Origin of the sequence: Streptomyces sp. Ru62 (genome assembly GCF_002920615.1) — a bacterium.
Classification (GTDB): domain Bacteria; phylum Actinomycetota; class Actinomycetes; order Streptomycetales; family Streptomycetaceae; genus Streptomyces.
Genome location: NZ_PQSU01000020.1, coordinates 114,189 through 171,193, shown reverse-complemented (window position 1 = coordinate 171,193; position 57,005 = coordinate 114,189). Strand labels below are relative to the sequence as shown.

The 57,005-nt window shown below is 72.6% G+C and carries 50 protein-coding genes (2 of these 50 cut by a window edge); 37 read left to right on the top strand and 13 right to left on the bottom strand.

The window, feature by feature from the left end:
- Together C3492_RS26690 and C3492_RS26685 are read left to right on the top strand one after the other, a co-directional pair.
- Positions 1-53, top strand: the 3' end of a protein-coding gene (locus tag C3492_RS26690; protein WP_103814782.1) for a hypothetical protein. 151 nt of this gene lie to the left of the window's left edge; 53 of the gene's 204 nt are visible here — the last part of the coding sequence; the start codon falls outside the window, past its left edge; its stop codon occupies positions 51-53.
- A gap of 3 nt (positions 54-56) precedes the next feature.
- The gene (locus C3492_RS26685) at positions 57-392 is read left to right on the top strand and encodes a hypothetical protein (RefSeq protein ID WP_030648261.1); all 336 of its coding nucleotides are present in this window, start codon (positions 57-59) and stop codon (positions 390-392) included.
- 154 nt (positions 393-546) lie between these two features.
- Here the strand turns inward: C3492_RS26685 and C3492_RS26680 are convergent, their stop codons facing one another.
- Entirely contained in the window at positions 547-960 is a 414-nt protein-coding gene (locus C3492_RS26680; protein WP_103814780.1) for a pyridoxamine 5'-phosphate oxidase family protein, read from the bottom strand.
- 117 nt (positions 961-1,077) lie between these two features.
- On the opposite strand from C3492_RS26680, the gene clpB reads away from it, so the two are divergent.
- Positions 1,078-3,675 carry an ATP-dependent chaperone ClpB gene (gene clpB / locus C3492_RS26675; protein WP_103814778.1) on the top strand — a complete coding sequence of 866 codons (2,598 nt, stop codon included), beginning with the start codon at positions 1,078-1,080 and terminating at the stop codon, positions 3,673-3,675.
- Between the two features lie 105 nt (positions 3,676-3,780).
- Positions 3,781-4,311: a YbjN domain-containing protein gene (locus C3492_RS26670; RefSeq protein WP_103814776.1), complete on the top strand. Its 531-nt coding sequence runs from the start codon at positions 3,781-3,783 to the stop codon at positions 4,309-4,311.
- Positions 4,312-4,369: 58 nt separating this feature from the next.
- Here the strand turns inward: C3492_RS26670 and C3492_RS26665 are convergent, their stop codons facing one another.
- Complete coding sequence (locus C3492_RS26665) at positions 4,370-5,554, bottom strand: pyridoxal phosphate-dependent aminotransferase (RefSeq protein ID WP_103814774.1); 1,185 nt, start codon at positions 5,552-5,554, stop codon at positions 4,370-4,372.
- 836 nt (positions 5,555-6,390) lie between these two features.
- Here C3492_RS26665 and C3492_RS26655 point away from each other — a divergent pair.
- The 16 genes from C3492_RS26655 to C3492_RS26580 all read left to right on the top strand — a co-directional run bounded on the left by C3492_RS26655 (position 6,391) and on the right by C3492_RS26580 (position 26,468).
- Complete coding sequence (locus C3492_RS26655; protein WP_103814770.1) at positions 6,391-6,927, top strand: DUF2617 family protein; 537 nt, start codon at positions 6,391-6,393, stop codon at positions 6,925-6,927.
- Between the two features lie 79 nt (positions 6,928-7,006).
- Positions 7,007-8,641, top strand: coding sequence for a polyamine aminopropyltransferase (locus tag C3492_RS26650; RefSeq protein ID WP_103814769.1), 1,635 nt, complete (start codon positions 7,007-7,009; stop codon positions 8,639-8,641).
- 52 nt (positions 8,642-8,693) lie between these two features.
- Complete coding sequence (locus C3492_RS26645) at positions 8,694-9,539, top strand: SRPBCC family protein (RefSeq protein WP_103814831.1); 846 nt, start codon at positions 8,694-8,696, stop codon at positions 9,537-9,539.
- A gap of 58 nt (positions 9,540-9,597) precedes the next feature.
- Entirely contained in the window at positions 9,598-10,386 is a 789-nt protein-coding gene (locus C3492_RS26640) for an aldose epimerase (protein WP_103814767.1), read from the top strand.
- Positions 10,387-10,396: 10 nt separating this feature from the next.
- A complete protein-coding gene (gene pyrE, locus C3492_RS26635; RefSeq protein ID WP_103814765.1) occupies positions 10,397-10,969 on the top strand; it encodes an orotate phosphoribosyltransferase in 573 nt (190 codons plus the stop codon).
- Between the two features lie 144 nt (positions 10,970-11,113).
- Positions 11,114-12,136 carry a class II fructose-bisphosphate aldolase gene (gene fbaA, locus C3492_RS26630; RefSeq protein ID WP_103814764.1) on the top strand — a complete coding sequence of 341 codons (1,023 nt, stop codon included), beginning with the start codon at positions 11,114-11,116 and terminating at the stop codon, positions 12,134-12,136.
- Between the two features lie 66 nt (positions 12,137-12,202).
- Positions 12,203-13,657: an MFS transporter gene (locus C3492_RS26625; RefSeq protein ID WP_103814762.1), complete on the top strand. Its 1,455-nt coding sequence runs from the start codon at positions 12,203-12,205 to the stop codon at positions 13,655-13,657.
- A 215-nt stretch (positions 13,658-13,872) separates the two neighbouring features.
- The gene (locus tag C3492_RS26620) at positions 13,873-14,286 is read left to right on the top strand and encodes a DUF3151 domain-containing protein (RefSeq protein ID WP_103814761.1); all 414 of its coding nucleotides are present in this window, start codon (positions 13,873-13,875) and stop codon (positions 14,284-14,286) included.
- Between the two features lie 205 nt (positions 14,287-14,491).
- Positions 14,492-15,340 carry a tryptophan 2,3-dioxygenase family protein gene (locus tag C3492_RS26615; RefSeq protein WP_103814759.1) on the top strand — a complete coding sequence of 283 codons (849 nt, stop codon included), beginning with the start codon at positions 14,492-14,494 and terminating at the stop codon, positions 15,338-15,340.
- On the top strand, positions 15,333-16,517 hold the full coding sequence (gene kynU, locus C3492_RS26610) for a kynureninase (RefSeq protein ID WP_103814758.1): 1,185 nt from the start codon (positions 15,333-15,335) through the stop codon (positions 16,515-16,517). The genes C3492_RS26615 and kynU overlap by 8 nt, the downstream gene beginning before the upstream one ends.
- Before the next feature lie 232 nt (positions 16,518-16,749).
- On the top strand, positions 16,750-17,649 hold the full coding sequence (locus C3492_RS26605) for an alpha/beta hydrolase (RefSeq protein WP_103814756.1): 900 nt from the start codon (positions 16,750-16,752) through the stop codon (positions 17,647-17,649).
- Between the two features lie 103 nt (positions 17,650-17,752).
- A complete protein-coding gene (locus C3492_RS26600; RefSeq protein ID WP_181140563.1) occupies positions 17,753-19,105 on the top strand; it encodes a sensor histidine kinase in 1,353 nt (450 codons plus the stop codon).
- Complete coding sequence (locus C3492_RS26595) at positions 19,102-19,767, top strand: response regulator transcription factor (RefSeq protein ID WP_103814753.1); 666 nt, start codon at positions 19,102-19,104, stop codon at positions 19,765-19,767. Before C3492_RS26600 ends, C3492_RS26595 begins: the two co-directional genes overlap by 4 nt.
- 112 nt (positions 19,768-19,879) lie before the next feature.
- On the top strand, positions 19,880-24,595 hold the full coding sequence (locus C3492_RS26590; protein WP_103814751.1) for an RHS repeat-associated core domain-containing protein: 4,716 nt from the start codon (positions 19,880-19,882) through the stop codon (positions 24,593-24,595).
- A 31-nt stretch (positions 24,596-24,626) separates the two neighbouring features.
- Positions 24,627-25,088: a hypothetical protein gene (locus C3492_RS26585; RefSeq protein WP_103814749.1), complete on the top strand. Its 462-nt coding sequence runs from the start codon at positions 24,627-24,629 to the stop codon at positions 25,086-25,088.
- A 159-nt stretch (positions 25,089-25,247) separates the two neighbouring features.
- Positions 25,248-26,468, top strand: coding sequence for a cytochrome P450 (locus tag C3492_RS26580; protein ID WP_103814747.1), 1,221 nt, complete (start codon positions 25,248-25,250; stop codon positions 26,466-26,468).
- A 24-nt stretch (positions 26,469-26,492) separates the two neighbouring features.
- Here C3492_RS26580 and C3492_RS26575 read toward each other — a convergent pair whose 3' ends face one another.
- Together C3492_RS26575 and C3492_RS26570 are read right to left on the bottom strand one after the other, a co-directional pair.
- Positions 26,493-28,061: an ABC transporter permease gene (locus C3492_RS26575; protein ID WP_103814745.1), complete on the bottom strand. Its 1,569-nt coding sequence runs from the start codon at positions 28,059-28,061 to the stop codon at positions 26,493-26,495.
- Positions 28,058-28,963 (bottom strand): ABC transporter ATP-binding protein, encoded by a 906-nt coding sequence (locus tag C3492_RS26570; RefSeq protein ID WP_103814743.1) that lies wholly within the window; start codon positions 28,961-28,963, stop codon positions 28,058-28,060. Before C3492_RS26570 ends, C3492_RS26575 begins: the two co-directional genes overlap by 4 nt.
- A 73-nt stretch (positions 28,964-29,036) precedes the next feature.
- Here C3492_RS26570 and C3492_RS26565 point away from each other — a divergent pair, with 73 nt between their 5' ends.
- Positions 29,037-29,531, top strand: coding sequence for a GbsR/MarR family transcriptional regulator (locus C3492_RS26565; protein ID WP_103814741.1), 495 nt, complete (start codon positions 29,037-29,039; stop codon positions 29,529-29,531).
- Here the strand turns inward: C3492_RS26565 and C3492_RS26560 are convergent.
- Positions 29,458-30,342 carry a diacylglycerol kinase gene (locus C3492_RS26560; protein ID WP_103814739.1) on the bottom strand — a complete coding sequence of 295 codons (885 nt, stop codon included), beginning with the start codon at positions 30,340-30,342 and terminating at the stop codon, positions 29,458-29,460. The genes C3492_RS26565 and C3492_RS26560 overlap by 74 nt on opposite strands.
- Before the next feature lie 197 nt (positions 30,343-30,539).
- On the opposite strand from C3492_RS26560, the gene C3492_RS26555 reads away from it, so the two are divergent.
- Positions 30,540-31,823, top strand: coding sequence for an adenylosuccinate synthase (locus C3492_RS26555; RefSeq protein ID WP_103814737.1), 1,284 nt, complete (start codon positions 30,540-30,542; stop codon positions 31,821-31,823).
- Positions 31,824-31,943: 120 nt separating this feature from the next.
- On the opposite strand, the gene C3492_RS26550 is transcribed toward C3492_RS26555, so the two are convergent.
- From C3492_RS26550 to C3492_RS26540, 3 genes are all read right to left on the bottom strand, one after another.
- A complete protein-coding gene (locus C3492_RS26550) occupies positions 31,944-32,594 on the bottom strand; it encodes a hypothetical protein (RefSeq protein ID WP_103814735.1) in 651 nt (216 codons plus the stop codon).
- 121 nt (positions 32,595-32,715) lie between these two features.
- Positions 32,716-33,411: a GntR family transcriptional regulator gene (locus tag C3492_RS26545; RefSeq protein ID WP_103814733.1), complete on the bottom strand. Its 696-nt coding sequence runs from the start codon at positions 33,409-33,411 to the stop codon at positions 32,716-32,718.
- Between the two features lie 126 nt (positions 33,412-33,537).
- Complete coding sequence (locus C3492_RS26540) at positions 33,538-34,893, bottom strand: aspartate aminotransferase family protein (protein ID WP_103814731.1); 1,356 nt, start codon at positions 34,891-34,893, stop codon at positions 33,538-33,540.
- Between the two features lie 191 nt (positions 34,894-35,084).
- Here C3492_RS26540 and C3492_RS26535 point away from each other — a divergent pair, with 191 nt between their 5' ends.
- Both C3492_RS26535 and C3492_RS26530 read left to right on the top strand, forming a co-directional pair.
- Positions 35,085-36,914 (top strand): serine/threonine-protein kinase, encoded by a 1,830-nt coding sequence (locus C3492_RS26535; RefSeq protein ID WP_103814729.1) that lies wholly within the window; start codon positions 35,085-35,087, stop codon positions 36,912-36,914.
- 142 nt (positions 36,915-37,056) lie between these two features.
- On the top strand, positions 37,057-38,586 hold the full coding sequence (locus C3492_RS26530) for a substrate-binding domain-containing protein (RefSeq protein ID WP_103814727.1): 1,530 nt from the start codon (positions 37,057-37,059) through the stop codon (positions 38,584-38,586).
- Between the two features lie 42 nt (positions 38,587-38,628).
- Here the strand turns inward: C3492_RS26530 and C3492_RS26525 are convergent, their stop codons facing one another.
- A complete protein-coding gene (locus tag C3492_RS26525) occupies positions 38,629-39,378 on the bottom strand; it encodes an SLATT domain-containing protein (RefSeq protein WP_103814725.1) in 750 nt (249 codons plus the stop codon).
- Between the two features lie 262 nt (positions 39,379-39,640).
- Between C3492_RS26525 and C3492_RS26520 the strand changes: the two genes are divergently transcribed.
- The 7 genes from C3492_RS26520 to C3492_RS26490 all read left to right on the top strand — a co-directional run bounded on the left by C3492_RS26520 (position 39,641) and on the right by C3492_RS26490 (position 46,068).
- Positions 39,641-39,985: a YbaB/EbfC family nucleoid-associated protein gene (locus tag C3492_RS26520; RefSeq protein WP_103814723.1), complete on the top strand. Its 345-nt coding sequence runs from the start codon at positions 39,641-39,643 to the stop codon at positions 39,983-39,985.
- Between the two features lie 73 nt (positions 39,986-40,058).
- Entirely contained in the window at positions 40,059-40,658 is a 600-nt protein-coding gene (recR, locus tag C3492_RS26515) for a recombination mediator RecR (protein WP_103814721.1), read from the top strand.
- Positions 40,651-41,313, top strand: coding sequence for a DUF5063 domain-containing protein (locus tag C3492_RS26510; protein WP_103814719.1), 663 nt, complete (start codon positions 40,651-40,653; stop codon positions 41,311-41,313). The genes recR and C3492_RS26510 overlap by 8 nt, the downstream gene beginning before the upstream one ends.
- A gap of 181 nt (positions 41,314-41,494) precedes the next feature.
- Complete coding sequence (locus tag C3492_RS26505) at positions 41,495-42,766, top strand: aspartate kinase (protein ID WP_014673991.1); 1,272 nt, start codon at positions 41,495-41,497, stop codon at positions 42,764-42,766.
- Between the two features lie 16 nt (positions 42,767-42,782).
- Complete coding sequence (locus C3492_RS26500) at positions 42,783-43,844, top strand: aspartate-semialdehyde dehydrogenase (RefSeq protein WP_103814717.1); 1,062 nt, start codon at positions 42,783-42,785, stop codon at positions 43,842-43,844.
- 326 nt (positions 43,845-44,170) lie between these two features.
- On the top strand, positions 44,171-44,851 hold the full coding sequence (locus tag C3492_RS26495) for a SigE family RNA polymerase sigma factor (RefSeq protein ID WP_103814715.1): 681 nt from the start codon (positions 44,171-44,173) through the stop codon (positions 44,849-44,851).
- Between the two features lie 143 nt (positions 44,852-44,994).
- A complete protein-coding gene (locus C3492_RS26490; protein ID WP_103814713.1) occupies positions 44,995-46,068 on the top strand; it encodes a hypothetical protein in 1,074 nt (357 codons plus the stop codon).
- A gap of 112 nt (positions 46,069-46,180) precedes the next feature.
- Here C3492_RS26490 and C3492_RS26485 read toward each other — a convergent pair whose 3' ends face one another.
- Both C3492_RS26485 and C3492_RS26480 read right to left on the bottom strand, forming a co-directional pair.
- Entirely contained in the window at positions 46,181-46,972 is a 792-nt protein-coding gene (locus C3492_RS26485) for an SURF1 family protein (RefSeq protein ID WP_181140562.1), read from the bottom strand.
- Positions 46,973-47,015: 43 nt separating this feature from the next.
- A complete protein-coding gene (locus C3492_RS26480; RefSeq protein WP_103814709.1) occupies positions 47,016-47,795 on the bottom strand; it encodes a bifunctional 2-polyprenyl-6-hydroxyphenol methylase/3-demethylubiquinol 3-O-methyltransferase UbiG in 780 nt (259 codons plus the stop codon).
- A gap of 170 nt (positions 47,796-47,965) precedes the next feature.
- On the opposite strand from C3492_RS26480, the gene C3492_RS26475 reads away from it, so the two are divergent.
- Complete coding sequence (locus C3492_RS26475; protein WP_103814707.1) at positions 47,966-49,780, top strand: prolyl oligopeptidase family serine peptidase; 1,815 nt, start codon at positions 47,966-47,968, stop codon at positions 49,778-49,780.
- A gap of 14 nt (positions 49,781-49,794) precedes the next feature.
- Here C3492_RS26475 and C3492_RS26470 read toward each other — a convergent pair whose 3' ends face one another.
- Complete coding sequence (locus C3492_RS26470; RefSeq protein WP_103814705.1) at positions 49,795-51,630, bottom strand: NAD(P)-binding protein; 1,836 nt, start codon at positions 51,628-51,630, stop codon at positions 49,795-49,797.
- A 159-nt stretch (positions 51,631-51,789) separates the two neighbouring features.
- Here C3492_RS26470 and C3492_RS26465 point away from each other — a divergent pair, with 159 nt between their 5' ends.
- Both C3492_RS26465 and C3492_RS26460 read left to right on the top strand, forming a co-directional pair.
- Entirely contained in the window at positions 51,790-52,800 is a 1,011-nt protein-coding gene (locus C3492_RS26465) for a permease (protein WP_103814703.1), read from the top strand.
- Entirely contained in the window at positions 52,797-53,501 is a 705-nt protein-coding gene (locus C3492_RS26460; protein ID WP_103814701.1) for a TIGR03943 family putative permease subunit, read from the top strand. The genes C3492_RS26465 and C3492_RS26460 overlap by 4 nt, the downstream gene beginning before the upstream one ends.
- 38 nt (positions 53,502-53,539) lie before the next feature.
- Here C3492_RS26460 and C3492_RS26455 read toward each other — a convergent pair whose 3' ends face one another.
- Positions 53,540-55,606 (bottom strand): NAD(+) synthase, encoded by a 2,067-nt coding sequence (locus C3492_RS26455; protein WP_181140561.1) that lies wholly within the window; start codon positions 55,604-55,606, stop codon positions 53,540-53,542.
- Between the two features lie 169 nt (positions 55,607-55,775).
- Here C3492_RS26455 and C3492_RS26450 point away from each other — a divergent pair, with 169 nt between their 5' ends.
- From C3492_RS26450 to kdpA, 3 genes are all read left to right on the top strand, one after another.
- Positions 55,776-56,180 (top strand): hypothetical protein, encoded by a 405-nt coding sequence (locus C3492_RS26450; RefSeq protein WP_103814699.1) that lies wholly within the window; start codon positions 55,776-55,778, stop codon positions 56,178-56,180.
- 247 nt (positions 56,181-56,427) lie between these two features.
- Positions 56,428-56,517 carry a K(+)-transporting ATPase subunit F gene (gene kdpF / locus C3492_RS26445; RefSeq protein ID WP_037629700.1) on the top strand — a complete coding sequence of 30 codons (90 nt, stop codon included), beginning with the start codon at positions 56,428-56,430 and terminating at the stop codon, positions 56,515-56,517.
- A gap of 7 nt (positions 56,518-56,524) precedes the next feature.
- Positions 56,525-57,005, top strand: the 5' portion of a protein-coding gene (kdpA, locus tag C3492_RS26440; RefSeq protein WP_103814697.1) for a potassium-transporting ATPase subunit KdpA. 1,181 nt of this gene lie beyond the right edge of the window; the window shows 481 of its 1,662 coding nt (coding positions 1-481); its start codon is at positions 56,525-56,527; its stop codon lies off the right edge, out of view.

The window sequence follows — 57,005 nt, the reverse complement described above, 5'->3', positions numbered from 1 at the left end:
GCAGCACCGGGACGGCTCATTCCGATGGTGTGGACGACACCACCTGGGGCTGACTGATGACTACTCCACCCGACGACCGGTCCTTCCGTCGCGAAATGGCCACCGCCTACCGCTCCGGCTGGCACTTCATCGACCTGGTCACGGCCATCCCGCACAGTGGTGACTCGCTGATGGTCACCGTGTTCGGTGAGCCGGTCGTCGTCACGCGGGACGAGGACGGAGATGTGCGGGCGTACCGGTGCCTGCGCAAGCCGCGTGGCGCGCCGCAGCCGGTGCGCTGTGCCATCCGGTACGGAATGATCTTTGTGAACCTGGACCAGCGGGACCACCGGCTGTCCGAGCCGGCGCCGTCCGACGTGCGAACCATCTCGGCCACCCCCCGCAGTGCCTGACGCGATTCCCCCGTCGTAACAGATCGCTCAGGTGCTTCCCCCCGCAGCGGCGTCACCGTGACCTGAACACGGTGACGCCGCTGCAGTTTGCGGGGACATTTCGGGGTTTCGGCGTACTCCACGGTGGCCGGAAACCGCCGGGTGCCGGCCGCGCTCAGCCGCGCCCCAGCACCCGCTCCACCTCGATCTCGATCACCACCCGGGACGGGTTCGGCGAGGGCGTCCGCTCGTACCGCTCCGCGTACCGCCGCTCCGCCTCCGCGACCCGCTCCGGCTCGGTACGCACCCGCGCCCGCCCCTCCAGCGTCGCCCAGCGCCGGCCGTCGACCTGGCACACCGCCACCCGGGCCCCCTCGGTCCCGGCCGCGCGCACATGGGCCACCTTCGTGCTGGTCCTGTTGGTGATCACCCGGGCCAGCCCCGCCGCGGCGTCGTAGGTCACCCCCACCGGCACCACGTGCGGGCTGCCGTCGGGGCGGAGGGTCGTCAGGGTGCACAGATGCCGTTCGCGCCAGAAGGCGAGATACGGCTCGTCCGGGGCAGCCGGATCCTGGGAGTACGAGGCCATGCCGTGCAACCTAACCGACACCCCCGGGACCCGTGCGCGACCGGCCTTGAGTGGAATAGACTCAACTTTGTGCACGTTGACCGAGGCAGGACCGTCGGGTAGGAGGAGAACGCACACGTGGACGCCGAGCTGACCAACAGGAGCCGGGACGCGATCAACGCGGCGAGCAATCGTGCCCTCACCGAGGGGCACCCGGATCTCACCCCCGCCCACCTGCTGCTGGCTCTGCTCCAGGGGCAGGACAACGAGAACATCGCCGACCTGCTCGCGGCCGTCGAGGCCGACCAGGCCGCCGTACGCTCCGGCGCGGAGCGCATCCTCGCCGGTCTGCCCAGCGTGACCGGGTCCACCGTCGCGCCTCCGCAGCCGAACCGCGAGATGCTGGCCGTGATCGCGGACGCCACCGAGCGCGCCAAGGCGCTCGGCGACGAGTACCTGTCCACCGAGCACATGCTCATCGGCATCGCCGCGAAGGGCGGTGCCGCCGGGGACGTGCTCAAGGGTCAGGGTGCCGACGCCAGGAAACTGCAGGAGGCCTTCCAGAAGGCCAGGGGAGGACGCCGCGTGACCACCGCCGATCCGGAGGGCCAGTACAAGGCCCTGGAGAAGTTCGGCACCGACTTCACCGCCGCCGCCCGCGAGGGCCGGCTCGACCCGGTCATCGGGCGGGACCAGGAGATCCGGCGGGTCGTGCAGGTGCTGAGCCGTCGTACGAAGAACAACCCCGTCCTCATCGGCGAGCCGGGCGTCGGCAAGACCGCCGTGGTCGAGGGGCTCGCCCAGCGGATCGTCAAGGGCGACGTGCCCGAGTCGCTGAAGGACAAGCGGCTGGTCGCGCTCGACCTCGGCGCGATGGTGGCCGGTGCCAAGTACCGCGGCGAGTTCGAGGAGCGCCTCAAGGCCGTCCTGTCGGAGATCAAGGAGTCCGACGGGCAGATCATCACGTTCATCGACGAGCTGCACACCGTCGTCGGCGCCGGTGCCGGCGGCGACTCCGCCATGGACGCGGGCAACATGCTGAAGCCGATGCTCGCGCGCGGTGAGCTGCGCATGATCGGCGCGACCACGCTGGACGAGTACCGCGAGCGGATCGAGAAGGACCCGGCGCTGGAGCGCCGCTTCCAGCAGGTCTTCGTCGGCGAGCCGAGCGTCGAGGACACCATCGCGATCCTGCGCGGGCTCAAGGGCCGCTACGAGGCCCACCACAAGGTGCAGATCAACGACTCCGCGCTGGTGGCCGCCGCGACCCTGTCCGACCGGTACATCACCTCCCGCTTCCTGCCGGACAAGGCCATCGACCTCGTCGACGAGGCGGCCTCCCGGCTGCGCATGGAGATCGACTCCTCGCCCGTGGAGATCGACGAGCTCCAGCGCTCCGTCGACCGGCTGCGGATGGAGGAGCTGGCCCTCAGCAAGGAGACCGACCCGGCCTCCGTCGCTCGCCTGGAGAAGCTGCGCCGCGACCTCGCCGACAGGGAGGAGGAGCTGCGCGGCCTGACCGCCCGCTGGGAGAAGGAGAAGCAGTCCCTCAACCGGGTCGGTGAGCTCAAGGAGCGTCTGGACGACCTGCGCGGACAGGCTGAACGAGCCCAGCGCGACGGCGACTTCGACACCGCGGCCAAGCTGCTGTACGGCGAGATCCCGCAGTTGGAGAAGGAGCTGGAGGCCGCCTCCGCCGCCGAGGAGGAGGTCGCCAAGGACACCATGGTCAAGGAGGAGGTCGGCTCCGACGACATCGCCGACGTCGTCGCCGCCTGGACCGGCATCCCCGCCGGGCGCCTGCTGGAGGGCGAGACGCAGAAGCTGCTGCGCATGGAGGAGGAGATCGGCAAGCGGCTCATCGGTCAGAGCGAGGCCGTACGGGCCGTGTCGGACGCCGTGCGCCGCTCGCGGGCCGGGATCGCCGACCCCGACCGGCCCACCGGGTCCTTCCTCTTCCTCGGCCCGACCGGTGTCGGCAAGACCGAACTGGCCAAGGCGCTCGCGGACTTCCTCTTCGACGACGAGCGGGCCATGGTCCGCATCGACATGTCGGAGTACGGCGAGAAGCACAGCGTGGCCCGGCTGGTCGGCGCGCCCCCCGGGTACGTCGGCTACGAGGAGGGCGGCCAGCTCACCGAGGCCGTGCGGCGGCGCCCGTACAGCGTGATCCTGCTGGACGAGGTGGAGAAGGCCCACCCGGAGGTCTTCGACATCCTGCTCCAGGTGCTGGACGACGGCCGGCTGACGGACGGTCAGGGCCGCACGGTCGACTTCCGCAACACCATCCTGGTGCTCACCTCCAACCTGGGCAGCCACTTCCTGATGGACCCGCTGACCACCGAGGAGCAGAAGAAGGAGCAGGTGCTGGAGACCGTCCGGAGCTCCTTCAAGCCGGAGTTCCTCAACCGGCTGGACGACCTGGTGGTCTTCTCGGCGCTCACCAAGCCCGAGCTGGAGCGGATCGCGGGGCTCCAGATCGACCGGCTGGCCAAGCGGCTGGCCGAGCGGCGGCTCACGCTGGACGTCACCCCGGACGCGCTGGCCTGGCTGGCGGAGGAGGGCCTGGACCCGGCCTACGGCGCCCGGCCGCTGCGCCGGCTGGTGCAGAGCGCCATCGGCGACCGGCTCGCCAAGGAGATCCTGTCCGGCGAGGTCAAGGACGGCGACACGGTCCGCGTGGACCGCTTCGGCGAGGGCCTGCTGGTCGGCCCCGCGACCGGGAAGACCCTGTAGCGGACACCCCGGCTGTCAGCTGTCGGCTGACCGGCGGGTCGGGGGTTGCCATCCCCCGACCCGCCGGTGGGAGGATGGCGGCATCCGCATGAAGGGAAAATCACGGTGAGCATCGACCCGTCCTCGATTCCGAACTTCGGGGGCCAGCCCGAACCGCAGCCCCAAGGACCGGTTGGCCCCGTCCTCCCGGATCAGGACCTGGTGAAGCAGCTTCTCGACCAGATGGAGCTGAAGTACGTCGTCGACGAGGAGGGTGACCTCGCCGCGCCGTGGGAGCAGTTCCGCACCTACTTCATGTTCCGGGGAGAGGCCGAGCAGGCGATCTTCTCGGTGCGGACCTTCTACGACCGCCCCCACAAGATCGACGAGAAGCCGCAGCTGCTGGAGTCCATCGACGACTGGAACCGCCGCACCCTGTGGCCCAAGGTGTACACCCACACCCATGACGACGGCACCGTCCGCCTGATCGGCGAGGCCCAGATGCTGATCGGCACGGGCGTCGACATCAACCACTTCGTCTCCTCCACGGTGAGCTGGGTGCGCGCCGCGATCGAGTTCGACAAGTGGCTGGTCGAGCAGCTCGGCCTGGAGCAGGAGGTCAACGACTCCGAGACGCCCGAGGACGACGGGGAGTAACCGCCCCCCGACCCGGCCGGTCCGGGGGCCTCCCGCCCCCGGACCGGACCCCTCGCGCTCACATGCGCCGCAGCCGCTCCGCCGCCTCGTGCAGGACGTCCTCCCGCTTGCAGAAGGCGAACCGCACGAACGGCGCCCCCGCCTCCCGGTCGTCGTAGAAGACCGCGTTCGGGACGGCCACCACGCCCGCACGCTCCGGCAGCGCGCGGCAGAAGGCGAAGCCGTCCTTCTCGCCCAGGGGCCGGATGTCGGTGGTGATGAAGTACGTCCCGGCCGGCCGGAACACCTCGAAGCCCGCCGCCGTCAGCCCCTCCGCCAGGATCTCCCGGCGCGCCAGCATGCCCCGCCGGAACTCCTCGAACCAGGAGTCGGGCAGCGCGAGGGCCTCGGCCACCGCGTACTGGAAGGGGCCCGAGGAGACGTACGTCAGGAACTGCTTCACCGCGCGGACCGCGCTCACCAGCTCCGGCGCGGCCGTCACCCAGCCGACCTTCCAGCCGGTGAACGAGAAGGTCTTGCCGGCCGAACCGATGGCGACCGTCCGCTCGCGCATCCCGGGGAACGTGGCCGGCGGCAGGTGTTCGGCGCCGTCGAAGACCAGGTGCTCGTAGACCTCGTCGGTCACCACCAGCAGGTCCCGCTCCACCGCCAGCTCGGCGATCGCGGCCAGCTCCGCGCGCGTGAGGACGGTGCCGGTGGGGTTGTGCGGGGTGTTGATCAGCAGCAGCCGGGTGCGGTCGGTGACCGCCGCGCGCAGCTCGTCCAGGTCCAGCCGGAAGCTGCCCTCGTGCGGGCGCAGGGTGACCGGCACCCGCGTGCCGCCCGCCATCGCGATGCTCGCCGCGTACGAGTCGTAGTACGGCTCCAGCGCCACCACCTCGTCCCCCGGCTCGACCAGCGCCAGCAGCGCGGCCGCGATGGCCTCGGTCGCGCCCGCCGTGACCAGCACCTCGGTGTCGGGGTCGTAGGACAGGCCGTAGCGGCGCAGCTGGTGCGCGGCGATCGCGGTACGCAGCTCGGGGATGCCGGGGCCGGGCGGATACTGGTTGCCGCGGCCGTCGCGCAGCGCCCGCACGGCGGCCTCCCGGATCTCCTCGGGCCCGTCGGTGTCGGGGAAGCCCTGGCCCAGGTTGATCGACCCGGTCGCCACGGCGAGCGCCGACATCTCGGCGAAGATCGTCGTCCCGAACGCGGCGAGCCGGCGGTTGAGGTGGGGGCGTGCGCTGGAGGTCATGCCCGTCATCCTGCGCTCAAGCTCTGGAGTTCCTCAACTCTGCTTTGCGGTCCGGCGCGGCCGGGCATCCCCCGGTCACCGCGGTAGGACGCGGCAACGGCGAGGCGCCCACGGGGGGCCGCTTCGGGGGAACGGAAGGAGGGTGACGCCATGACCTTCGGCATCATCCTGGCGGTGGCCGTGGTTCTGGTCATCGCGGTGGCGGCGGGCCGTGGCCGCCGCCACCGGCGCGGCGGAGTGCCGCTCGGCAAGGGCGGCCGGCGGAACCGGTCGTACCGCGCGTCGGCGTCGTCGTCGGCCGCGGGCTACGCGGGCGGGAGCACCAACAGCTGGTGGGCCGGCGGAGGCGACTCCGGCTCGTCGGGCGGGCACGGGGGACACCACGGGGGGCACGGGGGTCACTCCTGTGGCGGCCATTCGTCCTGCGGCGGAAGCTCGTCCTGCGGTGGCGGCTCGTCCTGCGGCGGGGGTTCGTCGTGCGGCGGCGGGGGCGGATGCGGCGGAGGCGGCTGACACGGGGCAGCCGAGCTTCCGGAACAGGGGGATCCGCATCCGGGCCGCACACGGCCGGGCGGCCGCCGGGGGAGACCTCCCGGCGGGCGCCCGGCCGCGTCCGTTTCGCGCGCCCGGCGCACGCCGTGGTTGAACAGTTGAGCTGTGGAGCCCTCTGAGGGATGGAAAGCCCACGAAGTTGGGTAAAAACGCTGTGGCGGCGCCACTGTTCATGATTCCCTCTAAATCGCCAACGCAGCCCCTCGGACGTCCCCCAGGCTCCCCACCCCGGCCGGGCCGGCTGGGCTGACATGGCCGATCTCCCCCTCCTTGCGTGTTAGCGGAGCCGATCCATGCTCACGACCCTGAACACCACCTACACCGATACGCGCGCTGCCGATCTCGCCTGGGCCCTGGGACGCGAGCCGCTGCCCGCCCTGGCCATCCTCGATCTCGAACTCACCGGCGCGAAACTGCAGTTGCGGCTGCTCGGCGCGTCCCACCAGGTGCTCCTGGAGGAAGAGCGGGGCCGCTGTTCGGAGACGGTCGCCTGCATCCCCGGCTCCAGCACCCCGCTGCCGCTGGGCGTCGCCAAGCGCGTCGGCGACTGGGAGTACGAGTTCGCCGCCCGCGTGGAGGTGCTCACCCCCGGCTCGTTCGCGGGCCGCGCCCAGGAGCTGCTGGCCCTCGTCTCCGACCATCCGCACGGCCTCGCCGGGGTCTTCCCGGGCAGCCCGCACGCCTTCACCGCGATGCTGGCCCAGCACCAGGATGGCCAGGTGCACTGGCGCACCTGGCACGCCTACCCGCAGGACGGCCAGCTCGTGGCCACCCGGACCCGGGTCGGGGCACGCAGGCGGACGGCGGTCCGGCAGCCCGCGGCGACATAAACCCGTACTGCGTCAACCGCCCCCAGATCCACACGTGTGGGTGACGAAGCGTCCCCGGCGAGTGACGTAACGTCGCAGGGTGATCGAACCGCACGCCCCCGCGCCGCCGGGCGCCCCGCCCTCCTGGACAGGCCCCGCACGGCTGCCCGTCCGGCCCGGCACCGGGCGGTTCCTGGTCCTCGTGTGCGTCTTCGTCTGCGCGGCCTGCGGACTCGTGTACGAACTCGAACTGGTCGCCTTCGCCTCGTACCTGATGGGCGACTCGGTCACCCAGGCCTCCGTGGTGCTCTCCGTGATGGTGTTCGCGATGGGCGTCGGCTCGCTCGGAGCCAAGCGGCTGCGCTGCCACGCGGCGGCCGGATTCGGCGCGGTGGAGTCGGCCCTCGCGCTGATCGGCGGATGCAGCGCCATGGCCCTGTACGCCGTCTTCGCCTGGACCGCCGGCTGGGGCGGGATGTGGGCCGACGGGCCGCGCTGCCTCCTGGTCGCCTTCTCCCTCGCCATCGGCCTGCTCATCGGCGCCGAGGTGCCGCTGCTGATGGAGCTGATCCAGCGCATCCGCCGGCAGGACGCGGGCGGCGCGGTGGCCGACCTGTTCGCCGCGGACTACGTGGGCGCGCTGGTCGGCGGCCTCGCCTTCCCGTTCCTCCTGCTGCCCTTCCTCGGCCAGTTGACGGGCGCCCTGCTGACGGGGACGGTCAACGTCGTCGCGGGCGGGGCCCTGGTCCTCGGCCTCTTCCGCCGCGACCTCACCCGTCGCGCCCGCTGGACCCTGCTCTTCGCCGGGCTCACCGTCCTCGGCGTCCTCGCCTCCGCCGCCGCCCTCGCCGGCGACTTCGAACGGGCCGCCCGGCGCGCCGTCTACGGCACGGACGTCCGGGTGGCCGTGCGGACCGGCGTCCAGGAGGTCGTCCTCGCCGGCGGCACCCACGGCGAACCCCTCGACCTCTTCCTCGACGGCCGCCTCCGGGTCGGCGGCCGGGACGAGCACCGCTACCACGAAGCCCTGGTCCGGCCGGCCCTGACCGGCCCGCACGCGCGCGTGCTGATCCTCGGCGGCGGCGACGGCCTGGCCGCCCGCGAGGTGCTGCGCCACCCCGGGGTGCGCCGGGTGGACATCGTCGAACTCGACCCCGGCCTGGTACGGCTGGCCCGCCGCGACCCCGGCCTGTCCGCCCTCAACGGGCACGCGCTCGCCGACCCGCGCGTGCGCGTCACCACGGCCGACGCGCTCACCTGGCTGCGGCAGGCGCGCGGACCGGCGTACGACGTCGTGATCAGCGACCTGCCCGATCCCGGGATCACCGCCTCCACCAAGCTGTACTCCCAGGAGTTCTACGGCCTGACCCGCCGCGTCCTGACCCCGGACGGCCGCCTGGTGGTGCACGCGGGGCCCGTCACCGCCCGGCCCCGCGCCTTCTGGACCGTCGCCGCCACCCTGCGCGCCGCCGGCTTCGCCGTCTCGCCCTACCGGGTGCCCGGCCACGACCCCGCCTTCGCGGTCGGCCGCGACCGCTCGACGGGGGCGTCCCGGGCACCACACGACTGGGGGTTCCTGCTGGCGGCGCGCGGGGACGCCGCGCCCGCCCTGCGCGTGGACCGTGAGCGGGCGGGGACCCTGACGCAGGCCGGGCTGACGGCGGACGCGCGGGCGGCGCAACGGACGCGGGTGTCCGGGGTGCCGGTGTCGACACTGGTGCATCCGAGGTACTGAGGGGCTTCACGGCCGGGTGAGTTCCGGCGACAACTGGGTAGGCTCCACGGACATGGAGCACCAGGTCTTCGTCCCGGCCCCCGCCGAGCGGATCGGCGCGGCACTGGCCGACCGGGCACGCGTGGCCCGGGCCGTCCCCGGCCTGCAACAGGACGCCGGTGCCGAACCGATCACCGGCCGGCTCAAGCTGCGGGTCGGCGGCCACTCCGTCACCTACCGCGGCACGGCCCGGGTGACCGCCCGCGAGGACGGCACGTACGCCGTCGTGGGCGACGCCACCGAGGCGCGCGGCACCGGCGCGGTCAAGCTCGCCCTGACCCTGCGCCTCGCGGACACCGAGGGCGGCTGCACGGTCACGGCCGAGGGCACGGTGGACGCGACCGGCCGGATCTCGGAACTGCCGGCGGAGACGGTGACCGCGGCGGCGACCCGGCTGCTGAACCGCTTCCTGGAGTCGCTGGCCGCCGGTTCCGGAGCCGGTGCCGACACCGGTGCCGAAGAGCGGCCGAAGCCCCCCGCCGGTGCCCCCCACACCTCCGTCTTCGAGACCGAGATCCCCCCGTCCGCCCTGTCCCCGGACGCGGACGCGGACGAAGACACCGACACCGGCACGGATCCGGACGCCGACACCGGGATCGTCACCGCCTCCACCGACCGCCCCTCCGGCGACTTCGCCGAGACCGATGAACCCCCCGCCGAGGCCGCGCACGCCCGCCGCACGATGATCGGCCGCAGCGCCGAGGAGGTCGACCACGCCCCGCCGCGCGGCCGCTACGCCCCGGTCCCGGCGCCGCAGACGGTCACGGCGACCTCGGCGCTGCGCTGGGCGGCACCGGCGGCGGCACTGGTCGTCGCGTCGGCGATCGTCGTGAGCAAGGCACTGCGGAAACGCCGCTGAGCGGACGCGAACCCCGGGGGCGCGGTCGGCACCGTTCTCCCCCAAGTACTGTCGTCCCGTGAGTAACGAAGACATCACGCTGACCGCAGGCGAAGCGGAAGCACGCGTCAGCCCGGCCAACGGCGGCCGTATCGGCAGCCTCAGGATCGGCTCCCTGGAACTGCTGCGGCAAGGGGAGCGCTACGGCTGCTTCCCGATGGTGCCCTGGTGCGGCCGGATCCGGGACGGGCGCTTCCTGGACGGCGGCACCGTCCGCCAGATGCCGCTCAACTCCCCGCCGCACGCCATCCACGGCACCGCCCGCGACGGCGCCTGGCGCACCGCGCGCGTCACGGAGAACGAGGCGGTGATCACGTACGAGCTGACCGACCCCTGGCCGCACCCCGGCCGCGTCACCCAGATCGTCACGCTCGCCGAGGACGGCCTGACGCTGACGATGTCCGTGGAGACGTACGACGACTCCTTCCCGGCGCAGCTCGGCTGGCACCCGTGGTTCCACCGCAACCTCGGCGGCGAGGACGTCCGGCTGGACTTCAAGCCCGCCTGGCAGGAGGAGCGCGGCGCCGACCACCTGCCCACCGGCAACCGCGTCGACCCGCGGCCGGGCCCCTGGGACGACTGCTTCGGCATGCCCGGCGGCGTGGACGTCACCCTCACCTGGCCCGGGCAGCTGGAGCTGAAGGTGGCGAGCCGGGAGGAGTGGGTGGTGGTCTACGACGAGCAGGCCGAGGCCGTCTGCGTGGAGCCGCAGACCGGGCCGCCCAACGGGCTGAACACCTCTCCGCGCCTGGTCACGCCGCTGGACCCGCTGGAAGCCGGCACCACCTGGAGCTGGCGGCGGCTCTAAGCTGGTCGGCATGACGGACGTCAACGAAGTAATGCCGCCAGGCACACGCGGTGCGCTGCTGCAGCAGATCAAGGACAAGGCCGTGGTGCACGGCAAGGTGACCCTCTCCTCCGGTCTGGAGGCCGACTACTACGTCGACCTGCGCCGCGTCACCCTCGACGGCGAGGCCGCCCCGCTGGTCGGCCAGGTGCTGCTGGACCTCACCGCGGACCTTGAGTTCGACGCGGTCGGCGGGCTCACCATGGGCGCCGACCCGGTCGCCGCCGCCATGCTGCACGCCGCCGCCGCGCGCGGGCGCAGGCTTGACGCGTTCGTCGTCCGCAAGGCCGCCAAGGCGCACGGGCTCCAGCGGCGCGTCGAGGGCCCGGACATCGCGGGCCGCCGGGTCCTGGTGGTGGAGGACACCTCCACCACCGGCGGTTCCCCGCTGACCGCCGTCGAGGCCGTGCGCGAGGCCGGTGCCGAGGTCGTCGCCGTCGCGACCATCGTGGACCGGGCGACCGGCGCCGCGGAGAAGATCGAGGCCGGCGCGGGCGTTCCGTACCGGTTCGCCTTCTCGAAGGATGAACTGGGTCTGGACTGACCGGGCGGTTTGACCTGCACTTGACCGGGGCGCCGACCCGGCGCCCCATGTCTGGAAAGATGGGGCCGACGATGACGTCGCACCCCAGGTCTAGGTCAGGGCCGTAACGCAGAACGCCAACCCGCAACACAAGGAGCGGACAGGATGCCCATCGCAACCCCCGAGGTCTACAACGAGATGCTCGACCGGGCGAAGGCAGGCAAGTTCGCCTACCCGGCCATCAACGTGACTTCCTCGCAGACCCTGAACGCGGCCCTGCGCGGCTTCGCGGAGGCGGAGAGCGACGGCATCGTCCAGATCTCGACCGGCGGGGCCGAGTTCCTCGGCGGGCAGTACAGCAAGGACATGGTGACCGGTGCCGTCGCCCTCGCCGAGTACGCGCACGTCCTCGCCGAGAAGTACCCGGTCAACATCGCCCTGCACACCGACCACTGCCCGAAGGACAAGCTCGACGGGTACGTGCGCCCGCTGATCGCGCTCTCCGAGGAGCGCGTCAAGGCCGGCCGCAACCCGCTGTTCCAGTCGCACATGTGGGACGGCTCCGCCGAGACCCTCGCCGACAACCTCTCCATCGCCCAGGAACTGCTGGAGCGCGCCCACGCCGCCAAGATCATCCTGGAGGTGGAGATCACCCCGACCGGCGGCGAGGAGGACGGCGTCTCCCACGAGATCAACGACGAGCTGTACACCACCGTCGACGACGCGATCCGCACCGCCGAGGCCCTCGGCCTGGGCGAGAAGGGCCGCTACCTGCTCGCCGCCTCCTTCGGCAACGTGCACGGCGTGTACAAGCCGGGCAACGTCGTGCTGCGCCCGGAGCTGCTGAAGGAGCTGAGCGAGGGCGTCGCCGCCAAGTTCGGCAAGGCCTCTCCGTTCGACTTCGTCTTCCACGGCGGCTCCGGCTCCACCGAGCAGGAGATCCTGACCGCGCTGGAGAACGGCGTGGTGAAGATGAACCTCGACACGGACACCCAGTACGCCTTCACCCGTCCGGTCGCCGGCCACATGTTCCAGAACTACGACGGCGTCCTGAAGGTCGACGGCGAGGTCGGCAACAAGAAGGCCTACGACCCGCGCACCTGGGGCAAGCTGGCCGAGGCGGGCATGGCCGCGCGCGTCGTCCAGGCCACGCAGAACCTGCGCTCGGCGGGCAACAAGATCAAGTAAGCGGTACGGCGTTCCAGCGGGCCCGGCGGCTGTCCTTGCCGCCGGGCCCGCTGTATACCTGGGGGCATGCCCGACGTCCGGCTCGCCTCGCCCCAGGGCAAGTGGATCCTGCTCACCACTGTCCTCGGCTCCAGCATGGCGATGCTGGACTCCACCGTCGTCAACGTCGCCCTGCCGCGCATCGGCCGCGACCTGGACGCGAGCCTCGCCGCCCTCCAGTGGACGGTCAACGCGTACATGGTCACGCTGGCCGGCCTGATCCTGCTGGGCGGCTCGCTGGGCGACCGCTACGGCCGCCGGAAGATCTTCGTCCTCGGGGTGGTCTGGTTCGCGGCGGCCTCCCTGCTGTGCGGCCTGGCCCCCACCTCCGGGATCCTCATCGCCGCCCGCGCCCTCCAGGGCATCGGCGGGGCCCTGCTCACGCCCGGCTCGCTCGCCCTGATCCAGGCGTCCTTCCACCCCGACGACCGCAGCCGGGCGGTCGGCCTGTGGTCCGGCTTCGGCGGGATCGGCGCCGCCGTCGGCCCCTTCCTCGGCGGCTGGCTGGTGACCGGCCCCGGCTGGCGCTGGGTGTTCCTCCTCAATGTGCCCGTGGCGCTGCTGTGCGCGCCGATCGCGCTGCGGCACGTACCGGAATCCGCCGACCAGCGCGCCCACGGCCGCTTCGACGTCCTGGGCGCGGCCCTGGGCGCCCTGGCCCTGGCCCTGCTGACGTACGCGCTGATCGAGGCCCGGGGCGGCTCCCTGGCGGTCGCCCTGACAGGGGTGGCGGGTATCGCGGCGGCGGTGGCCTTCGTCCATGTCGAGCGGCACCGGCCCGATCCGATGCTCCCGCCGGACATCTTCGCCTCGCGCCAGTTCACGGCGGTCAACCTCGTCACCCTGTGCGTGTACGCGGCCTTCGGCGGCTTCTTCTTCCTCACCGCGCTCCAGCTCCAGGTGGTGGCGGGCTACTCGCCGCTCGCCGCCGGAACGGCCCTGCTGCCCACCACGGCCCTGATGCTGCTGTTCTCCTCCGGCTCGGGCGCGCTGGCCGACCGTACGGGGCCGCGGCTGCCGCTGACGGTGGGCCCGCTGCTGTGCGCGGTGGCGATGCTGCTGATGCTGCGGGTGGGGAAGGGGGCGGACTACCTGACCGATGTGCTCCCGGCCCTCGTGGTGATGGGCGCCGGCATGGTCACCCTGGTCGCGCCGCTGACGGCCACGGTCCTCGCCTCCGTCGACACCGCCCGGGCGGGCCTGGCCAGCGGCATCAACAACGCGGCGGCGCGGGCGGCGGGGCTGGTGGCGGTGGCGGCGCTGCCGCTGCTGGCGGGGATGGGGCCGGAGGCGTACCGGTCGCCCACGGCGTTCGACGCGGCGTTCGACCGGGCGATGCCGATCTGCGCGGGGGTGCTGGTGCTGGGCTCGGCGGTCGCGTTCGCGCTGGTCCGCCGGCCGGCGCCGGGGTGCCGGCGGCCGGAATGCCGGACCCACGGCAACGTGACGGCTCCGCCGCTGGAGGCCGACAGGCTCGGGTGAGCGCGGGGGGTTCTGCGGCCGTGGTGCGGGGGACCGTGGTCCTTCGGCTGCGGTCCGGTGGGGGCCGGTCGCGCAGTTCCCCGCGCCCCTGGGGAGGTGCGGTGGTTTCTTCGGCTGCGGCCTTGTGGGGGTTGGTCGCGCCGTCCCCGCGCCCCTTCGGGGCGCTCGTGACCCGCGTCGGGCAGGTCACCGTGGCTGTGCGTCACACTGAAGCCATGACGATTCACGAGAACCTGCTCGGCGGTCCGCCCCCGACCCAGCTCCCCGACGACCCGGCGCCCCGCGAAGCCCTGGCGAACGGCGCCGCGCCGGCGGACGTCGCCGCCAAGTACCCCGCCTCCTCCCTCGCCTGGGCCCAGCTCGCCGACGAGGCGTTCGAGCGGGGCTCGGTCGTGGAGTCGTACGCCTACGCCCGTACGGGCTACCACCGGGGCCTGGACTCCCTGCGCCGCAGCGGCTGGAAGGGTCACGGACCGGTGCCGTGGGAGCACGAGCCCAACCGCGGCTTCCTGCGCGCCCTGCACGCCCTCGCCCGCGCCGCGCAGGCGATCGGCGAGCAGGAGGAGTACGAGCGCTGCACGCAGTTCCTGAAGGACTCCTCGCCGACGGCAGCCCAGACCCTGGGCTGACCCGCGGGTGACGCACGGGTCCGCCCCGGCCCCCGCGCCGTGACGGCTCCGCCGGGGCGCGGGGGCCGGGGCTCCGGGCTCGGTCAATGATGATCGGCCTTGCCGTACGGGGGGGGATTGCGGAGGATTCCGTGTGGGGACCGGGGCCCCCGTGCCGGCATCGGCAGGGGCGGACCGCTACCCGGAGTGACAACAGGAGACAGCGATGTCCCAACAGGCTCACCCCCCTTACGAGGCCGCTGAGCCCGAGACCCCGAATCTCGATTTCGCGGGGACGACGCCGTACGAGGACTACGTCAAGGCGGACGTCCTCACCCACCTTCAGCACACCCTCTCCGACGATCCCGGAGAGATGGTCTTCCTGGTGACCACCCAGGTCATGGAGCTGTGGTTCACGGTCATCGTGCACGAGTGGGAGACCGCCGCGCAGGCCCTCCGCGCGGACGACGTGCCGACCGCGCTCGCCGCGCTGAAGCGTTCCGTGCGCGAGCTGGAGGCCCTGAACGCCTCCTGGAAGCCGCTCGGGCAGCTGACCCCGGCGCAGTTCAACTCCTACCGCGGCGCGCTCGGCGAGGGCTCCGGCTTCCAGTCGGCGATGTACCGGCGCCTGGAGTTCCTGCTCGGCGAGAAGTCCGCGTCCATGCTCGTCCCGCACCGCGGCGCCCCGCGCGTCCACGCGGAACTGGAGAAGGCGCTGCACGAGCCGAGCCTGTACGACGAGGTGCTACGGCTCCTCGCGCGCCGCGGCCACGCGATCCCCGACGCCGTGCTGCACCGCGACGTCTCGCGGCGCTACGAGCCCTCCGACGCCGTCGAGGCGGCCTGGACGGAGATCTACTCCGGCGACCAGAACGCCGAACTCGCCCGCCTCGGCGAGGCGTTGAGCGACGTGGCCGAACTGGTCTGGCGCTGGCGCAACGACCACCTGGTCGCCACCCGGCGCGCGATGGGCGCCAAGGCCGGCACGGGCGGCTCCGCCGGTGTGGCCTGGCTGGAGAAGCGCGCCCGCAAGAACGTGTTCCCCGAGCTGTGGACGGCGAGGTCCCATGTCTGAGCTGCCCCTGCTCGCGAAGGAACTGGACCAGGCCGACGAACTGGCGCCCCTGCGGGACCGCTTCGTCCTCGACGAGGTGGTCTACCTCGACGGCAACTCCCTCGGCGCCCTGCCCGCGCACGTCCCCGACCGGGTCGCGGACGTCGTCCGCCGCCAGTGGGGCGAACTGCGCATCCGCTCCTGGGAGGAGAGCGGCTGGTGGACGGCGCCCGAGCGGATCGGCGACCGGATCGCCCCGCTGGTCGGCGCGGCGCCCGGCCAGATCGTCGTCGGCGACTCGACCAGCGTCAACGTCTTCAAGGCACTGGTCGCCGCGATCCGCATGGCGGACGCCGGCCGCGACGAACTCCTGGTGGACGCCACGACCTTCCCCACCGACGGCTACATCGCCGAGTCGGCGGCCCGGCTCACCGGCCGCACCCTGCGTCCGGTGACCCCGGCCGAGGTGCCGTCCGCGCTGGGCGACCGCACGGCCGCGGTGCTGCTCAACCACGTCGACTACCGCACCGGCCGGCTGCACGACCTCCCGGCGCTCACCGGCGCGGTCCACGCCTGCGGGGCCCTCGCGGTCTGGGACCTGTGCCACAGCGCGGGCGCGCTGCCGGTGGGCCTGGACGAGCACGGCGTGGACCTCGCGGTCGGTTGCACCTACAAGTACCTCAACGGCGGCCCGGGTTCACCGGCGTACCTGTACGTGCGGCGGGAGTTGCAGGACCGCTTCGACTCCCCGCTGCCCGGCTGGAACTCCCACGCCGAGCCGTTCGGCATGAGCCCGTCGTACACCCCGGCGGCGGGCGCGGTGCGCGGCCGGGTCGGCACCCCGGACATCCTCTCCCTGCTGGCGCTGGAGGCCGCCCTCGACGTCTGGGACGGGGTGTCCGTCGACGCCGTCCGCGCCAAGTCCCTGGCGCTGACGGACTTCTTCCTGCGGTGCGTGGACGAGTACACCGAGCCGGGCCGGGTGGAGTGCGTGACCCCCGTGCGGCACGCGGAGCGCGGCAGCCAGATCGCCCTGCGCTGCCCGGACGCGGGCGAGGTGATGAAGCGCCTGATCGCCCGCGGTGTGGTGGGCGACTTCCGCCACCCCGACGTCCTCCGCTTCGGCTTCACCCCGCTGTACGTGGGCTTCCGGGACGTGGAGCGGGCGGCGCGGGTGCTGGGGGAGGAGCTGGCGTAGTCGCGGGGCGGGGGCGGGGCACCGGGCGCGGGCCCGGCTTGCCCGGCCCCGCAGCGGGCCCTGCGGGGGCCTGGAGAAGGGGACGGCCTCACAGCGCGTCACATCCCCGTGTCCCCGCACGTCACCTGCCTGATACCGTCCCCGCCAACGGCCGATCTCCCCCCTGGTCCGCCAAACCCTCCCCAGTGCCGACGGCCTGGGAGGTACCCCATCGTCGCTGAGAGGTTGGAGCATGCCGGACGACGCCGCCGCAGCCCGCGCCGCCGCCGAAGAGGAGTCGGCCTTCTCGCACTCCCCGGTCGACCCCGACGTCACCGCCGCGTACGGTGACCACCCCGACCAGGTGATCGACTTCTACGCTCCCCGCACAGGACCGGACTCCACCGCTCCCGGCGCGCTCGCCCCGCTGGTCGTCGTCCTGCACGGCGGCGCCTGGCGCGCCTGCTACGACCGCCGCCACATCACCCCCTTCGCCCACTACCTGGCCCGCAGGGGCTTCGCGGTGGCCAACGTGGAGTACAGACGGGGCGGCGAGGGCTCAGCCGGTGCCCCGGAGGACGGCACATCGCCGGCCGGCCGCTGGCCCGACACCTTCGACGACGTCGCGGCGGCCCTGGACGCCCTGCCCGCCCTGGTCCGCGAGGCGCTGCCGCAGGCGGACCCGCGCCGTACGGTCCTGACCGGCCACTCGGCGGGCGGGCACCTGGCGCTGTGGGCGGCGGCCCGGCACGTCCTCCCCCCGGACGCCCCGTGGCGCACCGACGGTCCCGCCGATCTCCGTGGCGTCGTCGCGCTCGCCCCCATCGCGGACTTCGAGGTCGCGGAGAAGCTGGAGGTCTGCGCGCACGCGTCCCTGCAACTCCTCGGCGGCCCCGACGCCTTCGCCGACCGGCGCCCGTACGCGGACCCGGTGCTGCTCCTGCCGACGGGCATCGCCACGACCCTCGTCCAGGGCCGCGCCGACCTGGTCGTCCCGGAGCCGGTGGCCGAGTCCTACGCGGACGCCGCGGCGAAGGCGGGCGAGATGGTCGGCCTCACCCTCCTCCGGGACGTGGGCCACTTCCCGCTGATCGACCCGGCGACGGATGCCTGCGCGGTGGTGGCGGAGGAGATCGCCCAGCTCGCCTGGTGACAGCCGACGTACCCCACGGCCTGCGTAGTACTTGAGACGGACCCGGGAGGACCCCCCTCCAAGGGGACGACCGGGAGTCCGCTGCCCGCTTACCGTGTGGCACGTGACCGAGACGACGCACACGCAGACGACACCGCCGGGCGCGGCCGGCCGGCCGCGCAGTCCTGAGTTCCGGCTGGCCGTGGACGCCCTGCGCGGGCTGCGGCAGGACCTGTTCCACGACGCCTTCGCCTACCGGCCGCTGCCCCGCATGGCGGTGGACGGCCGCCTCACCCGCCACCTGTCCGACCGGATGCGGGCGCGCGCGGCCTGGACCCCGCACGCGGTGGTGGTGGCCGGCGGGCTCGTGGCGCTGCTCGTCGGCACGGTGAACACCGACATCGGCGGGCCGTCCCTGCTGTGCGGGCTGCTCGCTCTGGCCCCGGTGCTGCTGACCCTGGTGCGTCCGGTCGGCGCGTTCTGGCTGTCGTTCGCCGCGACGACGGTCGCCTCGGTCCTCAGCGGCGACTGGGGCGGCCGGCCCTGGCCGCCGGGCGGCTTCGTCTCCCACCTGCTGGTGCTCACGATCGTGGCGAGCCGGACCCGCCCGCGCACGGCGGGCTGGATGTGGCTGCTCACCGCGCTGTACGGCTTCTGGGCCGAGACCCTCTTCGGCTACGGGAACGACAACACCGACACCGGCCCCATGCTGGTGCTGTCCGCGCTGGCCCTGCTGGTCGTCACGGTCCGGCACGTGCGCCGGGAGGCCGAGCAGGAGGTGACCGCCCAGCAGTCGGTGACCGAGCACGAGCGCTCGCGGCGCACCCTGTTGGAGGAGCGCACGACGATCGCCCGCGAACTGCACGACGTGGTGGCCCACCACATGTCGGTAGTCGCCATCCAGGCGGAGGCCGCGCCGTACCGGGTGGAGAACCCGCCGCCGGAGCTGGAGAAGGCGTTCGCCACCATCCGGGAGAACGCGGTGGCGGCGCTGACCGAGCTGCGCCGGGTCCTCGGGGTGGTCCGCGCCGAGGACTACGAGGCCCCGGACGCCCCGCAGCCCACCCTGGCCGACCTGGACGGGCTGCTCGCGAACGTGCGGGAGGCCGGTCTGGAGGTGGAGAAGGTGGTGACGGGCGCGGTGCGGGAGCTGCCGCAGGGAGTGGAGCTGTCGGCGTACCGCATCGTGCAGGAGGCGCTGAGCAACACCCTGCGGCACGCGCCCGGCGCGGGCGCCCGCGTCGAGATCGGCTATGTCCTGGGCGGTCTGGGCCTGCGGATAGTCAACGGTCCGGCCCCGGCGCCGAACCTGGTGAAGCCCTCGCCCGGGGCCGGGCACGGCATCACGGGCATGCGGGAGCGGGTCTCGATGCTGAACGGCGAGATGACGGCGGCCGCCACGGACGACGGGGGTTACGAGGTGGCGGTGTTCCTGCCGGTGCCGGCGGCGGTCCCCGCGATCGAGGGTGGGGCATGACGATCCGGGTGCTGATCGCGGACGACCAGATGATGGTCCGCGAGGGATTCTCGGTGCTGCTGAACGCGATGCCGGGCATCGAGGTCGTCGGTGAGGCGGTCAACGGCAGGGAGGCGGTGGACCGGGTCCGTGAACTGTCCCCGGACGTCGTGCTGATGGACATCCGCATGCCGGAGCTGAACGGCATCGAGGCGACCCGGGAGATCGTCGCGGCCGACGGGACGGCGAAGGTGCTGGTGCTGACCACGTTCGACCTGGACGAGTACGTGTACCAGGCGCTGCGGGCGGGGGCCTCCGGCTTCCTCCTCAAGGACGCCTCGGCGCGCCAACTGGCCGACGCGGTGCGGGTGGTGGCGGCGGGCGACGCCCTGCTGGCCCCCTCGGTCACCAGGCGCCTGATCACGGAGTTCTCCCGCCTTGCGGACACCCCCCGGCTGATGCCGGCGGCCCAGGCGGCGTACGGGGAACTGACGGAACGCGAGACGGAGGTACTGGTCCTGATCGCCCAGGGCCTGTCGAACGCGGAGATCGCCGGACGCCTGGTGGTGGCGGAGTCGACGATCAAGACCCATGTGAGCCGGATCCTGGTGAAGCTGGGCCTGCGCGACCGCACCCAGGCGGCGGTGTTCGCGTACGAGGCGCGTTTGGTGACGCCCGGCTGACCTACTGTCATGTCACGTGCAGTCCTTCCCTGTTGCCGACTAGTGTTCGAAGGTGTATGCATGCGGATCGCATGTGCGAACGGCTTCTGGGTAACGGGAAGGCACACAGGGGATGGGTTACGTTCTGCCCGGATGGGCCGACGAGATCCTGGACTTCATCGGGATCAACTGGCCGAACGTCGACGAGGACGACTACCGCGACATGGCGGACGCCATGCGGGACTTCGCGGACAAGTTCGAGGGCCATGGCGGTGACGCGCACCTGGCGGTGTCCCGGATCCTGTCCTCGTCGCAGGGGTGGGCCGTCGAGGCCATGGAGAAGCACTGGTCGCAGGTCAAGGCGGGGCACCTGGAGAAGGTCCCGGAGATAGCCCGGTTGTTCGCGGACGCGTGCGACGTGGTCGCGGACATCATCTTCGGGATGAAGACCAAGGCCGAGATAGAACTCGGTGCGATGGCCGCCTCGTTGGGCATCTCGGTGGGTCTGGCCGTCGTCACCGGTGGTCTGTCGGCGGTCATCGGGGCGGCCGAGACCGCGGCCTTGCGTCAGGCGATCAAACGGATCATCGACGAGGCCGCCGACCGGATCGTGGACGAGCTGGTGGCACGGGTGACCGAGCCGGTCAACGCCAAGCTGGAGGCCATGGTCGAGGACATGGTCTTCGACCTCGTGGACGGCGCCTTCTCGCTGCCGCCCGCGCCGGGCGACGGTCACCCGGACGGCGCCGGGGGCTCGGGCGGACCCGGCGGCAAGCACGGCGGCGGCATGCAGCTGGCCTCCGCCGGCGGCGGAGGAGGCGGCGGGGGCGGGGCCGGCAAGCGGACCGTCATCGACCACGCCGAGTTCGAGGACGGCGCCGGCAAGGTCTCCTTCCACGGTGGTGAGCTGCACCGGGCCGGCTCGGGCTCGCTGGTGAAGGCCAGGGGCGCATTCGGCCGCACGCACGGCAGGGACCCCTTCACCAGGGCTTTCGACTCGGTCCTCGACGGCGCCCTGAAGGGCACGGAGAAGGCCCTGTCCAAGATCGCCAAGCATGTCACCGAGACCATCCCCGAGCGGGTGAAGGCCACCTCCCGCCTGCACAAGGGCATCGACCTCGGCGTCCGTGACCGGGTCGACGCCATCGACGGCGGCAGGAAGGGCGGCGACGGAGGCGGCCACGGGCGGGCCGGCGGACCGGGCGGCAAGCGCCCCGCGTCGCTGCGCACGGCGCTGGACAGCGTCCGCGAGAAGTCGATCGCCCTGGTACAGCGCCGCTGCAAGACCGACCCGGTCGACCTCGCGAGCGGCGAGATGGTGCTCTCACAGACGGACCTCGCACTGCCCGGAGTCCTGCCGCTGGTGGTGTGGCGCACCCACATATCCGGTTACGGGTACGGGCACTGCTTCGGCCCCAGCTGGGCCTCCACGCTGGACGAACGGCTGGAGCCGGCCGGCACCGGCGCCGTCTGGGCCCGCCCCGACGGGTCCCTGCTCGTGTATCCGCGCCTGCCGCACGAGGCGGGCGAGGAGGTGCTGCCGGCGGAGGGCGAGCGGATCGCCCTCACCTTCGTCGAGCGGTCGGCGCTCGGCGAGGTCACGTACGCCACGACCGACGTCCGCTCCGGTGTGACCCGCCGCTTCACCGGCAGCCCGTACTCCTCGGGCGGCCTGTACTGGCTCAGGGACATCGAGGACCGCAACGGCAACGGCGTGCGGTTCGACCGCGACGACGACGGCCTGCCCACGGCCCTCGTCCACGAGGGCGGTTACCGCGTGCGCGTCACCCGGGACACGGATCACGCCCGGGTGACGGCCCTCGACGTGGAGACCCCCGACGGCCCGGTCCGGGTCGCCTCGTTCGCGTACGACGGGTCCCACGACCTCGTGGGCGTGTCGGGCTCCCGGGGCGTGCCCCTGCGGTTCACCTACGACGAAGAGCACCGCGTCACCTCGTGGACCGACCGCAACGGCCACACCTACCGCTATGTGTACGACGCGGCCGGCCGGGTCGTGGAGACGATCGGCCCCGACGGCGCGCTCTCCTCGCGGTTCGTCTACGACACCGCCGCCCGCGAGACCCGCTTCACCGACTCCACCGGCGCGGTCACCGTCACCCGCTTCAACCCGCTCCGCCAGACGCTCAGCGAGACCGACCCGCTCGGCAACACCGTGCACTTCGAGTGGGACCGCCACGACAACCTGCTGTCCCGCACCGACGAGCTGGGCCACACCGCCCGGTTCACGTACGACGACGCCGGCAACCTCCTCGCCGTCCACTACCCGGACGGGCGCCGGGCCTCGGCCACGTACAACGCGCTGCACCTGCCGGAGACGACGACCGGACCGGACGGCGCCGTGTGGCGCAACGTCTTCGACGAGCGGGGCAACCGCACCGCGGTCGTCGCCCCGGACGGCACCGCGACCACGTTCACCCACCACGTGACGGGCGCGGTGGCCACGGTCACGTTCCCGACCGGCGAGACGGAGACCCGCACCCACGACGAAGCGGGCCTGACCCTCTCGGTCACCGACCCCCGCGGCGCCACCTACGCGGTGCGCCGGGACGCCTTCGGCCGGCCGTACGAGTCGGTCGACCCGGCTGGTTCCGTGACCCGACTGGAGTGGACGGCGGACGGCTGGCTGACCCGGCGTACGGCACCGGACGGGGCCACGGAGTCGTGGACGTACGACGAGGAGGGCAACTGCCTCACCCACACCGACCCGCTCGGCGGGGTGACCCGCTTCGAGTACACCTGGTTCGACCAGCTCGCCGCCCGCACGGGCCGGGACGGCGCGCGGTACGAGTTCACGTACGACACCGAGCTGCGGCTCAGCACGGTCCGCAACCCGCAGGGGAAGGTGTGGAGTTACCGGTACGGCCCCTCCGGCCGCACCGACTCGGAGACGGACTTCGACGGACGTACCACGCGCTACGAGTACGACGCCGCGGGCCGCCTGGTCGCCCGGACGACACCGCTCGGTCAGCGCATCGCCCTCACCTTCGACGCGGTGGGCAACGTGCTGGCGAAGGACGCCGGCGGAGTGGTCACCCGCTACACCTACGACGAGGCCGACCGGCTGGTCGCCGCCGTCTCCCCGGCTTCCTCGCTCGCCCTGGAGCGCGACGCCCTGGGCCGTCTGCTGGCGGAGACCGTCGACGGGCACAGCATGCGGTACGGCTACGACCGGCACGGCGAACTGGTCTCACGCACGACACCGACCGGCGCCACGACGTCGTACTCCTACGACGACGCGGGCAACCGGGTGCGAGTGGACCTCGCCGGACACACGGTCGGCTTCACCCACGACCTGCTGGGCCGCGAGACCCGGCGCACCGTCGGCCGCGGGCCGGCGCCTGTGACGCTCACCTCCGAGTGGGACGTGACCGGCCGCCTCGCGGCCCGGTCGCTGACGACGCCCCGCGGCACGCTCCGCGACCGCTCCTACGGCTACCGGGCCGACGGATTCCTGACGGACATCACGGACCGGCAGGACGGGCCGGACTGGCACATCGACCTCGACCCCGTGGGGCGTCCGCTCGGCGTCACCGCGGGCGACTGGTCGGAGCGCTACGCCTATGACGCCGCCGGGAACCAGACGGACGCCCACTGGCCCGCCCGGGCGCCCCACTCCGGGAGCCGCGGCACGCGTGTCTACGACGGGACCCGGTTGCTCGGCGGGGACGGTGTGCGCTACGAGTACGACGGCGCGGGTCGCGTCGTGCTGCGCCAGAAGCGGCGCCTGTCCCGCAAGCCCGACACCTGGCGGTACACCTGGGACGCGGAGGACCGCCTGGTCTCCTGCACCACTCCGGACGGCACCGAGTGGCGCTACAGCTACGACGCGCTCGGCCGCCGCACCGCCAAGCACCGCATGCGCCCCGACGGGCAGGGCGTCGCGGCCACGGTCCGTTTCGCCTGGGACGGAACCCAGCTGGCCGAGGAGACCGACACGGCCACCGGCGTGACGCTGACCTGGGAGTACGAAGGGCCGCAGCCGATGGCCCAGTTGGAGCGCCGGCTGCCGGCCGACGCCGGTCGGCGCGAGGTGGACAGCCGGTTCTTCGCCATCGTCACCGACCTCATCGGCACCCCGACGGAACTCGTGGACGAGACGGGTGACGTCGCCTGGTACAAGCGCTCCACGGTCTGGGGGATCACGGCCCGCAACCGCGACGCCCGGGCCCATACGCCGCTGCGTTTCCCCGGCCAGTACGCCGACCCGGAGACGGGCCTGCACTACAACCTGCACCGGCACTACGACCCCGAGACCGCCCGCTACGTCTCGGCGGACCCCCTGGGCCTGGTGCCCGCACCGAACCCGGCCGCGTACGTCGTCAACCCCCACACCTGGATGGACCCCGAGGGCCTGGTCGCCAAGGGGTGCACGCAGGACGGCGGCTGGTACGGCGGACTGCTTCCCGCCAACCGGATGGCGAACGGCCGGACGTACCCGCAGAGGATGGAGGTCAATCACATCCCGGCCAAGTCCGCGTACAAGGACGTCATCGAGCCCGGCTTCTACATGGCCAACAAGCCCCACAGGAAGCAGAAGGTCAACAACGGCCCGGCCATCCGGATGGAGCAGGCCGACCATGAGCAGCTCTACAGCACGGGCTACCACCTGCAGGCCCAGGCGTGGCAGCAGTACCAGCGTGAGCTGATCAACCAGGGGCGCATCACCGAGGCCATGCGGATGGACATCGACGACATCAAGCGGCGGTTCCCCGGTAAGTACGATCGGCACATCGAGGAGATGGTGGCCGGCCTGAAGCACAACAAGCCCCTTCAGGACATGCTCAAGAAGCGGGGCTGGACCATCGACGAGAGCGCTCTGCTGGCGTGAGGGCCCGGGGCGTGTGATCGAGGGAGTGAACATGGAACTGGAACTGGTGCCGCATGTCGGCGTCGGGCGTTTCCGGCTCGGCATGCCGGTCGAGGAAGCGCGCGCCGTGGTGGAGGAGTGGGGTGTGTTCCGGACCGTCGCCGGCGACGAGGAGCCCGGGCAGATCGTCCTCACGCACGACGACTCCCAGATGGACATCGTGCTGGGCTTCAGCAAAGGCGCGCTGAGCGGAGTGGAGCTGATCCGTTTCCGGAAGGAGGACGCCGACGTCCGCGTGCTGCTCGACGGGCTGGACGTCTTCCGCACCCCGAGTGAGGACCTCTTCGAACAACTGGCGGAACGGGGCCACACCATCGAGGAGAACGACCTCGGATTCGACGCCCTGCCCGAGCTGAAGGTGATCCTCGCGAACCAGAGCAGCCACGAGTACCCGGTGGACGAGGACGGCGACCCCCTGTACTACGACTACGTCCTCGTCGCGGACCGGATCTGAGCGCACGTGCACGCCGAGATCCGGCCGGCCGGGAGCCGAGCGGCCCCCGGGCACGACTACGTCCTGGTCAGCACAGAGCCCGTCGTGTGAGCCGTGAAGGCTGCACCGTGCGGGAAGGCACCCCTGGTCAGACGTCGCCCGGCGCGCTAGCGTCCCCGCATGGCAGGCCCCACCGACCTCGCGTTCGATCCCTGGGACCCGGCGTTCGTCGCCGACCCGTACCCGGCCTACGCGGAGCTGCGCGCCCGCGGCCGGGTGATCCGGTACGAGCCGACCGACCAGTGGCTGGTCCCGCACCACGCGGACGTCTCGGCGCTGCTGCGCGACCGCCGGCTGGGCCGGACGTACCAGCACCGGTTCAGCCACGAGGAGTTCGGCCGCACCCCGCCCCCGCCGGAGCACGAGCCGTTCCACACCCTCAACGACCACGGCATGCTCGACCTGGAGCCGCCGGACCACACCCGCATCCGGCGCCTGGTGTCGAAGGCGTTCACGCCGCGCACGGTGGAGCGGCTGCGGCCGTACGTCGAGGGGCTCGCGAACGACCTGGTGGCCGCCCTGGTCGGGAACGGCGGCGGTGATCTGCTCACCGACGTGGCGGAGCCGCTGCCGGTGGCCGTGATCGCCGAGATGCTGGGCATCCCGGAGGCGGACCGGGGGCAGCTGCGCCCCTGGTCGGCGGACATCTGCGGGATGTACGAGCTGAACCCGTCCGAGGAGACGGCGGCGCGGGCGGTGCGGGCGTCGGTGGAGTTCTCGGACTGTCTGCGGGAGCTGATCGCGGTCCGCCGAGGGGCCCCCGGGGACGACCTGATCTCGGGCCTGATCGCGGCCCACGACGAGGGCGACCGCCTCACGGAGCAGGAGATGATCTCCACGGCGGTGCTGCTCCTCAACGCGGGCCACGAGGCGACGGTCAACGCCACGGTGAACGGCTGGTGGGCGCTGCTGCGCAACCCGGACCAGCTCGCTGCCCTCCGCGCGGACCACTCCCTGATCCCCTCCGCGATCGAGGAGCTGATGCGCTACGACACCCCGCTCCAGCTCTTCGAACGCTGGGTCCTGGACGACATCGAGATCGACGGCACGACGATCCCCAGGGGCTCGGAGATCGCCATGCTCTTCGGCTCCGCCAACCACGACCCGGCGGTCTTCACCGACCCCGAGCGCCTGGACCTCACCCGGAAGGACAACCCGCACATCTCCTTCAGCGCGGGCATCCACTACTGCATCGGCGCCCCCCTGGCCCGCATGGAGCTCGCGGCATCCATGACGGCCCTCCTCCGGCAGGCCCCCACCCTGACCCTGGCCAAGGAGCCGGACCGCAAGCCGAACTTCGTGATCCGGGGATTGGAGGGACTGAGCGTGGAGGTGCGCTGATCTGAGCAGTACGTCGACTGAGGCTCAGGACGTCATGTCCCTGCGCCGCAGCCCCGCCAGTCCCGCCCCCGTCAGCAGTGCGGCCAGGCCCAGCAGGGTCAGGACCGGGGCCCACTCCAGCTGACCGCCCGGCAGCTTCGGGAGGTGGGTGAACGGGGAGAGGTCGAGGAGGGGCCGGGGGGCGTTCAGGGCCGGGCCCACCCAGCCGAGCAGCAGGATCGCCACGGCGACGCCCCAGGCGGCCGGGGCCAGGCGGGGGGTGAGGGCGTAGAGGAGGAGGGCCACCGCGCCGGTCAGCCAGATCGCGGGGAGCTGGACGAGGCAGGCGGCCAGGAGGGGACCCGGCTGTTCGCCGTGGCCGAGGGTCAGGCCGGCGCCGGCCAGGAGCATGAGCAGCGCCGAGCCGCCGAAGGCGATCGTCAGATGACCGGCGGCCCAGCGCAGGCGGCCCACCGCGCACGCCAGCACCGGTTCCGCGCGCCCCGATGTCTCCTCGCCGTGCAGGCGCAGCACGGAGGCCACGATGTACAGCGCCGCGACCAGACCGAGCATGCCGGTCATGGAGGCGAGGAACGCGTCCGTGATCCCACTGTGGCCGCCCATCCGCTCGAAGATCCGCCGCGCGCCCGCGTTGTCCCGGACCAGGTCGGCCGCGCCGTCCGTCAGGCCGCCGTAGACGACCCCGGCGAGGAAGAGGCCGGCCGACCAGCCGAACACGCTGCCGCGTTGCAGCCGCCAGGCCAGCGCGCCCGCCGTACCGAGGCGGCCGGTGGCCGGTCCCGGCCGGGCCGGCAGGAAGCTCATGCCGAGGTCCCGGCGCGCGGTGAGGACGTGGGCCAGCGTGCCCTGGGCGAAGACGGCCATGGCGAACAGGCCCAGCACCCACCAGCGTTCGCCCGCGAAGGGGCGCACGTTCTCCAGCCAGCCCAGCGGGGACAGCCACGTCAGCGCCGACGAACCGTCGTCCGACACCGAGTCGCCCGCCGCCCGCAGTACGAACGCCGCCCCCAGCACCGCCGCCGTCAGGCCCCGGGCCAGGCGGGCGCTCTCCGTGAGCTGGGCGACGATCGCCGCCGTCGTCGCGAACAGCAGGCCGACGCCCGCCACGCCGAGCCCGAAGGCGAGCGCGCCCGAGGCGCCCTGCGCGGACAGTCCGGCGGTGATCAGCAGGGCCAGCAGCGCGTTCGCGGTGGCCGCCGTCAGCAGGGCGGCGGCCAGCGGGGCCCGGCGGCCCAGCGCCCCCGAGGACAGCAGCTCCTGACGGCCGGTCTCCTCCTCGTCCCGGGTGTGCCGGACGACGACGAGCAGGCTCATCACGGCCGCGAGGGCGCCCGCGTAGACGCCGACGCGCCAGGCGGTCAGGGCGCCGAGCGAGTCGCCGAAGACCGGTCCGACGAGCGCGCGCAGCGAGCTGTTGGTGCTCATCTGCCGCAGCAGACCGGCGCGTTGGGACTCGGTGCTGTACAGGCTGTCCAGCGACGTCGGCATGGACAGGACCATCAGCGCGTTCACCCCGATCCAGGCCGGGAGCAGGGCCCGGTCGCGGCGCAGCGAGAAGCGCAGCAGGGTGCCGGTGCCGGCGAGCGCGGTCATGCCGGCACCCCGTCCGTCCCGGCGTCCTGGTAGTGCCGCAGGAACAGTTCCTCCAGCGTGGGCGGCGTCGAGGTCAGGGACCGTACGCCGGACTCGGTGAGCTGCCGCAGGACGGCGTCGAGCCGGTCGGTGTCGACCTGGAGGCGCACGCGCCGGCCCTGGACGTCGAGGCCGTGGACGCCGGGCAGCAGCGCCAGCCCGTTCGGCGGCCCGGCGAGCTCGGCGGTCACGCTGGTCCGGGTCAGATGGCGCAGGTCGGCCAGTGTGCCGCTCTCCACCGTGCGGCCCTTGCGGATGATGCTGACCCGGTCGCACAGCCGCTCCACCTCGCCGAGGATGTGGGAGGAGAGCAGGACGGTACGGCCCCGCTCGCGCTCCTCCTCGACGCAGCGCCGGAAGACCTCCTCCATCAGCGGGTCCAGGCCCGAGGTCGGCTCGTCCAGGATCAGCAGGTCGACGTCGGAGGCGAAGGCGGCGACGAGGGCCACCTTCTGCCGGTTGCCCTTGGAGTACGTCCGGCCCTTCTTCGCCGGGTCCAGCTCGAACCGGTCGAGCAGCTCGGCGCGCCGGCGCGGGTCGAGTCCTCCGCGCAGCCGGCCGTAGAGGTCGATGACCTCGCCGCCGGAGAGGTTGCGCCACAGGGTGACGTCGCCGGGGACGTAGGCGATCCGGCGGTGCACCTCCACCGCGTCCCGCCAGGGGTCGCGGCCCAGCACCTGCGCGGCGCCCGAGTCGGCGCGCAGCAGGCCGAGCAGCACGCGGATCGTGGTGGACTTGCCGGCGCCGTTGGGGCCGAGGAAGCCGTGGACCTCTCCCGCCTCGACGTCCAGGTCGAGGCCGTCCAGCGCGTGCGTACGGCCGAAGGACTTGTGCAGCCCGGAGACCGTGAGTGCCTTGGTCATGCTGCCGAACGTACGCTACTTTCAGAAATTTGTGAAGTTAAGGAAGTCGGTGAATGCCGGATAGGCTGAGGGCATGACGGAGCCGACAACGCGCCGGGACCCGGAGACGGTCTCGCGGTTCGTGGAGCACTTCGCGGCCCAGCTCGTCGAGGCGGGTGTGCCGCGCATGCCGGCCCGCGTCCTCGCCGCGCTGCTCGCCTCGGACACCGGCAGCCTGACCTCCGCCGAGCTGGGCGACCAGTTGAAGATCAGCCCGGCGGCCGTCTCCGGTGCCGTCCGCTACCTGGCCCAGGTCCACCTGGTGTCACGCGAGCGGCAGCCCGGCTCGCGGCGGGAGCGGTACCGGGTGCACAGCGACCAGTGGTACGAGGCGCTGACCAACCGCGAGACGATCATCAAGCGCTGGGAGGACGCCCTGCGCGAGGGCGTCACCAGCCTCGGCGCCGACACCCCGGCGGGGCGCAGGCTCGCCGAGACGCTGGACTTCTTCGAGTTCATCGAGCGGGACGTGGCGGGGATGATGGAACGCTGGCGGGCGTACCGGGAGAAGAAGTACGGGGCAGCGTGAGCGCCCACGCCCCCTCCAGCACGCGCCACGTCCGCCGCCGTACCGGGCCCGAGACCACCGCGTCCGCCCGGTAGCGGAAGTCCGCTCCCGTGACCGTCACCGTGTGCCCGGAGGCCAGCAGCGGGGTCGCCTCCGCGCCCACCGACAGGGGCCGCACCTCCACCGAGGCCGTCCCGGTCCGGCCCGCCGCCACCGACACCGCCTCCACCGGCTGGTCCAGGTCGACCACCGTCTCCCCGTCCACCTCCACCCGCAGCCGGGTCACGCGCGGTGAGGGCACGGCCGACAGGCGGGCGGGGCGGGGGGCGAGGGTGCGGGCCAGGGAGCGGTACCAGGGCCGGTCCGGGCCGAGCGGGACCGGCTCGGCGGGCACCGGTCGCGCCGGCGGAATGCCGAGCGTGCCGAGCACGACCCCGTCGCTGTCGTCCACCAGCAGGTCCAGCCGCCGCTCGGCGCCGTCCAGGACCGCCCGTGCCGCTGCCACCGTGCCGCCGGGCACCCCGAGCGACTCGGCGAGCGCCGCGTCCCCCACCGGCACCACCGACAGCGCGCATCCGGCCAGCTCCCGCTGCCGGTGCAACAGGGTGACGGCCCGCACCAGCGCCCGGTCGTCACCGATCACCACCGGCCGCCGGGACCCCCTTCGGCCGAGCGCGCGGGCGAATTCGTCCGGCCCGTCCGGCAGGCACACCTTCGCCGCCGCACCCGCGCTGAGCACGTCTTTCGCGATCCGTACGGACTCTCCGTCCGCCTGCCGTGCCGCCGGATCGATGATCACCAGCAGCTGATCGGACGTCGCGAAAGTCGCCACCTCGGTCCTGCCTCGCTTCCTCGGGTAGCATCTTTGTGCAAGAGCCCCTTGCGCTATTGCGCCAGGGGCTTCGTCTATTCCGGGGCATCCGGTCCGACGGTTGTGCGACCAACGGCGGTCGCAGTGGTACGCGGCGGTGAACCTTACGCCCAAGCCCCCGACCTTGGACATGCCCCGCCCGGAAGGGGTGTACGCGCGTGCCCGCACTTGTGCTGCTCGGTGCTCAGTGGGGTGACGAAGGCAAGGGAAAGGCGACGGACCTGCTCGGTGGCTCCGTCGACTATGTGGTGCGTTACCAGGGCGGCAACAACGCCGGCCACACGGTCGTCGTGGGCGACCAGAAGTACGCGCTCCACCTCCTCCCTTCCGGAATCCTGTCGCCCGGCTGTACGCCGGTCATCGGTAACGGTGTCGTCGTCGACCCGTCGGTCCTGCTCTCCGAGCTGAGCGGTCTGAACGAGCGTGGCGTCGACACGTCAAAGCTCCTGATCAGCGGCAACGCGCACATCATCACGCCGTACAACGTGACCGTCGACAAGGTGACGGAACGCTTCCTCGGCAAGCGCAAGATCGGCACGACCGGGCGTGGCATCGGCCCGACCTACGCCGACAAGATCAACCGCGTGGGCATCCGGGTCCAGGACCTCTACGACGAGTCGATCCTGACCCAGAAGGTCGAGGCGGCCCTCGACGTCAAGAACCAGATCCTCACCAAGCTCTACAACCGGCGCGCGATCGCCGTGGGCCAGGTGGTGGAGGAGCTGCTGGGCTACGCCGAGCAGATCAAGCCGTACGTCGCCGACACGGTCCTGGTCCTCAACCAGGCACTGGAGGACGACAAGGTCGTCCTCTTCGAGGGCGGCCAGGGCACGCTGCTGGACATCGACCACGGCACGTACCCCTTCGTGACCTCGTCGAACCCGACCGCCGGCGGCGCCTGCACCGGTGCCGGCGTGGGCCCGACGAAGATCAGCCGGGTCATCGGCATCCTCAAGGCCTACACGACCCGCGTCGGCGCGGGCCCGTTCCCGACCGAGCTGTTCGACGAGGACGGCGAGGCCCTGCGCCGCATCGGCGGCGAGCGCGGTGTCACCACCGGCCGTGACCGCCGCTGCGGCTGGTTCGACGCGGTCATCGCCCGCTACGCGACCCGCGTCAACGGCCTGACCGACTTCTTCCTCACCAAGCTGGACGTCCTCACCGGCTGGGAGCAGATCCCGGTCTGCGTGGCCTACGAGATCGACGGCCAGCGCGTCGAGGAACTGCCGTACTCCCAGACCGACTTCCACCACGCGAAGCCGGTCTACGAGATGCTGCCGGGCTGGAGCGAGGACATCAGCAAGGCGAAGTCCTTCTCCGACCTGCCGAAGAACGCGCAGAACTACGTCAAGGCGCTGGAGGAGATGTCCGGCGCGCCGATCTCCGCGATCGGCGTGGGCCCGGGCCGTGACGAGACGATCGAGATCAACTCGTTCCTCTAGACCGCCGCACAGCCCTCACCGCACGGCCCTCACTTCGCGGTGTGACTCAGCAGACGCCGACCAGGCGTCCGGGTCCACCGGGAGGCGGGGGCCGTCGGGCGTCCTGGAGCGTGCCGCGCATCAGCTGAACACGATCATCGACCCCTGCGCCAGCGAGCGGGTCGCCGCCGCGTGCAGGCCCAGCCAGACGTGCCGTTCGCGGGCGAAGGGGCTGGGGTCGTAGGGGGCCGGGACGGCCGGCTCCTCCAGGTCGGTGGGGGCCGTGGGCGGGGCGGGGGGCGCCGGGGGGTTCGCCGGGTCGATGCCGATGGCCGGGGCGACGTGCTGGAGTTCCCGCAGCAGCGTCTGGGACGAGCCCAACGGGCCGCCGCCCGCGAGGAGTTCGTCGTTCGACAGCGGGTGCGGGAAGTCCACGGGGACGTACGCGCCCGCGTGGTCGTAGTGCCAGACCAGATGGGACTGCTGGGCGGTCGACTCGAACATCTCCAGCAACTGTTCGTAGTCGCCGCCCAGTTCGTCCACCGGGGTCACCGGCAGGCCGCAGACCTGGAGCAGGTGGGCCCGGCGCAGGAAGTGCAGGGCGTCGTAGTCGAAACCGGCGACCGGGGCGACGTCACCGGACAGGCCCGGCATGTACTGGTACACCGGCACCGGCGGCAGACCCGCCTCGGCGAGAGCCTTGTCGTACTGCGCGAGTTCCTCGGCGAAGGGGTTGTCCGGGGTGTGGCACAACACGTCCACGAGCGGTACCAGCCACAGGTCACAGGCCAAAGGAGGGCTCCTACGTCGGCAGGCGCGCGGTCGCGCACGGCAGCAGGTGGTCAGGGAAGGGTAGTCGGTACGGCCCCGGGGCTGCTCCCCTCGTACGGACCTGAGGGGCCGTACCGGTCACTTACCCGTTGGTCAGGTGTTCCAGCAGGGCCAGCGAGTCGGCGTTCGAGGCGGCCACGATCGCGCGGGCCGTGTCGGCCTCGCGCCGGGCGAGCGCGTCGACCAGCTCGGTGTGCCCGGACCAGAGCCGGCCGCGCAGGTCGGGCAGGCGCAGCAGGTGCTGCACCACGCACACCCAGGAGCGCACGCGCAGGCGGTGCAGGAAGTCCCCGAGGTAGGGGTTGCCGAAGAGGGCGCTCAGCTCGCGCCAGAAACGCAGGTCGTAGCCGATGAGGACGGTGAGGTCGCCGGCGCTCGCGGCCCGCTGGGCCTCCTCGCCGCGGCGGCGCACGGTGGCCAGGGCGGCGGCCGTGCGGGGGTCCTCGGGCGGGGTGCGGAAGGCGGGGTGGCCGGCGGTGAGGGCCTGGAACATGCCCTCGGTGACCAGGCTGCGCGCCTCGATCATGTTCCGGTAGTCGGTGACCGAGTACTCGGGCACCCGGAAGCCGCGGTGCTGGTCGGCCTCCAGGATGCCCTGCGCGGACAGGTCGACCAGTGCCTCGCGGACGGGGGTGGCGGAGACGCCGTACTGGTCGGCTATCTCCTTCACGGTGAACGCCCGGCCCGGGCGCAGCCGGCCCGCCAGCACCTCGTCACGGAGCGCGTCCGCGATCTGCTGGCGCAGGGTGCTGCGCGTCACGGTGCCGTTGCCGGGCATGTCCGTGCCTCTCCTCACACGTCCGGGTGACGTACTCGTACGGACTCGCGATCTACGCGAGTCGCTGTTGCTTACGAGCACGTCACCTTACGCGTTCGGACCCGCCCGGCGGCAGGCACGGTACGGTCACACCGTGTGTTCGTCGGCGACGCTCAACGCGGCGTCGAGCGCGGCCAGGCCCTCCTTCAGTTCGGCCTCGCTCGCGTTGCACGGCGGGACGACGTGGGTGCGGTTCATGTTCACGAACGGCCACAGGCCGTGCCGCTTGGCGGCGGCCGTGAACGCGGCCATCGGGGCGTTCGCCTCACCGGCCGCGTTGTACGGCACCAGCGGCTCGCGGGTCTCCCGGTTCTTCACCAGGTCCAGCGCCCAGAACATGCCGGTACCGCGCACCTCGCCGACGCTCGGGTGTCGCTTCGCCAGCTCGGCGAGGCCGGGTCCGACGACGCTCTCGCCGAGCCGCCTGGCGTTCTCCACGACGCCCTCCTCCGCCATCACGTTGATCGTGGCGACGGCGGCGGCGCAGGCCAGCGGGTGGCCGGAGTAGGTGAGCCCACCGGGGTAGGGGCGCTTGCCGAACGTCTCCGCGATCTCCTGCGAGATGGCGACACCGCCGAGCGGGACGTAACCGGAGTTCACGCCCTTGGCGAAGGTCATCAGGTCCGGGGTGACGCCGAACAGGTCGGCCGCGAACCACTCGCCGGTCCGGCCGAAGCCGGCCATGACCTCGTCCAGGACGAAGACGATGCCGTACTTGTCGCACAGCTCGCGCACCCCGGCCAGGTAGCCGGGCGGCGGCACCATGATCCCGGCGGTGCCCGGGATGGTCTCCAGGATGATCGCCGCGATGGTCGCCGGGCCCTCGAAGGCGATCGTCGTCTCCAGGTGCTCCAGCGCCCGGGCGCACTCCTGCTCCTCGGTCTCGGCGTAGAAGCGGGAGCGGTAGAGGAAGGGCGCCCAGAAGTGGACGACACCGGCGGCGGCGCCGTCGGAGGCCCAGCGGCGCGGGTCACCGGTGATGTTGATGGCCTGCTGGGTGCCGCCGTGGTACGAGCGGTAGGCCGAGAGCACCTTCGGGCGGCCCGTGTGCAGCCGGGCCATGCGGACCGCGTGCTCGACGGCGTCCGCGCCGCCGTTGGTGAAGAAGATCTTGTCCAGGTCGCCGGGGGTCCGCTCGGCGATCAGCCGGGCCGCCTCCGAGCGGGCCTCGACGGCGAACGCGGGCGCGAAGGTCGTCAGCTTCGCGGCCTGCTCCTGGATCGCCGCGACGACCTTCGGGTGCTGGTAGCCGATGTTGGTGAAGACGAGTCCGCTGGTGAAGTCCAGGTACCGCGTGCCGTCGTAGTCCCAGAAGTACGACCCCTCGGCGCCGGCGACGGCGAGCGGGTCGATGAGGTCCTGGGCCGACCAGGAGTGGAAGACGTGCGCACGGTCCGCGGCCTTCACCGCGGCGCCGGCTTCGGGGCTGGGCTGAGGGGTCATGCGGCCGAGCGTAGATGTCCGCGATGCGGAAGTCCTATCGGCGTCCTGTTCCGTGGGCGGGGGGAAAGCGCGACAGGTTGTCGACGGCGCGGCGGCGGAGACCGGCCGGGGATCGGCGGAGGACGAACCTCCTGTCGTACGACCGCACTATTCTCGGTCGTCGCAGACCTATGGGGGGAAGGCGGACGCGGATGGAGAAGCTGGGGCCGGGGGATCCGCAGGGAATCGGTGCTTATCGGCTGCTGGCGCGGCTCGGCGCCGGCGGTATGGGGCAGGTGTACCTGGCGCGGTCGGACCGGGGGCGGACCGTCGCGGTGAAGCTCGTCCGGGAGGAGCTGGCGGCGCAGGAGGAGTTCCGGGCGCGGTTCCGGCAGGAGGTGGAGGCCGCGCGACGGGTCGGCGGGTACTGGACCGCGCCCGTGCTGGACGCGGACACCGAGGCGGCCGTGCCGTGGGTGGCGACCGGGTACGTGGCCGGGCCGAGCCTCCAGCAGGTCGTCGGGCACGACCACGGGGCACTGCCCGAGCGGTCGGTGCGGATTCTGGCGGCGGGGCTCGCGCACGCGCTGAAGGACATCCACGCGGCCGGGATCGTGCACCGGGACCTCAAGCCGTCCAACGTGCTCGTGACCATCGACGGGCCCCGCGTGATCGACTTCGGGATCGCCCGGGCCCGGGAGACGGCGACCGCCGGCGGGGAGGGGCTCACCCGGGCCGGGGCGCTCGTCGGGTCGCCGGGGTTCATGGCGCCCGAGCAGGTCCGCGGGGACCGGATCACGCCGGCGTGCGACGTGTTCTGCCTCGGGTCCGTGCTGGCGTACGCGGCGACCGGGACCCTGCCCTTCGGCAACGCCGACAGCGGCGCGCACGCGCTGATGTTCCGGATCGCCCAGGAGGAGCCGGATCTCACCGGGGTGCCGGAGGGGATCGCCGACCTCGTCCGGGACTGCCTGCGCAAGGAGCCGGGGGCCCGGCCCTCGCTCGACGCCGTCCTGGAGCGGACGGGGGTGGAGGACACCGTGGCCGAGGGGCGGTCGCGGGACCCTTGGCTGCCGAGTTCGCTGGTCGCGCAGCTCGGCAGGCATGCGGTGCGGTTGCTGGAGGCCGAGGACCCGGAACGGGGCGCGGGTCCAACGTCCGGTCCGGGCGGGGGGCCCGAGCACGCCGCTGTCCTGGACGGCGGGGACGCCGGGAGCGTCGATCGCCTGCCCACCGCGGTCTCCGCCCAGGCTCCGCCGCCGCCCGCCTCCGCCGGGTTCGGACCGGCGTACGGGGTGCCGCAGCCGCAGCCGCCGTACCCGCCGCAGCAACCGTATCCGCAGCAGGCGTACGCACAGCCGCACCCACCGCACCCCCAGCCCGTCGGCCACGGGTATCCGCCGCCCGGGTCCACCCCGCCGTACGGGCCGCCCACCGTCGGGGTCCCGGTGGACCCCGAGCGGCGCAGCGGGCGGTCCACCGCGCTGCTCGTCGTGGTCGCGCTGGTCGTCGCGCTGGGCGCGGGCGGTTCGGTGTACGCGCTGATGCGGAACGGCGCGGGGAGCGACGACAAGGGCGGCGGCACGGTCGTCCAGGCGCCCACCGACACCTCCGGCTCGCCGGACGGCTCCGGCACGCCCTCCCCGTCCGCGACGGAGGAGCCGTCCCCCTCCGCCTCCACGGCCGGCGCGGTGCCGGACGCGTATCTGGGCACCTGGCGGACGACCATCGACAACGCGGGCGGCTCCAACACCCGTGAACTGACCATCCGGCAGGGCGAGGTGGGCGACACCGTGCTGACGCTGGTCGCGGACGGGCCGGCCGAGGGCGGCGGTTCGTACCACTGCGTCTTCGAGGCGGAGCTGGCCCAGGAGCCCAGTGCGGACGGGCCGTTGGAGATCGGCCCGTCCACCGTGACGACCGGCGAGCCGGCCTCCTCCTGCACCCCGGGCGAGGCCACCGAGGTCACCCTGCTGCCGGACGGACGGCTGAAGCGGGCGAAGACGAGCGGAGGGGAGAGCCTGACGTACCGCAGGCAGTGACCGTGACGGCCGGCAACGCGCGCTGTCCCCGGGGTAGTTGAACGTCGGGCGAACGTTCGTGGACCGGACCCGTCGGCGCCTGTTCGCGCGCGTACCGTGACTCCACCATCATCCGGCTCCGGGGAGTGGCGGGGGCACCCACATGGAGTGGCTGAGCGCGGAGAACGTCGTCGCCGTCGGCACCGCGGTGCTGGGCATCGCCGCGTCCGCGGGCATGGTCTGGTACGAGCGCCGGGTGCCGCGGCGCAAGCGGGTCGGTTACCGGGTGCAGATGGACAACCCGATAGGCGACGACGTGCGGTCCGGGCGGGTCAACCGGCGGCTCGGGCTCTTCCTCGAAGCGCCCGGCATGGAGGACGCCACGCTCGTCCTGCTGCGCGTCGAGAACGACGGCTCGCAGGGCATCGACCGCGACGACTACACCAGCCCCGAACGGCACGGGCTCACCGCGGTGTTCACCGACCGGACCATCCGGGGCGTGTCGGTGACCCAGCCCACCGACACCGACCACCTGATGGACCACTTCACCGCCGAGCGCGGCTTCGGCTACGAGGGCAACACCCTGCGCATCCCGCGCGTCCCGCTCAACAGGGGCGACCACTTCAAGCTGCTGGTGCTGCTGTCCGGCGGTGACGTGGGCCGGGGGATCCGGCTGATCGGCGGGATCCGGGAGGGCGAGGTCCACCCCAACCGCAGCGCCACCCCCGACGACAAGCCGCCCCTGTTCAGCCGCGCCTCCCGGCTCATCACCATCATGCTCACGGTGTGCGTGATGACCCTCGCCGGCATCGTCGTGGCCCGCGACGACAGCCCGCCACCGGTCGGCTGCGAGCAGGGCACGCTGACCGTGATCGGCTCGACGGCCTTCGCGCCGGTGCTGCGGGAGGTGGCGGAGGAGTACGAGGAGGACTGCGAGGGCGCGGACATCGCCGTCGACGTCCACGGCTCCACCGCCGGCATCCGGGAACTGGCGGCGGCCGGGGCGGCGGCGAAGGGGAAGGGGGCGCCGGCGGTCGTCGCCTTCTCGGACGGATCCAAGCCCGGCGACATGCCCGAGCTGCGCGAGACCCGGGTCGCGCTGTCCGTGTTCGCGCTCGTGGTCAACGACGACGTGGGCGTACGGAACCTGTCCACCGCGGACGTGCGCGGGCTGTACCAGGGGCGGATCCGCGACTGGGCGCGGCTCGGCGGGCGGTCGCTGCCGGTCCACCTGGTCAGCCGGGACGCCAACTCCGGGACCCGGCAGGTCTTCCAGCGGCGGGTGCTGGGACGGGGCGAAATGGCCAACTCGTCCGTCGACTGCGTCCGCAAGGACTATCCGTCGGCGCCGGTGACCCGCTGTGAGCTGGACTCCACCGACCAGGTGCTGGCGAAGGTGGCCGAACTGCCCGGTGCCGTCGGCTACAGCGAGCTGAACCTGGCGTTGCGGGCGAAGGGGGTGCGCGTGCTGGGCCTCGACGGCGACGCGCCCTCCGTCGACGCGATCGAGCACGGGCGCAGCGGGTATCCGTACCGGGAGATCGAGTACGCCTACACCTACGGCAGTCCGCCCGCCGACTCCCTCGCCTCCAGCTTCCTGACGTACCTGTCCCGGGGAAACGGCCAGTCCATCATCCGCACCCATGGACACGTGCCGTGCTGGACACCGGAGGGGATGAAACTGTGCGCGTAGGTTCCGGCTGATCGCGTGGTTCCCCGCGCCCCTTCGGGGTGCTCACCGCGGCTCCGGTGGCCGTTGCCGGGGCATGTTCGGGCGGCTGCCGTTCGCCGGTGGCAGGGGGAAGCGGGCACCGGGGCCCCCGGTCTCCTGGCGCGGCACCGTCGCCACCGCCGTCTGGATGCCCAGTGGGGCCGCCCCCGTGCGGAACTCCACCATCCAGTCGGTCGTCTCCGTGCGCACCAGCTCCACGACGTCCTCCGAGAACCGCCGCAGCACCGACAGGCACCGCTCGGCCGCCTCGCTCGCCGTGCCCTCCGCCGGCCCCAGCACCTCCCGCACGCACTCCGCCGCCCAGTCGAACTGCAACGCCTGGAGCCGCCGGTGCACTGCCTGGGCCGTGGCCACGTCCCTCATCCAGCCCGAGGTGACCCCGAAGAACCGGTCGATGCCGACGCAGGACACCGCGAGCAGCAGCGCCAGACAGCCCCACGGCGCCACCCCGCCGGCCGCCCCGGTCAGCTCCAGCAGCGGCAGCGCCGCCCCGGCCACGGCCCCGGTCGCCGCCCCGGCCCGCAGCACGCGCGCCCCGCGCCGCTTCCACACCCGGTCCCGCAGGTACCAGGCGGCCGTCTCCAGCGCCCGCCGCTCCACCCACCGGTACAACTCGTCCAGCCGCTCGGCGGGTTCGCCCCAGTCCCCGAGCGGGAAGGCCCGCCCGGTCAGATCGCCCGGCCGCAGCCCGGCCGCACCCTCGCCCCGCCCGTCCTGAGGCGGACCCTCGGGCTGCATCTCCGGCTGACCCACCCGGCACTCCCTACTGATCACGACCGGTCACGTTGCGTGACATTCCCTGCCGACGTGCGGCCACCTTCCTACCGCCCAACGGGTGGCGGAGAGGGAGCTTTCCCGACTTTTCCGCCCGTAAGAGGGCCTTGATCAGGTATAGGACTCACGTTGTTCTCACTCGAAAGAGTGGCGGAGCAGTGGCCGCGTGGACCACGTAGGCTCATCACGACGGATAAAACGTCGGAGAAGGAACGTCGGAGAAGACGGCGAGGAGCTGATCGTGATCCCCGGTGGTGGCCAGCCCAACATGCAGCAGTTGCTCCAGCAGGCCCAGAAGATGCAGCAGGACCTGCAGCGGGCGCAGGAGGAACTGGCGAACACGGAGGTCGACGGGCAGGCGGGCGGCGGCCTGGTGAGGGCCACCGTCACCGGCGCCGGTGAGCTGCGGGCGCTGAAGATCGACCCGAAGGCGGTGGACCCGGAGGACACCGAGACCCTCGCCGACCTGATCGTGGCGGCCGTACAGGCGGCCAACGAGAACGCGCAGGCGCTCCAGCAGCAGAAGCTCGGCCCGCTGGCCCAGGGGCTGGGCGGCGGCAGCGGCATCCCGGGTCTGCCGTTCTGACGCCACCGCCTTCCGGGCGGAGGCGCGAGGCAACTACCGTACGTACCGAAAGGTCTCCAGGAAGGGCAGTCCGTTGTACGAAGGCGTGGTCCAGGACCTCATCGACGAGCTGGGGCGGCTGCCCGGCGTCGGTCCCAAGAGCGCGCAGCGGATCGCCTTCCACATCCTGCAGGCCGAGCCGACGGACGTGAAGCGGCTCGCGCAGGCGCTCCTGGAGGTGAAGGCGAGGGTCCGCTTCTGCGCGACCTGCGGCAACGTGGCGCAGGAGGAGCTGTGCGGCATCTGCCGTGACCCGCGCCGCGACCCCTCCGTCATCTGTGTGGTGGAGGAACCGAAGGACGTCGTCGCGATCGAGCGCACCCGCGAGTTCCGGGGCCGGTACCACGTGCTCGGCGGCGCGATCAGCCCGATCGAGGGCGTGGGACCCGACGACCTGCGTATACGAGAACTTCTCGCGCGGTTGGCCGACGGGACGGTCACGGAACTGATCCTGGCCACGGACCCGAATCTGGAAGGCGAGGCGACGGCGACGTACCTCGCCCGCATGATCAAGCCCATGGGCCTGAAGGTCACCCGCCTGGCCAGCGGCCTCCCGGTGGGTGGTGACCTGGAATACGCGGACGAGGTGACCCTCGGCCGCGCCTTCGAGGGGAGACGACTGCTAGATGTCTGACGCCACGCTGCACGCCTCGACGCAGAACCCGGACGACTTCGTGGTCCAGATCGCGGACCAGGTCGAGAGCTTCCTGGTGGCCGTCACGGAGGTGGCGAAGGGCGACGAGCCCGAATCGGCGGTCCCCTTCCTCCTCCTTGAGGTCTCCCAGCTCCTGCTGGCCGGCGGCCGGCTGGGCGCCCACGAGGACATCGTCCCCGAGGAGCGCTACGAGCCCGACCCGGGCCCCGAGCCGGACGTGGACGAGCTGCGCGAGAACTACGCCCGGCTCCTGGACCCGATCGACGTCTACTCCGAGGTCTTCGACCCGTACGAGCCCCGCAAGGCGCCGGTGCCGGCCCGGATCTCCGACGACCTCGCCGACATCATCACCGACCTGCGCCACGGCATGGTCCACTACCGCGCGGGCCGCACCACCGAGGCCCTGTGGTGGTGGCAGTTCTCCTACTTCGCCAACTGGGGCCCGACGGCCTCCGCGGTGCTGCGCGCCCTGCAGTCCGTCCTCATCCACGTCCGCCTCAACCAGCCCCTGGAGGAACTGGACGGCCTCGACACCGACCAGGCCGCCATGGGCGACGAGACCCTGGAGTTCGAGGCGGGCCGCGTCATGGCCGAGGAGATCGGCGGCCCCCTGGGAATCCGCCCCGGGCAGTAGCCCGGCCGGGCCGGTCCGGGCCCGGCGCTCTGTGAGCCGGGGCACTTTCCGAGTGGTGCGGCGATCGCTGGGCAGGGGTCGAGACCGGGCGGACGGATGTCTCACCATGCGGGAGCAGGGTGGTGGAATTCGGACGCTCGATAGACTGAGCCGACACAAACGAACCGAGCGAGGAGCGCACGTGGGCCTTGTCGTGCAGAAGTACGGAGGCTCCTCCGTAGCCGATGCCGAAGGCATCAAGCGCGTCGCCAAGCGGATCGTGGAAGCGAAGAAGAACGGCAACCAGGTTGTCGTCGTCGTTTCCGCGATGGGCGACACGACGGACGAGCTGATCGATCTCGCCGAGCAGGTTTCTCCCATGCCTGCCGGGCGGGAATTCGACATGCTGCTGACCGCCGGAGAGCGGATCTCCATGGCCCTGCTGGCGATGGCGATCAAAAACCTGGGCCACGAGGCCCAGTCCTTCACCGGCAGCCAGGCAGGCGTCATCACCGACTCGGTCCACAACAAAGCCCGGATCATCGACGTCACGCCGGGGCGGATCAGGACGGCTCTCGACGAGGGCAACATCGCCATCGTCGCCGGGTTCCAGGGCGTGAGCGCCGACAAGAAGGACATCACCACGCTGGGCCGCGGCGGGTCCGACACCACCGCCGTGGCGCTCGCCGCCGCGCTCGACGCCGAGGTCTGCGAGATCTACACCGACGTCGACGGCGTGTTCACCGCCGACCCGCGCGTGGTGAAGAAGGCGAAGAAGATCGACTGGATCTCCTTCGAGGACATGCTGGAGCTCGCGGCCTCCGGTTCCAAGGTGCTCCTCCACCGCTGCGTGGAGTACGCCCGCCGCTACAACATCCCGATCCACGTCCGGTCGTCCTTCAGCGGACTGCAGGGCACGTGGGTCAGCAGTGAGCCGATTGGGGACAAGAAGGTGGAGCAGGCCATCATCTCCGGTGTCGCGCACGACACCTCCGAGGCCAAGATCACGGTCGTCGGTGTGCCGGACAAGCCGGGTGAGGCCGCCGCGATCTTCCGGACCATCGCCGATGCCGAGATCAACATCGACATGGTCGTGCAGAACGTGTCCGCCGCCTCCACGGGCCTGACGGACATCTCCTTCACGCTGCCGAAGACCGAGGGCCGCAAGGCCATCGACGCGCTGGAGAAGAACCGCTCCGGCATCGGCTTCGACTCGCTGCGCTACGACGACCAGATCGGCAAGATCTCCCTGGTCGGCGCCGGTATGAAGACCAACCCGGGCGTCACCGCCGGGTTCTTCGAGGCGCTCAGCGACGCCGGCGTGAACATCGAGCTGATCTCGACCTCCGAGATCCGTATCTCGGTGGTCACCCGCGCCGACGACGTGCCGGAGGCCGTCCGCGCCGTCCACACCGCCTTCGGTCTGGACTCCGACAGCGACGAGGCCGTCGTCTACGGCGGCACCGGCCGATGAGCCGGGACACGGTCCGATGACCGGCAGGCCGACGCTCGCGGTCGTGGGAGCGACCGGAGCCGTCGGCACGGTCATGCTCCAGATCCTGTCCCAGCGCGCGGACATCTGGGGCGAGATCCGCCTGATCGCCTCCCCGCGCTCGGCCGGCCGCAAGCTGGCCGTGCGCGGCGAGGAGGTCGAGGTGGTGGCCCTGACGGAGGACGCCTTCGCCGGGGTCGACATCGCGCTGTTCGACGTCCCGGACGAGGTCGCCGCCGAGTGGGCGCCGGTCGCCGCCGCGCGCGGCGCGGTCGTCGTCGACAACTCCGGCTCCTTCCGCATGGACCCGGACGTGCCGCTGGTCGTGCCGGAGATCAACGCGCACGCGGTACGGTCCCGGCCGCGCGGGATCGTCGCCAACCCCAACTGCACGACCCTCACGATGATCGTCGCCCTGGGCGCGCTGCACGCCGAGTTCGGGCTGCGCGAGCTCGTGGTGTCCTCGTACCAGGCGGTGAGCGGGGCCGGGCGGGCCGGCGTGGAGACGCTGCGGGCCCAGCTCTCCCTGGTGGCCGGGACCGAGCTGGGCACCAAGCCCGGGGACGTACGGCGGGCTGTCGGGGACGACACCGGGCCGTTCCCGGAGCCGGTCGCGCTCAACGTCGTACCGTGGGCCGGGTCGTTGCGGGAGGACGGCTGGTCGTCGGAGGAGATGAAGGTCCGCGACGAGTCCCGGAAGATCCTCGGCCTGCCGGCGCTGCCGGTCGCCGTGACCTGTGTCCGGGTGCCGGTGATCACCACGCACTCGCTGACCGTCCACGCCCGCTTCCAGCGGGAGGTCGGCGTCGACGGGGCCCGCGAGATCCTCGCGACCGCGCCGGGCGTGGTGCTGTGCGACGACCCGGCCGCCGGCGAGTTCCCCACCCCCGCCGACGTGGTGGGCACCGACCCGACCTGGGTGGGCCGGGTGCGCCGGGCCCTGGACGACCCGACCGCGCTGGAACTCTTCGTCTGCGGCGACAACCTGCGCAAGGGCGCCGCGCTGAACTGCGCGCAGATCGCGGAACTGATCGCGGCGGAGCTGTCCGCCCCCACGTAGCCGTTGAACTTTGTAGGATCTGCGTAAGCACTGTGGCCGGGAGCATGGTCCAAATCCCTTGAACCACTCCCGGCCGGCGACAGAGGATTTCTCTCCCCGCCTTCCGCAACCGTACGGAGGCGGGGAGCGTCTTTGCGGTCACCCTTGCGGGACCTGGGGACGTGGTGATCCGGGCGTGGGGACGCCGTGGTCGGGGCGTGGGGGCGCGTTCATATGGGACATGAGGGAAGAGCGGGACGCATGACGGCACTTGAGGCACCGCCGGTTGTCGCACATGTGACGCCCGGCACGTACAACCCCCGAGGGGGGAAGCGTGTCCAACAGGCGTGGCAGAGGTACTCGAACTCAGTGTGGCCCCCGGCGGTACGGCCCTGCGGCCTCGCGCGGCGCTCCGGCCCCGCCCGCCCGGCGGCATGCCGGTGATCGCGCCCATGCCCGCCGCGCGGCCCGCCCGCATACCCAGTCAGCGTGACGGCGCCGAGGAGCCCGCGGCTGCCGTGGCGGCCGAGGCCGCCGGCACGACCGTCGACCACCTCACCGAGACCTACCGGGCGCACTACCGCTCACTGCTGGGCCTCGCCGCACTCCTCCTCGACGACACCGCCTCCTGCGAGGACGTCGTCCAGGAGGCGTTCATCCGCGTCCACTCGGCCCGCAAGCGCGTCCGCGACCCGGAGAAGACCCTCGCCTACCTGCGGCAGACGGTCGTCAACCTCTCCCGCTCCACGCTGCGCCGGCGCATCCTCGGCCTGAAGCTGCTCTCCAAGCCGATGCCGGACATGGCGAGCGCGGAAGAGGGCGCCTACGACCAGCTGGAGCGCCGGGATCTCATCAAGGCGATGAAGGGGCTCCAGCGCCGCCAGCGCGAGGTGCTCGTGCTGCGCTACTTCGCGGACATGACCGAGGCCCAGGTCGCCGAGACGCTCGGCATATCGCTGGGCTCGGTCAAGGCGTACGGTTCGCGGGGCATCGCCGCGCTGCGGGTCGCGATGGGGACACCGGCATGAGCGACCACGCCGAACAGGGCACCTCCCATGACGGTCGCTCCCATGAGCGCCACTCCCACGAACGTCACGAGCCCTACGCCTGGCACGAGCCGACGGAGCGCAACGGGCAACAGCACACGCCATCGCACGCTGGGAACGGAACTGTGAACCACGGCCCCGACGACAAGGGCCCGGAGAGGCTCGACGGAGTCCACGGCCCGGACGGGCCCGACTCCGACGAACTGGCCCTGCGCCGGCTGCTGCACTCGGCGGTCGACGACCTTCAACCCCGCACCGGCACCCTGGACCACCTGCGCCGGGCCGTCCCCGCGCGCCGCGCCCGCAAGCGCCAGGCGCTGGTCGGGATGGCCGCGGCGGCCCTCTTCATCGGCACCGCGATCCCCGCCCTCGTCCACGTCTCCCAGGCCGGCGGCTCCGACCCCAACACCGCGATGGCCGGCCAGTCCTCCCAGGCCCAGGGCGGCACCGGGGAGGGCAAGGACAAGGACGCCGGCAAGGGCGGCCCGAAGGACGCCGGCGGTACCACCGTCAAGCCCGGCAAGGAGTCCGGCCGGCCCGAGGACAAGGGCACGAAGCCCGGCAGCGGCAGCGGCTCCACCGCCGGCGCCGACCCCTCCGCCACGCCGGCCTCGGGCGTTCCGCTCTGTACGGCGACCCAGCTGGGCTCGGCCACCGGCAGCGCGAACGCGCCCGACACCGCGGGGGTCGTCTACGGCACCTTCCGCGTCACCAACATCTCCGGCACCGCCTGCGCGGTCGCCGGCGCGGGCAGCATCACGCCCACCGCCCAGGGCGCCGCCGATCCGGCCAAGGTCCTCAGCGCCCGGCACGTGGCCGGCGACGCGGCGACCGCCCTGCCGGACCCGTCCCAGGAGGTCGCCGGGCTGGTGCTCCAGCCGGGCGCGGCGTACGAGGAGAAGTTCGCCTTCGTCCCCTCGGAGACCTGCCCCACCACCGGCGGTGACAGCGGTCCGGGCGACCCCGGCCCGACCGGTCCGTCGCCCGATCCGTCGCCCACCCAGAGTGCCTCCGGCGCCACGACCGACAGCACCGGCTCGGAGGGCACGACCCCGCAACTCGCCACCGAGGAGGGCACGGCCGACGGCAGTGTCACGGTGACCCACACGGCACAGGGTGGTTCGCCGACGGCGACGGCCGTGGTGTCCGGGGCGTGCGCGGGAACCGTCTACTACACCGGGCTGCTCCCGGGCGCCTGAGGCTCCGCCGGGAGAGCGGGGTGCGTGGACGCCGTCCGTCACGGGAAGCGTGCGCGGCCGCGGGTCCGTCGTGGCTGGTCCCGCGGCTCCCCGCGCCCCTTCGGGGCGCAGGTCAGCCGGCCGGCACCGGAGGCTGTTCCGGCTCCTCCGCCACCAGGCCCAGCGCGGCGTCCCGTTGGAACTCCAGCTCCCGCCGCAGCAGGCGGAACCACATGAAGACCACGAAGCCCGCGAACACGAACCACTCGCCGGTGTAACCGAGGTTCTGGAACGCCTTCAGGTCCAGCCCCGTACCACCCGGCGCGCTCGCGGGCACGGCCCTCATCCCGGCGTCCCCCTTGTCCAGGGTGACCCAGGCGTCGTACAGCCGGTACGGCACCAGGTTGACCAGCGACGCCGGGCTGATCGCCGCGGTCTGTCCGGCGGGGAGCCCGCCCTGCGCGCTGACCCCGTTGTCCCCGGGGGTCTCGGGCGCCTGCAGCGCACCGGTGACGGTGACCTCACCACGGGGCGGCGCCGGCGTCTTCGCCGCGTCCGCCGTACCCGGCAGCCAGCCCCGCACCACCGGCAGCGCCTTGCCGGAACCGGTGCGCAGCAGGGTCAGGACGTAGAAGCCGCGCTTGCCATCGAGCTCCCGCCCGGGCACCAGCAACTGCTCCCCGTACCGCCCGCTCGCGGTGACCCGCCGCCCCGACGTGCTCTTGTCGACGGGCAGCATCGAGTCCAGCGGGCGAGCGGCCTCGCCCCGGTCCGAGGCGGCCTGCTCGGTCGCGGCACGGTGGTCCTGCACTCGCCCCTCGAACCGGCTCAGCTGCCACGACCCCATGAAGACGCAGAACGGGATGGCGAGCAGCACGAAGACGTTGATGCCCCACCAGCGGGGTGTCAGCAGAAACCGGTACACGCCCTCCACGGTACGGCGCCCGCCCCGGCGTCCACGCCTCGGGTCAGCTCTTGCTCGCCCTCAGGGAGTAGATCAGCGGGATGCGCGGATGGTCCGCCGGGAACCTGTGGTAGCCGTCGCGCACCTCGAAGTTCTTGAAGCGCGGGAAGAGCGACACGTCGTGCTCGTGCAGGAACTCGATGCGCAGCCCCGCCGCGGCGAGCGCGGAGACCACGTCCCCGAGGGAGTGCAGCCACTCCACGCTGCGGTTGTGGACGGTGACGGCGTCCAGGTCGGCGTAGGTCCCCGGTTCGTTCCACACCTGCGCGTCCCGGGTGAAGTAGTCGCGCACGACGCGGGTGCCGGTCTCGTCGTCCAGGGTCTCGGTGATCGGGTGGAACTCGGCGAGGTAGAGGAACCCGCCGGGCGCGACGAGGGAGGCGGCCGTCTCCGCCCAGCGCCCGAGGTCCGGCAGCCAGCACAGGGCGCCCAGCCCGGTGTAGACGATGTCGTACGACGGCTCGGGCACGGCCCCGGCCGCGTCGTACACGTCGCTGGTGACGAAGGCCGCCCGGTCGGGGCCGTGGCCGAGGTCGGCGGCCAGCGCGCGGGCCGCCTCCACCGCGGGTGCGGAGAAGTCCAGGCCGACGACGCGGGCGGCGCCGCGGTGGAGCCAGGAGAGCGTGTCGGTGCCGATGTGGCACTGCAGGTGCAGCAACGACTTGCCGGTGACGTCCCCGACCTCCGCCCGCTCGAAGTCCCGCAGGTCGTCCCGGCGGGTGCGGAAGCCGTCGAGGTCGTAGAAGGACCCGGCGACGTGCAGGGGGACCCTCTCGTCCCACATGGCCCGGTTGTCCTCGCGCCAGCCCTCGGGGACGGACGGGGACGACGGCTCCTCGGTTGCGGACGGAGAAGTGGTGGGAACGCTCATGCCGCGGAAGTTATCCACAGGCTGTGGGCTCCCGCCACCCAATTGTCGGCGCGGCCAGGCACTATGGGCGCATGACTGGGGCCATGAACGACAGCGGTACGCCGAGCACGCAGCACACACCCGACATGCCGGACTGGGAGAAGCGCTTCCGGGCGCCGCGGGTGTCGCTGCCCGACTGGGCGGAGGACGCGCCGGACCGCTCCCTGTTCGTGTCGAACGCGACGGGGACGTACGAGCTGTACGCCTGGGACAGAGCGACGGGCGAGCAGCGCCAGGCGACGGCCCGGCCGAACGGCACGACGGACGGCGTGCTCTCCCCGGACGGCGCCTTCATCTGGTGGTTCGACGACAAGGACGGCGACGAGTTCGGCATCTGGCGCCGCCAGCCGTTCACGGGCGGCCCGGACGAGCCGGCCGTGCCCGGTCTCGACCCGTCCTACCCGGCCGGCCTGGCCCTGTCCCGCGACGGCCGCACGGCGGTCGTCGGCCGCTCCACGGACGAGGAGGGTACGACGATCCACCTGGCCCGCGAGGGCGCGGACCCGGTGGAGATCTACCGCCACCGCGAGTCGGCGGGCGTCGGCGACCTCTCGCACGACGGCTCCCTGATCGCCGTGGAGCACACCGAGCACGGCGACGCCATGCACGCGGCCCTGCGGGTGCTCCGCCCGGACGGCACGACGGTCGCCGAGCTGGACGACACCAAGGGCGGCACCGAGGAGCTGGGCCTGGAGGTGCTGGGCTTCGCCCCGGTCGACGGCGACACCCGGCTGCTCATCGGCCACCAGCGCCGGGGCCGCTGGGAGCCGCTGGTGTGGGACGTGGCCACGGGCGAGGAGACCGACCTGGCCCTGGACCTGCCCGGTGACGTGAGCGCCGAGTGGTACCCGGACGGCTCGGCCCTGCTCATCGTCCACGGCTTCGAGGCCCGCAGCGAACTGTTCCGGTACGACGTGTCGACCCGCGAGCTGACCCGCATCCCCACCCCGCCCGGCACGGTCTCCGGCGCGACCGCCCGCCCCGACGGCAGCGTGGAGTACCTGTGGTCGTCGGCCGCCGAGCCCCCGGCAGTCCGCTCCACGGCCGGCGGTGTGGTGCTGGACCCCCCGGGCATGGCGTGCCCGGCGTCGGTGCCGGTGGAGGACGTGTGGGTGGAGGGCCCCGGCGGTCGCATTCACGCCCTGGTCCAGAAGCCGGCGGGTGCCACGGGCCCCCTGCCCACCGTCTTCGACCTGCACGGCGGCCCGACCTGGCACGACAGCGACTCCTTCGCCGCCGGCCCGGCCGCCTGGGTCGACCACGGGTACGCGGTGGTCCGCATCAACTACCGCGGCTCCACCGGCTACGGCCGCGCCTGGACGGACGCCCTCAAGCACCGCGTCGGCCTGATCGAGCTGGAGGACGTGGCGGCGGTGCGCGACTGGGCGGTCTCCTCCGGTCTCGCCGACCCCGCCCGCCTGATCCTGACCGGCGCCTCCTGGGGCGGCTACCTGACCCTGCTCGGCGTCGGCACCCAGCCGGAGGCCTGGGCGCTGGGCATCGCGGTGGTGCCCGTCGCGGACTACGTCACCGCGTACCACGACGAGATGGAGTCCCTGAAGGCCATGGACCGCACCCTGCTGGGCGGGACCCCGGAGGAGGTCCCGGAGCGCTTCGAGGCGTCCTCCCCGCTGACGTACGTCGACCAGGTCAAGGCCCCGGTCTACATCTCGGCGGGTGTCAACGACCCGCGCTGCCCGATCCGCCAGATCGACAACTACGTCAAGAGACTGGAGGCCCGGGGCGCGGTCCACGAGGTGTACCGGTACGACGCGGGGCACGGCTCGCTGGTCGTGGACGAGCGGATCAAGCAGGTGAGACTGGAGCTGGAGTTCGCGGCACGGCACCTGCCGGCCTAGGACGGGCCCTGGGGTCAGCGCAGCTCCGCGAGGCCCCTTCGGGTGGCGGCGACCACCACCCGGTCGCCCTTGCCCAGCACATGGGAGGCAGAGGTGTCGGCGCGGCCCAGCAGCGCCAGCACCCGCCAGGACCCGGCCCGGAAAGCCTCCCGCACGGTCCGGCCCTCCAGCTGGGGATGCCCGTCCACGTCCACCGCTGCGAACAGCAGCACCCTCCGCTCCACGGCGACGGCCCCGAGCACCTGCCGCCCCAGCATGGCCCCGGCGAACGCGGGAGCGGCGAGGTGGGTGACGCTCCGGCTCCGGGTCAGCGCCCGCGGGTAGGCGGTGCGGAGGGTGCGGTACACGGCGGTGGCGAAGTCGTCGTCGTACAGCCGCAGCACCACCCGCAGATCGGGTCGTACGGTCCGCGCGTAGAGCACGGCCTCCAGATTGGTGGTGTCGGAGCTGGTCACCGCGAGCAGGGCCTGGGCCCGTTGGATCTGGGCGGCCTCCAGGACGCCTTCCTGGGTGACGTCCCCGAGCACCACCGGCACCCGTAGCCGGCGGGCGGTGGCCAGACCCCGCGCCTCCGGGTCGGACTCGACGCACACCACGGGGATGTTCAGTTCCCGCAGCCGGGTCAGCACCCGGGTGCCGATCTTGCCGAGCCCGAGCAGGACGACGTGTCCGCTCAGCCCGCGCGGCGGCTTGCGCAGGGCGGAGGCGGTGCGGAAGGTGCCGAACGCCTCCAGCGCGGCGGCCAGCAGCAACGGCAGCAGCAGCAACCCGACGAGCGCGGAGAGGAGTTGCAGCAGCTGGCGGCCCAGGGGTTCCCTCAGGGCCGGGTCGTCGATCGCGAACAGGTCGAGGAGGGTGATGTAGAAGGCGCGCAGCGGATGGATCCCGGTGACCACCCACAGGGCGACGGCGAGGCCGACCACACAGCCGGCGAGCACGGCCAGGGACCAGCGCAGCCGCCGGGAGAACAGGGAGCCGAGCGGCGGTACGCCGGTCATCGCGCGACGGGCGGACGCGGCGGACTCGCCACCGGCCGTGGCGGAGACGTGTTCCAGCACCACGGCCTGCCGTCCGGCGGCCTGCCGGACCTCCTCGTCGTCGGGGAGCAGCCGGGGCTGTTGTTCCCCGGCGCCGTACGGGCCTTCGGTGCCGGCCGGGTCACCGCCCGAGAGCAGGGCGAGGGTGTGCAGCCCGGTGCCGGGGCCGTCCCCGGACAACGGCCGTTCCACGGCCCGCAGCAGCAGGCCCTCGGTCTGGACGACCCTGCTGGTGCCGGCGACGGCGGTGGCGGCCAGTGCGGGCGCGGCGGTGTCGGCGTCGGACAGCACGGTGGTGGACGCCTCGGTGGCGGTGCCCGTGCCGCCGTCGTCCCCGGCGGCCAACGCGGCGGCCTGATCGAGGAGTTCCTCGATGTGCTGGCCCAGCCGCCGGTTGTACAGCCGCAGGACGAGCCGCAGCCGGGGGTTGAGCCGACGGGCGGTCAGGGCGGCCCGGATGTTGGTCTCGTCGTCGTCGTACACGAGGGCCAGTGCGGCGGCCCGGGCCACCCCGGCCTCGGCGAGCACCGCCTCGGTCAGCTCGGCGGCCTCCAGCACCCCGTCCGCTTCGGGGTGTTGACCGGCCGTGGCGCCGGCGGGCTGCCCGCCCGCGCCGGAGCGGCCCACGGTGCCCACGGCGGCGCTGACCACGCGGTCGAACAGCGCGGCCGACGCGGACCGGGCGCGGCCGACCACCGGGGGCCGGACGGTGCGCTCGTTCGGCGGCACGACGAGGGTGACCTGCTCGCCGTAGACCCCGCGCAACTCGGCGGCCAGCCGGTGCGCGAGCCCGTCGTCACCGCACACCACCATGTGCGCCGGCGGGGACCCCGGCCCCCCTTGATACGGAACGCTCGCCACGAGGGAAAAGAGTGCACCAAGGAGTTGAGTGGTTCCAGCAACGGCCTGAACGCCCGTGCTCGAACCCGCGTAGGGAAGGGGAGGCAGAGCAGCAGTCGGAGGGAACCGCCCGTGGCCATCATCGAAGACGCCCCGCCGGGTACCGACGCGAGCCGTGCGGGCCCCCCGGGTGGCCCGCGACTCAGCTCCCCGCTGGTGCTGACCCTGGTGCTCCTGATGGCCGTGCTCGCGCAGTCGCCGATCCGCGGGGCGCTCGGCACACCGCTGATGCAGACCTGGACGACGGTGTTCGTGGCGGTGACCGTCCAGGCGCTGCCGTTCCTGGTGCTGGGTGTGCTGCTGTCGGCGGCGATCGCGGTGTTCGTCCCGGCGTCCTTCTTCGCGCGCGCCCTGCCGCGCCGGCCCGCCCTCGCCGTGCCCGTGGCGGGGGTCGCGGGCGCGGTGCTGCCGGGCTGCGAGTGCGCGTCGGTGCCGGTGGCGGGCGCTCTGGTCCGCCGGGGCGTGACCCCCGCCGCCGCCCTGGCGTTCCTGCTCTCCGCGCCCGCGATCAACCCGGTGGTGCTGACCGCCACCGCCGTCGCCTTCCCCGGGCACCCGGAGATGGTCCTGGCCCGCTTCCTGGCGAGCCTGCTGGTGGCCTGCGCGATGGGCTGGCTGTGGCAGCGGCTGGGCCGGACCGACTGGCTGCGCCCCCCGGCCCACGGCGCGCACGAGGGCGCGACCAAGGGGGAGGCGTTCTGGGGCGCGGTCCGGCACGACGTCATGCACGCGGGCGGATTCCTCGTGCTCGGCGCGACGGCCGCGGCCACGCTGAAGGCGGCGGTCCCGGCGGACTGGCTGCGCACGGCCGCGGGCACGCCGCTGGTCTCGGTGCTCGCCCTCGCCGTGCTCGCCGTCCTGCTGTCGATCTGCTCGGAGGCGGACGCGTTCGTCGCCGCCTCCCTCACCCAGTTCTCCCCGACGGCCAAGCTGGTGTTCCTGGTGGTGGGCCCGATGATCGACCTCAAGCTGTTCGCGATGCAGGCCGGCACCTTCGGCCGTGCCTTCGCGCTCCGGTTCGCGCCCGCCACCTTCGCGCTGGCCGTCGCGGGCGCCGTACTGACCGGGGCGGTGCTGCTGTGAACCGCCAGGCCCAGGCGGCCGTCCTGTTCCTGCTCGGCGGCGCGCTGCTGCACGCGGGCACCACCGACCTGTACCTGCGGTACGTCAAGGCGGGCCTGCGCCCGCTGCTGCTGGCCTCGGGCGCGGTCCTGGTCGCGGCGGCCCTGGCGACGGCCTGGTACGAACGCCGGCGCGACCGGGAGCGGCACCCGCACCCCGAGCCGCGTGTCGCCTGGCTGCTCCTGCTGCCGCTCCTCGCCCTGATCCTGATCGCACCGCCCGCCCTCGGCTCCTACAGCGCCCTGCGCTCCGGAACGGCCCTGCAGAAGCCGTACGCCTACGGGCCGCTGCCGGCCGGCGATCCGGTGCCGCTCTCCGTCGTGGACTACGCCTCCCGCGCGGCCTACGGACACGGCCGCGCCCTGCACGGCCGTGCCGTCCGGGTCACCGGCTTCCTGGCCCTGGACCACGCGGGCCGGCCCTACCTGGTCCGCATGGCCCTCAACTGCTGTGCCGCGGACGCCCAGCCGGTGAAGATCGCGCTGACCGGCGCGCTGCCACCGGTCCTGCGCCCGGACGCGTGGCTGGAGGTGACGGGCACGTACGCCCCCGGACTGACCCGTGACCCGGTCAACAACGGCCCGATCCCTTACCTGAAGGTCACCTCCACCCGCCCGGTCACGGCACCGCGCGACCCGTACGACGAGACCTGGAACACCTGACCGGCGCCGGCCACCGGCACCGGTCAACCCGGGCCCGGCTACCGGTCGGCCGCCGCGCTGTCGAAGTCGAAGCGGGCGAGGTCCCTGAGCCACACCTCCGCGTTGCCGTCCGAGGGGGCCCGCCAGTCGCCGCGCGGGGAGAGGGAGCCGCCCGCCGACACCTTCGGGCCGTTCGGCATGGCCGAGCGCTTGAACTGCGAGAAGGCGAAGAACCGGCGGCAGAACACCTCCAGCCAGTGCCGGATCTCCCGCAGGTCGTACGCCACCCGCTTGGCCTCGGGGAAGTGCGGCGGCCAGGCGCCGGACTTCGCGTCGTGCCAGGCGTGCCAGGCCAGGAAGGCGATCTTCGAGGGCCGGAACCCGTAGCGCAGCACCTGGAAGAGGGTGAAGTCGTGCAGCGCGTACGGGCCGATCTTCGACTCGGTGGACTGCATCTCCTCGCCCGGCACCAGCTCCGGGCTGATCTCGGTGTCCAGGATCGCGGCCAGGACCTCACCGGTCTCCTCGTCGAACTGGCCGCTGTTGATCACCCAGCGGATCAGGTGCTGGATGAAGGTCTTCGGCACCCCCGAGTTGACGTTGTAGTGACTCATCTGGTCGCCGACGCCGTACGTGGACCAGCCGAGCGCAAGCTCGGAGAGGTCGCCGGTGCCGAGGACGATGCCGCCGCGCTGGTTGGCCAGCCGGAACAGGTAGTCGGTGCGCAGACCGGCCTGCACGTTCTCGAAGGTGACGTCGTACACCGGCTCACCGGAGGCGAACGGGTGGCCGATCTCCTTCAGCATCAGCCGCGCGGTCGGCGTGATGTCCAGCTCGGCGGCGGTGACGCCGAGCGCCCGCATCAGCTTGTGCGCGTTGTCCTTGGTGTGGTCGCTGGTGGCGAAGCCGGGCAGGGTGAAGGCCAGGATGTCACTGCGCGGCCGGCCCGCTCGGTCCATCGCCCGGGCGGCGACGATCAGCGCGTGCGTGGAGTCCAGACCGCCGGACACACCGATGACGACCTTCGGGCCGCCGATCGCCGCGAGCCGCTGCTGGAGCCCGGCGACCTGGATGTTGTAGGCCTCGTAGCAGTCCAGGGCGAGCCGCTCGGGGTCGGCGGGCACGAACGGGAACCGCTCCACGCGCCGGCGCAGCCCGAGGTCGGTGAGCGGCGGGTCCAGCTCGAAGGAGACCGTCCGGAAGTCACCGGTCCGGGCGGCGTGGGCCCGGCGGTTGTCGTCGAAGGTGCCCATCCGGTGCCGTTCCTGCCGCAGCAGGTCGAGGTCCACGTCGGCGACGGCGTACTGGTCGCCGAGCGGGAAGCGGTCGGTCTCGGCGAGCAGCACCCCGTTCTCGTAGATCATGGTCTGCCCGTCCCAGGACAGATCGGTGGTCGACTCGCCCAGGCCGGCCGCCGCGTAGACGTACGCGGCGAGGCAGCGGGAGGACGCCGAGCGGCACAGCAGCTTGCGGTCCTCGGCCCGGCCGACCGTGATCGGGCTGCCCGACAGGTTCACCAGCACGGTCGCCCCGGCGAGGGCGGCCTCCGCGCTCGGCGGCACCGGCACCCACATGTCCTCGCAGATCTCGGTGTGCAGCACGAGCCCCGGCACGTCCTCGGCCGCGAACAGCAGGTCCACCCCGAACGGCACTTCGGCACCCGCGACCCGGATGCTCCCGCCCCGCTCGTCGTGCCCGTCGGCGATCTGCCGGCGCTCGTAGAACTCGCGGTAGGTCGGCGGGTACGACTTCGGTACGACACCGAGGATCCGGCCGCGGTGCACGATCACCGCGCAGTTGTAGATCCGGTGGCGGTGGCGCAGCGGGGCGCCGACGACCAGCACCGGCAGCAGCTCCGCCGACCCGGCCACGATGGTCCGCAGGGCCGCCTCGACCTGGTCGAGCAGCGCGTCCTGGAGCAGCAGGTCCTCGATCGAGTAGCCGGTCAGGCCCAGCTCGGGGAAGACGGCGACGGCGACGCCCTCGTCCGCGCACCCGCGCGCCAGGCGCAGGACCGCTTCGGCGTTGGCCCGCGGGTCGGCGATGACGGTGTGGCCGGTGCACGCGGCGACGCGCGCGAAGCCGTGGCTGTAGAGCGACCAGAAGTTCAACGGGGCTTCCTTCATGTCTGGAAGCCTAGATCCCGGCCGCGCCGGGCTCCTCGGGTACACCGGTCCGCCGGTACTCCGGGCCACCGGTCCGTCGTGCTACTCGGGCGCGGTACGCCGGGGTACCGGGGTGGACCTGAGTACGTGCGCTCTGGCCGGTGCCGGTGCGGACCCGGAGGCTGGAGGCATGCGCCAAGACCTTGTGAAACCCGTTCTCCCGATGCTTGCGGCCCTCGCGTCCGCCCTGGTCGCCATGGCGGCGTGGGCCGCCTGGCTGGGCTGGGACCAGCGGCGGGACGTGCACCCGGACGGCTCGACGACCGGCCCGTACGAGGCCTGGCAGGTGATCGGGCTGGTACTCACGCTGCTGGTGCCGGTGTACTGGGCCGTGTCCCGGGGGCACACCGCGAGCGCGGTCCTCGGCACCACGGCCGGGCTGACGGCCGCGGCCTGGTACGACTGGTCGGACGACGCCAGCGGCCTCTTCGTGATCGGCGTGGGCCTGGTCATGATCGGCAGCCTCGCCGGGACCGCCGTCGTCTCCGGAGTGATCGCTCTGGCCGGGCGGGGTATGCACCGCGCCGCGTCCTGACCGGCACGACCGCACGGGAACGGGTCCCCCGCGGGCCGGAGGCGTAAGAGTCGCGTCAAGGCCGCACCGGCGGCCGTATGAGGGCCGTCAACGGGTGACGTGTTCCGGCCGGACCGGCGTTCTCCTCGAAGCGTCCGTTTCCGCCGAACCTCACTCAGGAGTCCGCGATGGCCGACCTGGCCTTCGTCGTCACCGCGCTCGCGGCTTTCGCGCTGGTGGCTCTCGTCGCCAAGGGGGTGACGAAGCTGTGACCGCCGAGACCGTCGTCGGCCTGGTCGTGGCCGTCGCCCTGCTGGGCTATCTCGTCCTCGCCCTGGTCTTCCCGGAGAGGTTCTGAGCGCCCCATGGGTCCCGTACCGGCCGGCGTGCTCCAGCTGCTCGCCCTGGTGGGCGCGCTGGCGCTCGTCCACATCCCCTTCGGCACCTACATGGCCCGGGTCTACTCCTCGCCGCGGCACCTGCGCGTGGAGAGATGGCTCTACAAGGGCATCGGTGCCGACCCCGACACCGAGATGACCTGGCCCGCGTACCTGCGCGCGGTCCTCGCCTTCTCGGCCGTCGGCGTCCTCTTCCTCTACCTGCTCCAGCGGCTCCAGGGCGTGCTGCCCGGCTCGCTCGGCTTCTCCTCGGTCGACCCGGCGCAGTCGTTCAACACGGCCGTGTCGTTCGTGACCAACACCAACTGGCAGTCGTACTACGGCGAGCAGACGATGGGGCACGTCGTGCAGACCGCCGGTCTGGCCGTGCAGAACTTCGTGTCGGCGGCCGTGGGCATGGCCGTGGCCGTGGCCCTCGTGCGGGGCTTCGCCCGGTCGCGCACCGGTG

What these genes read in the sequence shown, in the direction of transcription:
- C3492_RS26565 (WP_103814741.1), top strand. Translation starts at nt 29,037, where the DNA reads ATGACGGAGCCGACAACGCGCCGGGACCCGGAGACGGTCTCGCGGTTC.
- C3492_RS26450 (WP_103814699.1), top strand. Translation starts at nt 55,776, where the DNA reads ATGCGCCAAGACCTTGTGAAACCCGTTCTCCCGATGCTTGCGGCCCTC.
- C3492_RS26480 (WP_103814709.1), bottom strand. Translation starts at nt 47,795, where the DNA reads ATGTGGGACGAGAGGGTCCCCCTGCACGTCGCCGGGTCCTTCTACGAC.
- C3492_RS26570 (WP_103814743.1), bottom strand. Translation starts at nt 28,963, where the DNA reads ATGACCAAGGCACTCACGGTCTCCGGGCTGCACAAGTCCTTCGGCCGT.
- C3492_RS26580 (WP_103814747.1), top strand. Translation starts at nt 25,248, where the DNA reads ATGGCAGGCCCCACCGACCTCGCGTTCGATCCCTGGGACCCGGCGTTC.
- C3492_RS26590 (WP_103814751.1), top strand. Translation starts at nt 19,880, where the DNA reads ATGGGTTACGTTCTGCCCGGATGGGCCGACGAGATCCTGGACTTCATC.
- C3492_RS26510 (WP_103814719.1), top strand. Translation starts at nt 40,651, where the DNA reads ATGTCTGACGCCACGCTGCACGCCTCGACGCAGAACCCGGACGACTTC.
- C3492_RS26475 (WP_103814707.1), top strand. Translation starts at nt 47,966, where the DNA reads ATGAACGACAGCGGTACGCCGAGCACGCAGCACACACCCGACATGCCG.
- C3492_RS26615 (WP_103814759.1), top strand. Translation starts at nt 14,492, where the DNA reads ATGTCCCAACAGGCTCACCCCCCTTACGAGGCCGCTGAGCCCGAGACC.
- C3492_RS26500 (WP_103814717.1), top strand. Translation starts at nt 42,783, where the DNA reads ATGACCGGCAGGCCGACGCTCGCGGTCGTGGGAGCGACCGGAGCCGTC.
- C3492_RS26575 (WP_103814745.1), bottom strand. Translation starts at nt 28,061, where the DNA reads ATGACCGCGCTCGCCGGCACCGGCACCCTGCTGCGCTTCTCGCTGCGC.
- pyrE (WP_103814765.1), top strand. Translation starts at nt 10,397, where the DNA reads ATGACGGACGTCAACGAAGTAATGCCGCCAGGCACACGCGGTGCGCTG.
- kynU (WP_103814758.1), top strand. Translation starts at nt 15,333, where the DNA reads ATGTCTGAGCTGCCCCTGCTCGCGAAGGAACTGGACCAGGCCGACGAA.
- C3492_RS26545 (WP_103814733.1), bottom strand. Translation starts at nt 33,411, where the DNA reads ATGCCCGGCAACGGCACCGTGACGCGCAGCACCCTGCGCCAGCAGATC.
- C3492_RS26655 (WP_103814770.1), top strand. Translation starts at nt 6,391, where the DNA reads ATGCTCACGACCCTGAACACCACCTACACCGATACGCGCGCTGCCGAT.
- C3492_RS26455 (WP_181140561.1), bottom strand. Translation starts at nt 55,606, where the DNA reads ATGAAGGAAGCCCCGTTGAACTTCTGGTCGCTCTACAGCCACGGCTTC.
- C3492_RS26540 (WP_103814731.1), bottom strand. Translation starts at nt 34,893, where the DNA reads ATGACCCCTCAGCCCAGCCCCGAAGCCGGCGCCGCGGTGAAGGCCGCG.
- C3492_RS26645 (WP_103814831.1), top strand. Translation starts at nt 8,694, where the DNA reads ATGGAGCACCAGGTCTTCGTCCCGGCCCCCGCCGAGCGGATCGGCGCG.
- C3492_RS26605 (WP_103814756.1), top strand. Translation starts at nt 16,750, where the DNA reads ATGCCGGACGACGCCGCCGCAGCCCGCGCCGCCGCCGAAGAGGAGTCG.
- C3492_RS26620 (WP_103814761.1), top strand. Translation starts at nt 13,873, where the DNA reads ATGACGATTCACGAGAACCTGCTCGGCGGTCCGCCCCCGACCCAGCTC.
- C3492_RS26470 (WP_103814705.1), bottom strand. Translation starts at nt 51,630, where the DNA reads ATGGTGGTGTGCGGTGACGACGGGCTCGCGCACCGGCTGGCCGCCGAG.
- C3492_RS26685 (WP_030648261.1), top strand. Translation starts at nt 57, where the DNA reads ATGACTACTCCACCCGACGACCGGTCCTTCCGTCGCGAAATGGCCACC.
- C3492_RS26595 (WP_103814753.1), top strand. Translation starts at nt 19,102, where the DNA reads ATGACGATCCGGGTGCTGATCGCGGACGACCAGATGATGGTCCGCGAG.
- C3492_RS26530 (WP_103814727.1), top strand. Translation starts at nt 37,057, where the DNA reads ATGGAGTGGCTGAGCGCGGAGAACGTCGTCGCCGTCGGCACCGCGGTG.
- C3492_RS26585 (WP_103814749.1), top strand. Translation starts at nt 24,627, where the DNA reads ATGGAACTGGAACTGGTGCCGCATGTCGGCGTCGGGCGTTTCCGGCTC.
- C3492_RS26680 (WP_103814780.1), bottom strand. Translation starts at nt 960, where the DNA reads ATGGCCTCGTACTCCCAGGATCCGGCTGCCCCGGACGAGCCGTATCTC.
- fbaA (WP_103814764.1), top strand. Translation starts at nt 11,114, where the DNA reads ATGCCCATCGCAACCCCCGAGGTCTACAACGAGATGCTCGACCGGGCG.
- C3492_RS26665 (WP_103814774.1), bottom strand. Translation starts at nt 5,554, where the DNA reads ATGACGGGCATGACCTCCAGCGCACGCCCCCACCTCAACCGCCGGCTC.
- C3492_RS26535 (WP_103814729.1), top strand. Translation starts at nt 35,085, where the DNA reads ATGGAGAAGCTGGGGCCGGGGGATCCGCAGGGAATCGGTGCTTATCGG.
- C3492_RS26625 (WP_103814762.1), top strand. Translation starts at nt 12,203, where the DNA reads ATGCCCGACGTCCGGCTCGCCTCGCCCCAGGGCAAGTGGATCCTGCTC.